Annotated in this window: 37 protein-coding genes, 1 tRNA gene and 3 pseudogenes; 27 read left to right on the top strand and 14 right to left on the bottom strand. The window is 71.8% G+C overall.

The window, feature by feature from the left end:
- Positions 1 to 89: 89 nt before the first annotated feature.
- Positions 90 to 2,945 carry a penicillin acylase family protein gene (locus ABTZ58_RS35045; protein ID WP_351365899.1) on the bottom strand — a complete coding sequence of 952 codons (2,856 nt, stop codon included), beginning with the start codon at positions 2,943 to 2,945 and terminating at the stop codon, positions 90 to 92.
- Between the two features lie 238 nt (positions 2,946 to 3,183).
- Here ABTZ58_RS35045 and ABTZ58_RS35040 point away from each other — a divergent pair, with 238 nt between their 5' ends.
- The 6 genes from ABTZ58_RS35040 (at position 3,184) to mscL (ending at position 9,177) form a co-directional block, all read left to right on the top strand.
- The gene (locus ABTZ58_RS35040) at positions 3,184 to 4,713 is read left to right on the top strand and encodes a potassium/proton antiporter (RefSeq protein WP_351365896.1); all 1,530 of its coding nucleotides are present in this window, start codon (positions 3,184 to 3,186) and stop codon (positions 4,711 to 4,713) included.
- 278 nt (positions 4,714 to 4,991) lie between these two features.
- Entirely contained in the window at positions 4,992 to 6,284 is a 1,293-nt protein-coding gene (locus ABTZ58_RS35035) for an MFS transporter (protein ID WP_351365893.1), read from the top strand.
- A 67-nt stretch (positions 6,285 to 6,351) separates the two neighbouring features.
- Entirely contained in the window at positions 6,352 to 6,663 is a 312-nt protein-coding gene (locus ABTZ58_RS35030) for an FmdB family zinc ribbon protein (protein ID WP_351365890.1), read from the top strand.
- A gap of 107 nt (positions 6,664 to 6,770) precedes the next feature.
- The gene (locus ABTZ58_RS35025; RefSeq protein WP_351365911.1) at positions 6,771 to 7,628 is read left to right on the top strand and encodes an S-methyl-5'-thioadenosine phosphorylase; all 858 of its coding nucleotides are present in this window, start codon (positions 6,771 to 6,773) and stop codon (positions 7,626 to 7,628) included.
- A gap of 412 nt (positions 7,629 to 8,040) precedes the next feature.
- On the top strand, positions 8,041 to 8,538 hold the full coding sequence (locus ABTZ58_RS35020; protein ID WP_351365908.1) for a CpaB family protein: 498 nt from the start codon (positions 8,041 to 8,043) through the stop codon (positions 8,536 to 8,538).
- Positions 8,539 to 8,718: 180 nt separating this feature from the next.
- On the top strand, positions 8,719 to 9,177 hold the full coding sequence (mscL, locus tag ABTZ58_RS35015) for a large conductance mechanosensitive channel protein MscL (RefSeq protein WP_351365888.1): 459 nt from the start codon (positions 8,719 to 8,721) through the stop codon (positions 9,175 to 9,177).
- A 52-nt stretch (positions 9,178 to 9,229) separates the two neighbouring features.
- On the opposite strand, the gene ABTZ58_RS35010 is transcribed toward mscL, so the two are convergent.
- A complete protein-coding gene (locus tag ABTZ58_RS35010) occupies positions 9,230 to 9,409 on the bottom strand; it encodes a hypothetical protein (RefSeq protein ID WP_351365885.1) in 180 nt (59 codons plus the stop codon).
- A gap of 56 nt (positions 9,410 to 9,465) precedes the next feature.
- Here ABTZ58_RS35010 and ABTZ58_RS35005 point away from each other — a divergent pair, with 56 nt between their 5' ends.
- The 4 genes from ABTZ58_RS35005 (at position 9,466) to ABTZ58_RS34990 (ending at position 14,182) form a co-directional block, all read left to right on the top strand.
- The gene (locus ABTZ58_RS35005) at positions 9,466 to 10,695 is read left to right on the top strand and encodes a low temperature requirement protein A (RefSeq protein WP_351365882.1); all 1,230 of its coding nucleotides are present in this window, start codon (positions 9,466 to 9,468) and stop codon (positions 10,693 to 10,695) included.
- Between the two features lie 59 nt (positions 10,696 to 10,754).
- Positions 10,755 to 11,795 carry a P1 family peptidase gene (locus tag ABTZ58_RS35000; protein WP_351365879.1) on the top strand — a complete coding sequence of 347 codons (1,041 nt, stop codon included), beginning with the start codon at positions 10,755 to 10,757 and terminating at the stop codon, positions 11,793 to 11,795.
- Between the two features lie 244 nt (positions 11,796 to 12,039).
- Positions 12,040 to 13,257, top strand: coding sequence for a L,D-transpeptidase (locus tag ABTZ58_RS34995; protein WP_351365876.1), 1,218 nt, complete (start codon positions 12,040 to 12,042; stop codon positions 13,255 to 13,257).
- Between the two features lie 178 nt (positions 13,258 to 13,435).
- Positions 13,436 to 14,182 (top strand): DUF6227 family protein, encoded by a 747-nt coding sequence (locus ABTZ58_RS34990; RefSeq protein ID WP_351365873.1) that lies wholly within the window; start codon positions 13,436 to 13,438, stop codon positions 14,180 to 14,182.
- Between the two features lie 16 nt (positions 14,183 to 14,198).
- Here the strand turns inward: ABTZ58_RS34990 and ABTZ58_RS34985 are convergent, their stop codons facing one another.
- From ABTZ58_RS34985 to ABTZ58_RS34965, 5 genes are all read right to left on the bottom strand, one after another.
- Positions 14,199 to 14,354 (bottom strand): hypothetical protein, encoded by a 156-nt coding sequence (locus tag ABTZ58_RS34985; RefSeq protein WP_351365870.1) that lies wholly within the window; start codon positions 14,352 to 14,354, stop codon positions 14,199 to 14,201.
- A 116-nt stretch (positions 14,355 to 14,470) separates the two neighbouring features.
- On the bottom strand, positions 14,471 to 16,516 hold the full coding sequence (locus ABTZ58_RS34980; RefSeq protein ID WP_351365867.1) for a PTS fructose transporter subunit IIABC: 2,046 nt from the start codon (positions 16,514 to 16,516) through the stop codon (positions 14,471 to 14,473).
- 160 nt (positions 16,517 to 16,676) lie between these two features.
- Positions 16,677 to 17,624 (bottom strand): 1-phosphofructokinase, encoded by a 948-nt coding sequence (pfkB, locus tag ABTZ58_RS34975; RefSeq protein ID WP_351365864.1) that lies wholly within the window; start codon positions 17,622 to 17,624, stop codon positions 16,677 to 16,679.
- Complete coding sequence (locus tag ABTZ58_RS34970; RefSeq protein WP_351365861.1) at positions 17,621 to 18,382, bottom strand: DeoR/GlpR family DNA-binding transcription regulator; 762 nt, start codon at positions 18,380 to 18,382, stop codon at positions 17,621 to 17,623. Before ABTZ58_RS34970 ends, pfkB begins: the two co-directional genes overlap by 4 nt.
- A gap of 181 nt (positions 18,383 to 18,563) precedes the next feature.
- The gene (locus ABTZ58_RS34965) at positions 18,564 to 20,060 is read right to left on the bottom strand and encodes an MFS transporter (protein ID WP_351365858.1); all 1,497 of its coding nucleotides are present in this window, start codon (positions 20,058 to 20,060) and stop codon (positions 18,564 to 18,566) included.
- Between the two features lie 62 nt (positions 20,061 to 20,122).
- On the opposite strand from ABTZ58_RS34965, the gene ABTZ58_RS34960 reads away from it, so the two are divergent.
- Positions 20,123 to 21,094: a helix-turn-helix transcriptional regulator gene (locus tag ABTZ58_RS34960; protein WP_351365855.1), complete on the top strand. Its 972-nt coding sequence runs from the start codon at positions 20,123 to 20,125 to the stop codon at positions 21,092 to 21,094.
- Between the two features lie 172 nt (positions 21,095 to 21,266).
- Here ABTZ58_RS34960 and ABTZ58_RS34955 read toward each other — a convergent pair whose 3' ends face one another.
- Positions 21,267 to 21,935 carry a TetR/AcrR family transcriptional regulator gene (locus tag ABTZ58_RS34955; protein ID WP_502996179.1) on the bottom strand — a complete coding sequence of 223 codons (669 nt, stop codon included), beginning with the start codon at positions 21,933 to 21,935 and terminating at the stop codon, positions 21,267 to 21,269.
- A 422-nt stretch (positions 21,936 to 22,357) separates the two neighbouring features.
- Complete coding sequence (locus ABTZ58_RS34950; RefSeq protein WP_351365852.1) at positions 22,358 to 23,356, bottom strand: sigma-70 family RNA polymerase sigma factor; 999 nt, start codon at positions 23,354 to 23,356, stop codon at positions 22,358 to 22,360.
- Positions 23,357 to 23,559: 203 nt separating this feature from the next.
- On the opposite strand from ABTZ58_RS34950, the gene ABTZ58_RS34945 reads away from it, so the two are divergent.
- Positions 23,560 to 24,096 (top strand): GNAT family N-acetyltransferase, encoded by a 537-nt coding sequence (locus tag ABTZ58_RS34945; RefSeq protein WP_351365849.1) that lies wholly within the window; start codon positions 23,560 to 23,562, stop codon positions 24,094 to 24,096.
- Here the strand turns inward: ABTZ58_RS34945 and ABTZ58_RS34940 are convergent.
- The gene (locus ABTZ58_RS34940; RefSeq protein ID WP_351365846.1) at positions 24,084 to 24,869 is read right to left on the bottom strand and encodes a dioxygenase family protein; all 786 of its coding nucleotides are present in this window, start codon (positions 24,867 to 24,869) and stop codon (positions 24,084 to 24,086) included. The two genes, ABTZ58_RS34945 and ABTZ58_RS34940, sit on opposite strands and share 13 nt — an antisense overlap.
- An 85-nt stretch (positions 24,870 to 24,954) precedes the next feature.
- Here ABTZ58_RS34940 and ABTZ58_RS34935 point away from each other — a divergent pair, with 85 nt between their 5' ends.
- The gene (locus tag ABTZ58_RS34935) at positions 24,955 to 25,488 is read left to right on the top strand and encodes a MarR family winged helix-turn-helix transcriptional regulator (RefSeq protein WP_351365843.1); all 534 of its coding nucleotides are present in this window, start codon (positions 24,955 to 24,957) and stop codon (positions 25,486 to 25,488) included.
- A gap of 103 nt (positions 25,489 to 25,591) precedes the next feature.
- On the opposite strand, the gene ABTZ58_RS34930 is transcribed toward ABTZ58_RS34935, so the two are convergent.
- Both ABTZ58_RS34930 and ABTZ58_RS34925 read right to left on the bottom strand, forming a co-directional pair.
- Positions 25,592 to 27,121 (bottom strand): MFS transporter, encoded by a 1,530-nt coding sequence (locus ABTZ58_RS34930; RefSeq protein ID WP_351365840.1) that lies wholly within the window; start codon positions 27,119 to 27,121, stop codon positions 25,592 to 25,594.
- A gap of 226 nt (positions 27,122 to 27,347) precedes the next feature.
- Positions 27,348 to 27,992: a TetR/AcrR family transcriptional regulator gene (locus ABTZ58_RS34925; RefSeq protein WP_351365837.1), complete on the bottom strand. Its 645-nt coding sequence runs from the start codon at positions 27,990 to 27,992 to the stop codon at positions 27,348 to 27,350.
- Between the two features lie 293 nt (positions 27,993 to 28,285).
- Here ABTZ58_RS34925 and ABTZ58_RS34920 point away from each other — a divergent pair, with 293 nt between their 5' ends.
- The 4 genes from ABTZ58_RS34920 (at position 28,286) to ABTZ58_RS34905 (ending at position 33,165) form a co-directional block, all read left to right on the top strand.
- The gene (locus ABTZ58_RS34920) at positions 28,286 to 29,629 is read left to right on the top strand and encodes a M6 family metalloprotease domain-containing protein (protein ID WP_351365834.1); all 1,344 of its coding nucleotides are present in this window, start codon (positions 28,286 to 28,288) and stop codon (positions 29,627 to 29,629) included.
- A 93-nt stretch (positions 29,630 to 29,722) separates the two neighbouring features.
- Positions 29,723 to 31,441: an IclR family transcriptional regulator domain-containing protein gene (locus tag ABTZ58_RS34915; RefSeq protein ID WP_351365831.1), complete on the top strand. Its 1,719-nt coding sequence runs from the start codon at positions 29,723 to 29,725 to the stop codon at positions 31,439 to 31,441.
- 94 nt (positions 31,442 to 31,535) lie between these two features.
- Positions 31,536 to 31,608: transfer RNA gene (locus ABTZ58_RS34910), tRNA-Arg, on the top strand.
- A gap of 336 nt (positions 31,609 to 31,944) precedes the next feature.
- Entirely contained in the window at positions 31,945 to 33,165 is a 1,221-nt protein-coding gene (locus tag ABTZ58_RS34905; protein ID WP_351365828.1) for a lipase family protein, read from the top strand.
- A gap of 74 nt (positions 33,166 to 33,239) precedes the next feature.
- On the opposite strand, the pseudogene ABTZ58_RS34900 reads toward ABTZ58_RS34905, so the two are convergent.
- A pseudogene (locus ABTZ58_RS34900) lies at positions 33,240 to 33,458 on the bottom strand (site-specific integrase); the annotation flags it as partial.
- A 138-nt stretch (positions 33,459 to 33,596) separates the two neighbouring features.
- On the opposite strand from ABTZ58_RS34900, the pseudogene ABTZ58_RS34895 reads away from it, so the two are divergent.
- The 8 genes and pseudogenes from ABTZ58_RS34895 to ABTZ58_RS34860 form a co-directional block, all read left to right on the top strand.
- Positions 33,597 to 33,743, top strand: a pseudogene (locus ABTZ58_RS34895) (IS701 family transposase); the annotation flags it as partial.
- A 139-nt stretch (positions 33,744 to 33,882) separates the two neighbouring features.
- Positions 33,883 to 34,286, top strand: a pseudogene (locus tag ABTZ58_RS34890) (type II toxin-antitoxin system PemK/MazF family toxin).
- A 907-nt stretch (positions 34,287 to 35,193) separates the two neighbouring features.
- Positions 35,194 to 35,397, top strand: a complete 204-nt coding sequence (locus tag ABTZ58_RS34885; RefSeq protein ID WP_028799214.1) for a cold-shock protein — start codon at positions 35,194 to 35,196, stop codon at positions 35,395 to 35,397.
- Between the two features lie 227 nt (positions 35,398 to 35,624).
- Complete coding sequence (locus tag ABTZ58_RS34880; RefSeq protein WP_351365825.1) at positions 35,625 to 37,166, top strand: DEAD/DEAH box helicase; 1,542 nt, start codon at positions 35,625 to 35,627, stop codon at positions 37,164 to 37,166.
- Positions 37,167 to 37,242: 76 nt separating this feature from the next.
- On the top strand, positions 37,243 to 37,491 hold the full coding sequence (locus ABTZ58_RS34875; protein WP_502996178.1) for a CBS domain-containing protein: 249 nt from the start codon (positions 37,243 to 37,245) through the stop codon (positions 37,489 to 37,491).
- Between the two features lie 37 nt (positions 37,492 to 37,528).
- The gene (locus tag ABTZ58_RS34870) at positions 37,529 to 37,858 is read left to right on the top strand and encodes an SCO5918 family protein (RefSeq protein ID WP_351365822.1); all 330 of its coding nucleotides are present in this window, start codon (positions 37,529 to 37,531) and stop codon (positions 37,856 to 37,858) included.
- Positions 37,859 to 38,390: 532 nt separating this feature from the next.
- Positions 38,391 to 38,741, top strand: a complete 351-nt coding sequence (locus ABTZ58_RS34865) for a helix-turn-helix domain-containing protein (RefSeq protein WP_309095303.1) — start codon at positions 38,391 to 38,393, stop codon at positions 38,739 to 38,741.
- A 512-nt stretch (positions 38,742 to 39,253) separates the two neighbouring features.
- Complete coding sequence (locus tag ABTZ58_RS34860; RefSeq protein WP_351365818.1) at positions 39,254 to 40,438, top strand: beta-ketoacyl-[acyl-carrier-protein] synthase family protein; 1,185 nt, start codon at positions 39,254 to 39,256, stop codon at positions 40,436 to 40,438.
- 177 nt (positions 40,439 to 40,615) lie between these two features.
- Here the strand turns inward: ABTZ58_RS34860 and ABTZ58_RS34855 are convergent, their stop codons facing one another.
- A complete protein-coding gene (locus ABTZ58_RS34855; RefSeq protein WP_351365815.1) occupies positions 40,616 to 42,769 on the bottom strand; it encodes an ATP-binding SpoIIE family protein phosphatase in 2,154 nt (717 codons plus the stop codon).
- 329 nt (positions 42,770 to 43,098) lie between these two features.
- Here ABTZ58_RS34855 and xynA point away from each other — a divergent pair, with 329 nt between their 5' ends.
- Together xynA and ABTZ58_RS34845 are read left to right on the top strand one after the other, a co-directional pair.
- Entirely contained in the window at positions 43,099 to 43,761 is a 663-nt protein-coding gene (xynA, locus tag ABTZ58_RS34850; protein ID WP_351365812.1) for an endo-1,4-beta-xylanase XynA, read from the top strand.
- Positions 43,758 to 44,468 carry a polysaccharide deacetylase family protein gene (locus ABTZ58_RS34845; protein WP_351365809.1) on the top strand — a complete coding sequence of 237 codons (711 nt, stop codon included), beginning with the start codon at positions 43,758 to 43,760 and terminating at the stop codon, positions 44,466 to 44,468. The genes xynA and ABTZ58_RS34845 overlap by 4 nt, the downstream gene beginning before the upstream one ends.
- Positions 44,469 to 44,595: the final 127 nt, after the last annotated feature.

The raw sequence follows: 44,595 nt of genomic DNA, 5'->3' as shown, positions 1-44,595 counted from the left end.
CCTGCGCTACTTCAACGTGGCCGGCGCGGCGAGCCCGGAGCTGGCGGACACGGGTGTCTTCAACCTCGTGCCGATGGTCTTCGAGAAGCTCACGGCTTGAGCACCAGCTTGTCGGCCGTGCCCTTCTCGACCGCCTGGTCGGAGAAGGACCACGGCAGCAGTTCGCCGTCGGCCCACTTGTCGGTCTGGTCGACGTAGTGGGCGCTGTAGGCGTGCCCGGAGGCGCCGGTGAGGTTGATCCAGCGGGACTTGTCGAGGTCGCCGAGGTTCACCACCATCCGCATGGACGGCACCCACACCACCCCGTAGCCGCCGGCGGCGTTCCAGCCGGTCGCGTTCACCGTCGCCTCGCCGCCGCTGAGCTCCCAGGGGCCGCGGTTGAGGGCGTACTGGACGAAACCGGGGCCCGCGGTGCCGAGGGTCTGGTTCTTCAGGAACAGGCGGTGCAGCCGGCCCCAGCTCCAGGTGTCGATGTCCTTGCCGAGCTTGGCGGTCAGCTCCCAGCGGGCGTCGACCATGGCCCGCTTGAACAGCTGGTCGCGGTTGACGGCGCCGTCGCGGGTGCCCACCTCGGGCGTCTTCCACCAGTCGCTCTTCGGCTGGTCCATCAGCTTGCGGACCACCTCGAACCAGCGGTCGCCGCCGTCGGGCTGCGCCTTGTCGGGGGCGCGCTGCCCGCACTCGCGGACCTCCTCGGCCTCGTCGGCCGGGCCGGTGGTGTTGACCGGCTTGACCCACAGGCACTGTCCCCTGGGCCGCAGCTCCTTGGGCAGCTTGTTGCCGAAGGCCAGCTTGAGGATGTTGCGCCAGACGGCGTTGAAGTAGGCGGCGGCCGCCGAGTCGGCGTCCTGGGTGTAGTCCCAGCCCTCCAGGAGCTTCTGCGCCTCGCGGACGTCCCTGTCGCCGGTGTCGATCTTCAGCAGCGTGGGCACCAGCAGCCGGGCGATCTCACTGCTGTTGTCCAGCTGCATCTGGCGCATGTCGTCGGTCGAGATCTTGCCGCCGTCCTTGATCTTCGACTGGATCAGGTCGGTGATCCGCTGGCTGCGCGTGCCGTAGCCCCAGTCCGTGGTGAGCGTGTAGGGGTACTCGTCCTCGTCGATCACGGCCTGGTTGGCGGTGACGATGTAACCGCGCTCCGGGTCGTACTCGTGGGGCAGCGCGTCCTGCGGGATGTAGCCGGTCCAGCGGTACTCCGGGTCCCAGCCGGGCGCCGGCAGGGAGCCGTCGAAGCCCTCCGCGCGCAGCGGGATCTTCCCCGGCAGGGTGTAGCCGATGTGGCCCTCGGTGTCGGCGTAGACCAGGTTCTGCGAGGGCACGTCGAACAGGGCGGCGGCCTTGCGGAAGTCGGTCCAGTTCTTCGCCCTGTTCATGGCGAAGACGGCGTCCATGGTGGTGCCCGGCTGCAGCGCGGTCCAGCGCAGCGCGACGCCGTAGCCGTCACCCCGGTCGGGCGCGGCGGTGTCGACGGTGGCCTTCTTGCCGACCTTCACGAGCTCCTCGTCGCGGTCGGAGAGCAGGGGCCCGTTGTTGGTCTCGCGGACGACGATCTTCTTGGACGGGCCGCCGGCGACCTCGATGGTCTCCTCGCGGGTCTCGAACGGCTTGACCTTGCCGTCGTAGAGGTAGCCGTCGCCGGTGATCTTCTCCAGGTAGAGGTCGGTGACGTCGACGCCGGAGTTGGTCATGCCCCAGGCGACGTCCTGGTTGTGACCGATTATCACGCCGGGCATGCCGGCGAAGGTGTAGCCCGTGACGTCGTACTGGCAGGTGCTGGAGACGCTGCGGCAGTGCAGGCCCATCTGGTACCAGACCGACGGCAGCGAGGGCGACAGGTGCGGGTCGTTGGCCAGCAGCGGCTTGCCGGTGATGGTGTGCTTCCCGCTGACGACCCAGGAGTTGGAGCCGATGCCGTCGCCGTTCACGCCGACGGCCGGCGGGAGGTCGTCCAGGACCCGGGTGAGGCCGGTGAGCTGGCTGTCGAGGCCGGAGGTGCCGGACGCGCCCGCGGTGCCGGACGTGCCCGCGGTGCCGGAGGCCGTGCCGGACGTGCCCGCGGTGCCCGCGCCCGTGCCGGCGGTGCCGGCCGTGCCACCCGTACCGGCGGTGCCGGCCGTGCCACCCGTACCGGCGGTGCCGGCGCCGCCGGCCGTGCCGCCCTGCTCGAAGGCGCCGGTCAGCTGGCTGTACTGGCCCTCCTGGACGATCGCCTTGTTCCGGCTGTACGGGTACTGCGGGTACAGGTCGGCGATCTGCTTCGGGCCGAGGCGGCTGGTCAGCAGGGCGCGGTCGATCTCGGCCCGCATGTTGCCGCGCAGGTCCCAGGCCATCGCCTTCAGCCAGGAGACCGAGTCGACCGGGGTCCACTGCTGCGGCTTGTAGTCGTTGGTGAAGCCCAGCGCCGCGTACTCCAGGGAGATGTCCTTGCCGTCCTTGCCCTGGAGGTAGGCGTTGACCCCCTTGGCGTAGGCCTGGAGGTACTTCTTCGTGGCGGCCGACAGCTTGGTGTCGTACTCCTGCTTGGCGACCCGGTCCCAGCCCAGGGTGCGCAGGAACTCGTCGTTGTCGATCTGGCTCTTGCCGAACATCTCCGACAGGCGTCCGGCGGCCATGTGGCGGCGGACGTCCATCTCGTAGAAGCGGTCCTGGGCCTGGACGTAGCCCTGGGCCATGAACAGGTCCGCGTCGGAGGAGGCGTAGATCTGCGGGATGCCGTGGTCGTCCCGTTTGACCTCGACGGGTCCCGTCAGACCTTCGAGCGTGAGGGTGCCCTTGGTCTGCGGGAAGGAGGCCCGGACCGTGCTGATGGTCCAGTACGCGCCGAAGGCGACGCCCCCGAGGAGGGCCAGCACCAGGACGAGCACGAGGAGACGGACTTTGCGCCCCTTTCTCCTGCCGGACTTGCCGGGCTGCTGACCCGTGGAGGCGGTGGTGTCGGTGGGCATCGCTGTCCTTGCTGTCCTAACGCGAGCGGCAGGTTCGGCTGTGCTTTTAACTGAGCGCTGGAGCAACGATAGGCGCAGGGCCTTGCGCCCCTTGACGCGGAGTCGGGAACCGGCACGGGCGGGCGTTCGATCTTGCCCTCCCGAGCGTCAAGAAATCGTCAAGAGTTAGGTAAGGTAACGAAGTAGTCGGCGCGCTGCGCCACCTCTTCATGTGCGATGTACGTGAGCCCACGCGCGGGTGCGTGCGGGCCAGGGAAGGATTCGGCCGCTGACTGTTCACCACCTCAACCAGCTCCTGCTCGTCTGCTCGCTCGTCCTGCTCGTCGCCGTCGCAGCGGTACGGATCTCCTCGCGCAGCGGGCTCCCCAGCCTGCTCGTGTACCTGGGCATCGGCGTCGCCATGGGCCAGGACGGCATCGGGGACATCCACTTCGACAACGCCGAGCTGACCCAGGTCATCGGGTACGCGGCGCTGGTCGTGATCCTGGCCGAGGGCGGTCTGGGCACGAAGTGGAAGGAGATCGAGCCGGTCATGCCGGCCGCCACGGCGCTGGCGCTGGCCGGTGTCGCGGTGAGCGTCGGGGTGACGGCCTCGGCCGCGCACTACCTGGTCGGACTGGAGTGGCGGCAGGCGCTGATCATCGGCGCGGTCGTCTCCTCGACCGACGCGGCGGCCGTGTTCTCCGTGCTGCGCAAGATTCCCCTCCCCTCGCGCGTGAAGGGCACGCTGGAGGCGGAGTCCGGCTTCAACGACGCCCCCGTGGTCATCCTCGTGGTGTCCCTGTCCACGGCCGGGCCGGTCGAGCACTGGTACGTCCTGCTCGGTGTGATCCTGCTGGAGCTGGCGATCGGCGCGGCCATCGGGCTCGCGGTGGGCTGGCTGGGCTCCTGGGGCCTCCGGCACGTGGCGCTGCCCGCGTCGGGCCTGTATCCGATCGCCGTCATGGCGATCGCCGTGGCGGCGTACGCGGCGGGCGCCCTGGCCCACGGCAGCGGCTTCCTCGCGGTGTACCTGGCGGCGATGGTGATGGGCAACGCGCGCCTGCCGCACTGGCCGGCCACGCGCGGGTTCGCCGACGGTCTGGGCTGGCTGGCGCAGATCGGCATGTTCGTCATGCTCGGCCTGCTGGTCACCCCGCACGAGCTGGGCGACGACATCGTGCCCGCGCTGGTCATCGGGCTGGTCCTGACCATGGTGGCGCGTCCGCTGGGCGTGTTCGCCTGCCTGCTGCCCTTCCGGGTGCCCTGGCGGGAGTCGGCGCTGATGTCCTGGGCCGGGCTGCGCGGGGCGGTGCCCATCATCCTGGCGACCATCCCGATGGTGAAGGGCGTCGAGGGCAGTGACCGGATCTTCAACATCGTCTTCGTCCTGGTCGTCGTCTACACCCTCGTCCAGGGCCCGACGCTGCCCTGGCTGGGCCGCAAGCTGCGCCTGGGCGAGGATTCGGAGGCGGCCGACCTCGGCATCGAGTCGGCGCCGCTGGAGCGGCTGCGCGGGCATCTGCTGTCCGTCGCGATCCCCGACGGTTCGAAGATGCACGGCGTGGAGGTGGCCGAGCTGCGGCTGCCGCACGGTGCCGCCGTGACGCTCGTGGTGCGCGAGGGCGAGTCCTTCGTGCCGCTGCCGACGACGATATTGCAGCGGGGCGACGAACTCCTGGTGGTCGCCACCGACCCCGTCCGGGACGCGACCGAGAGCCGGCTGCGGGCGGTCGGGCACGGCGGCAAGCTGGCCGGGTGGCTGGGGACGGACGGGCCGGGCCCCTGACAGACCTTCGCTGAACATTTGTCCCGTTTTGGCATTTGCAGGGCGGGCAGGGTCATGGTGCTCGTTTTCACAGGTGGCGGGACCCCTGACCCCTGTAGGATGAAGGCGTACCCAGATCGAACCAACTCTGCCTGACGCAGAGCTGGCGCGACCGTATGGCGGTCGGGACGCCCCTCCTCACCGGGCCCCGGCATCTACCGCAGTTCCGCGCAAGAGGACAGCTCTCGGCGCCGCCCGCTGACGGGGCCGCGCTACCAGGCGGCAGAAAGGCACGGGCCGTGGCATCCACGGTCACCTCGAAGACGTCGGAGAACCCGCCGGCTTCCGCCCGCCCGGGATATGGCCGGCTGCTGCGCACCCGCGGCGCCTGGACGTTCCTGCTCCCCGGTTTCGCGGCGCGCCAGCCGTTCGCGATGCTGACGATCTCCATCGTGCTGCTGGTGCAGCACACCACCGGCTCCTACGGGGCGGCGGGCGCCGCAGCGGCCGTCACCGGTGTCTCCATGGCCCTGTTCGCGCCCTACAGCGGCCGCCTCGCCGACCGCTACGGGCAGCGCGCGGTGCTGATCCCGGGCGTGCTGCTGCACACCGTGTCCGGGCTGACGCTGACGGCGCTGGCGCTCATGGACGCGCCCCTGTGGGCGCTGTTCGCGGCGGCCGTCCCGACCGGCGCCTCGGTGCCGCAGGTCGGGCCGATGGTGCGGGCCCGCTGGGGCGTCACGCTCAAGGACTCGCCCCTGATGACGACCGCCGCGGCCTTCGAGTCCGTCACGGACGAGCTGACCTTCGTCGTCGGGCCGCTGCTGGCCACCGCCCTGTGCACGGCCGTCGACCCGGCCGCGGGGCTGGTCACGGAGGCGGCGCTCACCCTGGTCGGCGGTCTGCTGTTCGCCGCCCAGAAGAGCACCCAGCCCTCGGTCTCCGGCGGCGGCCACGCGCGCGTGGAGCGCACCTCCGCACTGCGCGTCCCCGGGGTGCGCGTGCTGATCGTGACCTTCCTCGGCATCGGCACGGTCTTCGGCGGGATGCAGGTCTCCCTGGCGGCGTTCACCGAGTCGATCGGCGAGCCCGGCCTGAACGGCGTCCTGTACGGCGTCTTCGCCGCGGGCAACATGCTCTCCGGCATCGTCTGCGGCGCCATCGCCTGGAAGGCGGCACCGCACCGGCGCCTGGTCGTCGGCTACACGGCGCTGGCGCTCACCGCCTCGGGCCTGTGGGCCGCCCACTCGGTCCCCGTCCTCGCCGGCCTCGGCCTGCTGGTCGGCATGTGCATCGCGCCCGCGCTGATCACCGGCTACACCCTGGTCGACGGCCTGGTCCCGGCCGGTGCCCGTACGGAGGCCTTCACCTGGCTGACCGGTGCGGTCGCCCTCGGCCAGGCGGCGGCCGTGACGGTCGCCGGGCAGCTGGAGGACCGCTTCCGGGACGGCGCCGGTTTCCTGGTGCCGATGGGCGGCACTCTGCTGGCCCTGGCGACCCTGCTGGCGCTGCGTTCCCGGCTGTCACCGAGGGGGCGGGGCCGGACCGTCGCACGTGGCGTGGGTCACCGCACGCCGGTGGCAGTGGACTGAGCGGCCGGAATACGTCACTATTAAGCGTCGTTAGCACTCATCGAGTGAGAGTGCCAGGAGGAAGACAGTGCCCACCTACCAGTACCAGTGCACCGAGTGCGGCGAGGGCCTCGAGGCGGTGCAGAAGTTCACCGACGACGCCCTCACCGAGTGCCCCAGCTGCCAGGGCCGCCTGAAGAAGGTGTTCTCGGCGGTCGGCATTGTCTTCAAGGGCTCCGGCTTCTACCGGAACGACAGCCGCGGCTCCTCGTCGAGCAGCGCCCCGGCGTCGAAGTCGTCGAGCTCCTCGTCGTCCTCGGACTCCGGCTCGTCGAGCTCGTCGAGTTCGTCGTCGAGCACGGGCAGCAGCTCCACGAGCAGCAGCAGCACCGCCGCCTGAGGCCTGATTCCTCCGGGACCCTGTCGCCCTCGGGCGACGGGGTCCTCGGTGGTTCCGCGTGCGGTTAGGGTGCGGGCATGGCGAACAACACGAACGCGGCGACCCCGATGGACTCGGTGGGCAAGGTGGGTACGGAGGGCGCCGGGATCGGCGTCATCGGCGGCTCCGGGTTCTACTCCTTCCTCGACGACGTGACCGAGGTCCGGGTCGACACCCCGTACGGGCCGCCCAGCGACTCCCTCTTCCTCGGTGAGGTCGCCGGCCGTCGGGTCGCCTTCCTGCCCCGGCACGGACGGGGCCACCACCTGCCGCCGCACCGGATCAACTACCGGGCCAACCTGTGGGCGCTGCGGTCGGTCGGCGTGCGCCAGGTGCTCGCCCCCTGTGCGGTGGGCGGTCTGCGCCCCCAGTACGGGCCGGGCACGCTGCTGGTGCCGGACCAACTGGTCGACCGCACCAAGTCCCGCGCGAACTCCTACTACGACGGACTGCCGCTGCCCGACGGCACGGTGCCGAACGTGGTGCACGTCTCACTGGCCGACCCCTACTGCCCCACCGGGCGGGCCGTCGCGCTGAAGGCGGCGCGCGGGCGGGACTGGGAGCCGGTGGACGGCGGCACGCTGGTGGTGATCGAGGGGCCGCGCTTCTCGACCCGTGCCGAATCGTTGTGGCACCAGGCGCAGGGCTGGTCGGTGGTGGGCATGACCGGCCATCCCGAGGCGGCGCTCGCCCGCGAGCTGGAGCTCTGCTACACGTCCCTGACGCTGGTCACCGACCTCGACGCCGGTGCGGAGACCGGCGAGGGCGTCTCGCACGACGAGGTGCTGCGCGTGTTCGCGGCGAACGTGGACCGCTTGCGGGGGGTGCTGTTCGACGCGGTGGCCGCGCTGCCGGGGGCGGACGAGCGGGAGTGTCTGTGCGTGAGTGCGCTGGGTGGCATGGATCCGGGGATCGCCTTGCCGTAGGCGGTGGGCGACCTGGGGCGTGCCTCCGTGCGTGCCTCGGGTGTGCCTCCGTGCGTGCCTCGGGTGTGCCTCCGTGCGTGCCTCCATGCGTGCCTCGGGCGTGCCCTCCTGCGGGGCGAGGGCGGGAGGGGCGGCCGGGGCGTAAGTCGCCGTTCCGGGGCGAGGGTGGGAGGGGCAGGGGCGGCTGGTGCGGAACTCGCCGTTCGGGTGAGGGAGTTGTCCACAGCCCGGCGGTGGGTCCACAGGCCTGAGCGGGACGCGGCGGGACGCCTCATCGTGGGGAGCGCAAGCCGGTCCCTCGTCGCAGGTGGTGGTCTCCGTGTCCCTCGCTCGCCCTTCGTTCGCGCCGTCGTCTCCCTCCTGGTCCGTCGCACCGGGCCCGCCCGGGGCCGAGGTCCCCGCCACCCGCGAGGTGCCGAGGTTCGACCCGGTACGGGTGCGCGGCCGGTGCCGTTCGGGCCGGCTCGTGCGGCACCGGCGGCGGGCCGTCGCGGTCGGGCTCGCGGTCACGGCGACCGCGCTCGTGGCGGCGGGTCCGCGCGACGCTGACGGGGCCCGCGGTCAGCCCCGGGCGCAGTCACCCGCCCGCACGGCCTCGCTCCCCGAGGAGCACTCCGCCCGGACCCACCGGGCGGTCGGGGCGACGACGGCCCCGGTCCGGATCGCCGACGCCGCGACCGTACGGCTGCTGCGGCCCGGTGACCGCGTCGACGTCATCGCCGCCGAGGATACGGCGACGGGCGGGGAGGCCCGGGTCGTCGCGCGCGGGGCCCGGGTGAGGGAGGTGCCGGAGCCGGTGGAGGGCGCCTTGGACGGCGGGGCACTGATCGTGCTCTCGGTGCCGCGTGCCACCGCCGCCCGTCTGGCCGGTGCGAGCGCCACCGCCCGGCTGGCGGTGACGCTGTGGTGAGCGGCGCGGGGGCGAGGGGCGCGGGGACAAGGGATACGGGGGCGAGGGGTGCGGCGCCGCGGGGCGCGGTTCCGTCGCCTCCCTCGTCGGAGGGACCCGCGTGCCCGGTCCGGTCCGACGGTGCCGTAGGTTGCGGAGCGTTTTGTTCCACAAGCTGCTCGTACGAGGAGAGGCCCCCAGGTGAGCGAGAAGAAGGACCCGAGCGTCTGGGAGGGCTTCAAGGCCTTCCTGATGCGCGGCAACGTCGTCGATCTGGCGGTGGCGGTGGTGATCGGTGCCGCGTTCACCAACATCGTCAACGCCGTGGTGAAGGGGATCATCAACCCGGTCGTCGGGGCCATCGGGACCAAGAACCTCGACCACTACAGCTCCTGCCTGAGCTCGGCCTGCGAGGGCGAGCAGGGCATCCGGATCCTGTGGGGTTCGGTCCTCGGCGCCACCCTCAGTTTCGTGATCACGGCGGCGGTCGTCTACTTCCTGATGGTCCTGCCGATGGCCAAGTACCTGGCCCGCATGGAGGCCCGCCGCAAGGCGAAGGAGGGCACGCAGGAGGTCATGGACGTGACCGAGCTGGAGGTGCTGAAGGAGATCCGGGACGCCCTGGTCGCGCAGCGCGGCCCGGGGCACGACCGGCAGTAGCGCTCCGGGCGGCGGCCGTCCGGGTGTTTCGCCGGGGGTTGTGCCGGCTGTTTCAGAGGTGGTGCGGCGGCTTCTCGTCGAGGAAGCGCTTGAGGTCGGCCGCGCCGCCGCCGGAGTCGGTGCGCTCGCCCCAGCCGCGGTCGGTGTCGTCGGAGGACTGCTGGTCGAGCGGGTCGTCGAAGACCAGCGCGGGCCTGGGCGCGCGCGGCTCGGGTTCGGGAGCGGTGCTCATGCGTCCAGGGTACGGTCGCGGAGAAAAACCCGGTGCCTTCTGCTGTGCTGGGAATCATGACCTCCAGTACCCCTCCCCCGCCCGGCCTCTCCGACCCGCCCGGCGGCCGGGGCCTGCTGCGCCGGCTGAGGGCCCGCGGCCGCGACGAGGAGCACCGGACGGCCTCGCCGCTGGAGCTCTTCTTCGACCTGTGCTTCGTCGTGGCCGTCGCCCAGGCCGGCGTCCAGTTGGTGCACTCGGTCGCCGAGGGGCACGCGGGCGAGGGGATCGTCGACTACGCGATGGTGTTCTTCGCCCTGTGGTGGGCCTGGATGAACTTCACCTGGTTCGCCTCGGCGTACGACAACGACGACGTGCTGTACCGGGTGGTCACGCTGGTGCAGATCGCGGGCGTGCTCGTCCTCGCCGCGGGGGTCTCCCAGGCGTTCGAGGAGCACGAGTACCTCCTGGTCTGGCTGGGCTACGTCATCATGCGGCTCGCCCTGGTGGCGCAGTGGCTGCGGGCGGCCCGGTCGAGCGAGGGCCCGGAGCGGGCGACGGCCCTGCGCTACGCCGGCGGCGTGCTGCTGTGCCAGGTCGGCTGGCTGGGGCTGCTGTTCCTGCCCGAGGGGGCCCGGCCCTGGTGGTTTTTGGCGATGGCGCTGCTGGAGATGTGCGTGCCGCCGTTCGCGGAGCGGGGGTACGGCACGGCCTGGCATCCGCGCCACATCGCGGAGCGGTACGGGCTGTTCACCATCATCGTGCTGGGCGAGACGATCGCCGCGGCCACGGTCGCCGTGAAGTCCGGCGTCGACGAGAACGACGCGCTGGGCGAGCTCCTCCCCATCGCGGCGGGCGGCCTGCTGATCATCTTCGCCGCGTGGTGGCTGTACTTCGTGGTGCCCGTCCACGGCCATCTGCGCTCCAACCGGCAGGCGTTCCTGTGGGGCTACGGCCACTACCTGGTGTTCGCCTCGGCGGCCGCGATCGGGGCGGGTCTGGAGGTGACGGTGGAGCGGACGGCCGGCAAGGCGCACATCTCCACGCTGGCGGCGTCGGCCGCCGTGACCCTGCCGACGGCCCTGTACCTGCTGACCCTGTGGGCCCTGCACTCCCGCCACTTCAAGGTGGGCATCACCCAGCAGCTGGTGCTGCCGGCGACGGCTCTGCTGGTGATCTGCTGCACGTTCCTGGGCGACTGGGCGGTGTTCACCGCGGGCGTGGTGTGCGCGCTGTCGGTGGTGGCGGGAGAGACGCTGGTGACGCGCCCGGCGAGGATCCACGCGGCTGCGCGCCCGGCGGCCTGAGACGGCATCGCCTGCCGCGATGGTCCGTGCGGGCCGCCGTCTGGACGAGACTGTGCGCCATGACAGTCGAGGCTCGGATGGACGCACTGACGGATGTGGCCGGTCTGCGGGTGGGGCACGCGACCCGCGTCGGCGACGGCTGGCTCACCGGCACCACGGTCGTGCTCGCCCCGGAGGGCGGGGCCGTGGCCGCCGTGGACGTACGGGGCGGCGGTCCCGGCACCAAGGAGACGGACGCGCTGGACCCGCGCAACGTGGTGCGGAAGGTCGAGGCGGTGGTCCTGACCGGCGGCAGCGCGTACGGGCTCGACGCGGCGTCGGGGGTGATGGACTGGCTGGAGGAGCGGGGGCGCGGGATCCGGGTGGGGGTGGACCCGGCGCACGTGGTGCCGGTGGTGCCCGCGGCGTGCGTCTTCGATCTGGGGCGGGGCGGCGACTTCCGGGCCCGGCCCGACGCGGCCCTGGGGCGGGCCGCGGTCGAGGCGGCCGCGGCGAGCGAGCCGGGCGCGCGGGTGCCGCAGGGGTGTGTGGGCGCCGGCACGGGCGCGGTCGTGGGGGTGGTGAAGGGCGGCGTCGGCAGCGCGAGCACGGTGCTCGGCTCGGGGGTGACGGTGGCGGCGCTGGCGGTGGCCAACGCGGCGGGGTCGGTGCTGGATCCGGAAACGGGGGTGCTGTACGGGGAGTTGTTCCAGGGGCGGGTCGAGTACCCGCGGGCGGAGGTGCACGAGGCCGCGCGGCGGCGGCTCGCCAAGACGTCCGCGCGGAGCGCGCCGCCGCCGCTCAACACCACGCTGGCCGTGGTCGCCACGGACGCGGACCTGACGAAGGCGCAGGCGCAGAAGCTGGCCGGCACGGCCCACGACGGCATCGCCCGCGCGGTGCGGCCCGTGCATCTGCTGAACGACGGGGACACGGTGTTCGCGCTGGCGACGGGCGACCGAGCCCTGGACGCGGCGGATCCGCTCGCGCTCAACGCGGTCCTGGCGGCGGGCGCGGACGTCGTGACCCGGGCGATCGTCCGGGCCGTGCGGGCCGCCGAGTCGGTCGACGGGCCCGGTGGGGCGTGGCCGTCGTACGGCGAGTTGTACCCGGGGAGCTGAACAGGCTCTCTTCGCTGGGGAGTTGCACCCAGGGCCCTGAACGGGTCGCCCGCACGGCGAGTTGCCCCCGGGGCGCCGAGCGGCCCGTCCGCGCACGGCGATGTCACAGCGGAACCGGACTTTGTCGCGGTTTCGTCACGTGACGGCGTTCACCGCGCACGGACGGAACCCGGCCGGGTGCCGGTCCCCTCTTCTCCCACGTACTGGATCGGATCACGCAGATCACATGAACTGGGAGCAGCCTGTGACAACGCCGAACATTTCAGCGCGGCGCACTCTGGGGGCCAGTGCCGCCCTGATGGTCGGCGCCCTGACGCTCACCGCGTGCGGTGGCAGCGCCAACGCCGAGAACGACGGGAAGGGCGGCGGGGGCGCCACGAAGACGTCCGTGGCGAAGATCGCCATCTCGGCGAAGGACGGTTCGGCCAGCGCGTCCATCAACACGACCGGCGTGAAGGTCAGCGACGGCAAGCTGACGGACGTGAGGATGACGGTGGCGGGCAGCGGGCAGGCCGTGCCGGGCTCGCTCTCCGCGGACGGCCGGGTGTGGAAGCCGAAGGAGCAGCTGGAGCGCGGGACGAAGTACCAGATATCCGCGACCGCCAAGGACGCCGACGGCCGGACGGCCGCGGCCAACTCCATCTTCACGACGGTGACGTCGTCGAACAGCTTCATCGGGACGTACACGCCGGACGACGGCACCACGGTCGGCGTGGGCATGCCGGTCTCGTTCACCTTCGACAAGGCGATCACCGACCGCAAGGCCGTGCAGTCGCACATCTCGGTCACGTCCAGCAGCGGGCAGAAGGTGGTCGGGCACTGGTTCAACGGCCAGCGGCTCGACTTCCGGCCCGAGGAGTACTGGAAGGCCGGGTCCAAGGTCACGATGAAGATCGACCTGGACGGGGTCGAGGGCGCGAACGGCGTGTTCGGCGTGCAGAAGAAGACGGTCACCTTCACCGTCGGGCGCTCGCAGGTCTCCACGGTCGACGCGAACACGCAGACCATGACGGTCGTGCGGGACGGCAAGACGCTCAAGAGGGTCCCGATCTCCACCGGCGACGCGCAGCACACCACGTACAACGGGCAGATGGTGATCTCCGAGAAGTTCGTGCAGACGCGGATGAACAGCCGGACGGTCGGGCTGGGCGGTGAGTACGACATACCGGACGTGCCGCACGCGATGCGCCTGACGACGTCCGGGACGTTCCTCCACGGCAACTACTGGTACAACAAGGGCAACCCGCCCTTCGGCCGCCAGGGCACCAGCCACGGCTGTGTCGGCCTCGCGGACGTCCGGGGCGCCGGGGGCAGCACGCCCGCCAAGTGGTTCTACGACAACTCCCTCATCGGGGACGTGGTGATCGTCAAGAACTCGCCGGACAAGACGGTGGCACCGGACAACGGGCTCAACGGATGGAACATGGACTGGAGCCAGTGGGTCGCGGGCAGCGCCTCCTGACTTCACGAAGCACCGCCCAACAGGGGTTTTTGACGGACCGGCGGGGCCGCGCGGGAACTTTTCGCGCGGCCCGCGCGTTTTCCCGGACGTACGTTTTCTCGGTTCCCGGACATGATGTCCGACCGAGGGGCTACGGTATGCACCCACAAGGTGACATGCAGCAACGCCGGGAGAAACCTTGAGCGTTCCGTACGAGACGGCAGCGTACGAACCCCATGACTCGCCCGAGTCTCCGGAGGAGCACCTCGCGCGACTCCTCGGCCGTGCCCTGAACTCCTTCGAGCTGCCGGACGAGACGATAAGGCGGCTGGACTGCGCGCTGGCGCACGACGGTTCACTGCACTCCGCGCACCACAGCGCGGGCCTGCACCGGGAGACGTACCGGCACACGTGGCTGCTGGCCGACGGCTCGGCGCTCACACTCTGGGAGCTCGTCCACAACACCGCGCCGGGCAGGGAGCCGCAGCACGAGGTGTACGTCGACGAGGAGGAGTTGCGTGCCGCGACCTCGCGGCTCCCGCTGCCGCCGGACACGCCGGACTTCGAACTGCCGGTGACGGTGCAACTCCCCCCGGCTCCCACACCCCGGCACGCCTACGCGGCGGAGGACTCGGCGGACCACGCCCGCCGCTTACTGCGCCGGGCGGAGAACGAGGACCGGCCGGGCGCGGACACGGCGGCCCGGCTGGCCACGGCGTCGGGTCACCAGATCACGCAGGCCTTCGGCCGCCCCTGCCGCGCGGGCCGGGCGGGCCTGGGCTTCTCGCTCTACGAGCACGCGTTCCTGCTGCCCGACGGTGAGGAGCTCTCCCTGTGGGAGGTCGAGCACACGGCGACGCCGGACGGGCGGCACATGTGCGAGGTGTACGTGAGCGAGGACGCGGCGCGTGAGGCGATGGAGCGGCGGGCGGCGCAGCTGTCGTAGCGCGTCGTGGCGCGGTTCAGCCGCCGTCGACGAAGTGGCGTACCAGGTCGGCGAAGGCGTCTGCCTCCTCGGGGGTCAGTTCCACGGACTCCGACCGGGAGCCCGTCTGCCGCTGCTGCGGGAGGGCGGGGAGGGAGTGGCGCTCGGGCCACCGCGAGACGTGATCGGACATGCGCCCCAGTAGACACCACGGCCCGGGGCATCGGTCCCGGGCCGTGACTTTCGTGATCTATCTCGCAGGCGGCATGAACAGCTCACACAGCCCGAAAGGGACGGTTCCGCTGTGCCTCAGGCCGCCACCGGCTGCTTCCGCCCCGCCGTCGGGGCCGTGGTGCCCTCACCGGGGGCCGTGGCGGAGCCGGGAGCCGGCTTGCGCAGGCCCTTCAGGACGACGACCAGGGCGGTGGTGACGCAGACGCCCGCGGCGATGGCGACCAGGTAGAGCAGCGGGTTGCCGATCAGCGGGACCACGAAGATGCCGCCGTGCGGGGCGCGCAGGGTGGCGCCGAAGGCCATCGACAGGGCGCCGGTGAGCGCGCCGCCCGCCATCGAGGCGGGGATGACGCGCAGCGGGTCGGCCGCCGCGAAGGGGATCGCGCCCTCGGAGATGAAGGAGGCGCCGAGCACCCAGGCGGCCTTGCCGTTCTCGCGTTCGGTCTGCGTGAAGAGCTTGCCGCGCACGGTCGTGGCGAGGGCCATCGCCAGCGGCGGGACCATCCCGGCGGCCATCACCGCGGCCATGATCTTCATCGCCGAGTCGCTGGGGGTGGCGACCGCGATCCCGGCCGTGGCGAAGGTGTAGGCGACCTTGTTGACGGGACCGCCGAGGTCGAAGCACATCATCAGGCCGAGGAGGGCGCCGAGCAGGATGGCGTTGGAGCCGGACAGGCCGTTCAGCCAGTCGGTCATGCCCTTCTGGGCCTCGGCGATGGGCTTGCCGATGACGACGAACATCAGGAACCCGACGATCGCCGAGGAGATCAGCGGGATCACCACCACCGGCATGATGCCGCGCATCGCCGCCGGGATCCGCACCTTCTGGATGGCGATCACCACGCCACCGGCGATGAGACCGGCGGCCAGACCGCCGAGGAAGCCCGCGTTGATGGTGAGGGAGATCGCTCCACCGACGAAGCCGGGCACGAGACCGGGCCGGTCGGCCATGCCGTAGGCGATGTAGCCGGCGAGGACCGGGACGAGGAAGCCGAAGGCGACGCCGCCGATCTGGAAGAGCAGGGCCGCCCAGCTGTCGGCCTGCGTCCAGGTGAAGTGGTCCATCACCGACGGCGCCTTGTTGATCCCGTATCCGCCGATCGCGAAGCCGAGGGCGATCAGCAGACCGCCCGCCGCGACGAACGGCACCATGTAACTGACGCCGGACATCAGCCACTTGCGCAGCTTGGTGCCGTAGCCCTCGCCGGAGCCGCCGGAGCGCTCCACGGGGGTGGCCGGGGCGGATCCGGCGGTGACCTCGCCGCGGGCGGCCTTCTCGCGGACCTCGGCGATGAGTTCCGCGGGACGGTTGATGCCCGCCTTCACGCCGACGTCGACGGTGGGCTTGCCGGCGAAGCGTTCCTTCTCCCGTACGGGCACGTCGTGGGCGAAGATCACGGCGTCGGCCGCCGCGATGACCTGTGGGTCGAGCCGGGTGAAGCCGGCCGAGCCCTGCGGCTCGACGGTGAGTTCGACGCCCGCCTCACGGCCGGCGTTCTCCAGCGACTCGGCCGCCATGTAGGTGTGGGCGATGCCCGTGGGGCAGGAGGTGACGGCGACGATGCGGAACGGCTGCTCCTCGGCGGGAGCGGTGTCGGCGGTGGCCGTGGCGGCGGCGGGAGAGGCCGCTCCCGCCGACGCCACGGGGTCTGTGGAGGCAGCTTCGGCGGGCGTTGCCGGCTCGTCGCCGCGGATCAGCGCCGCGGCGGCGGCCGGCTCGCCCACCGCGCGCAGGGCGTCGGTGAACTCGCTGTTCATCAGCTGCCGGGCCAGGGACGACAGGATCGTCAGGTGGGCGTCGTCGGCGCCGGCCGGAGCGGCGATCAGGAAGATCAGGTCGGCGGGTCCGTCCGCCGCGCCGAAGTCGATGCCGGCCGTGCTGCGCCCGAAGGCGAGCGTCGGCTCGGTGACGTGCTCGCTGCGGCAGTGCGGGATGCCGATGCCGCCGTCGAGGCCGGTCGGCATCTGGGCCTCGCGGGCGGCCACGTCGGCGAGGAAGCCGTCCAGGTCCGTCACCCGGCCCAGGGCCACCATGCGCTCGGCGAGGGCACGGGCCGCCGCTTCCTTGGTGTCGGCGGACAGGTCGAGATCGACCAGCTCCGCCGTGATCATGTCGCTCATCGCGGGCTCCTTAGCACGCGTATCGCCCGGTGGGTGAGGTGGGCGGAAAGGGGGACGGGGGTGCGGTGGGGGGTGACGGGAGTGACTGGGATGACAGGGGCGGCGGCACGTAACGGGGAGGTCCGCCGCCCGGGCGTCACCGGGCGCTGCTCGTCGTGGCTCATGACACCGGCTCCTTCAGCACACGGTCCGCGGGCAGGTCGGCCGTGACCGTCACCGCCGCGGGGTCCAGGTCGGCCGGCGTGGGCATGACGCTGCCGGGCAGCTGGACGGCCGCCGCGCCGTGGGCCACCGCGGAGGCCAGCGCCTCGGGGCCGCTGCCGCCGGCGATCAGGAAACCGGCGAGGGAGGAGTCGCCGGCGCCCACGTTGCTGCGCACGGCGTCCACCCGGGCGCTGCCGAACCAGGCGCCCTGGTCCGACACGAGCAGCTGCCCGTCGGCGCCGAGGCTGGCGAGGACGGCCCGGGCGCCCATCTCGCGCAGTTCCTCGGCGGCCTTCACGGCGTCACCGACGGTGGCGAGGGGGCGGCCGACGGCCTCGGACAGTTCCTCGGCGTTGGGCTTGACCACGTCGGGCCGTTCGCGCAGGGCCGCGAGCAGGGCGGGCCCGGAGGTGTCCAGGGCGATCCGGGCACCGGCGGCGTGGGTGCGGGCGACCAGCTCGGCGTACCAGGAGGGGGCGAGGCCACGCGGGAGGCTCCCGCAGCAGGCGATCCAGGAGGCGTCGCGGGACTGGTGCCGGATGGTCTCCAGGAGGAGTTCGCGTTCGGTCTCGGTGAGTTCCGGGCCGGGGGCGTTGATCTTCGTCAGGACGCCGTCGGCCTCGGCCAGGGCGATGTTGGAGCGGGTGGCCCCGGCGACCGGGACCGGGGCGACCTCGATGCCCTGCTGGTCGAGCAGTTCGGCGACGAGCGCGCCCGGGGCGCCGCCGAGCGGCAGGACGGCCACCGTGCGCTGCCCGGCGGCGGCGACCGCACGCGAGACGTTCACGCCCTTGCCGCCCGGGTCCATCCGCTCGCCGGTGGCGCGGATGACCTCGCCCCGGTCGAGGGACGGCACCTCGTAGGTGCGGTCCAGGGACGGGTTGGGGGTGACGGTGAGGATCATGCGCGCACTACTTCCGTGCCGCCGCGCTCGATCGCGACGGCGTCTTCGGGGCTCAGCCCGCTGTCGGTGATCAGCAGGTCCACGTCGCCCAGGTCGCCGAAGCGGGCGAAGTGCTCCTGGCCGTGCTTGGAGGAGTCGGCGAGCAGCACCACCCGGCGGGCGGCGGCCACCGCCGCCCGCTTCACGGCGGCCTCGGCGAGGTCGGGGGTGGTCAGGCCGTGTTCGGCGGAGAAGCCGTTGGCGGCCACGAACAGCACGTCGGCGCGGATCTCGCCGTAGGCCCGCAGCGCCCAGGCGTCCACGGCGGCGCGGGTGCGGTGCCGCACGCGGCCGCCGACGAGGTGGAGCTGGATGCCGGGGTGGTCGGCGAGGCGGGCCGCGATGGGCAGGCTGTGCGTGACGACCGTGAGGGAGGCCTCCAGCGGGAGGGCGGCGGCCATGCGCGCCACCGTCGTACCGGCGTCGAGGATCATCGTGCCCTCGGTCGGCAGCTCCGCGAGGGCGGCCTTGGCGATGCGGTCCTTCTCGTCGGCGGCCGTGGACTCGCGCTCGGCGAGGTCCGGCTCGAAGTCGAGGCGCCCGACCGGGATGGCGCCGCCGTGCACCCGGCGGACCAGCCCGGCGCGGTCGAGGGCCTTCAGATCCCGGCGGATGGTCTCCGCGGTCACCTGGAACTCCTCGGCCAGCGACACGACATCCACTCGGCCGCCGTCACGGGCGAGCCGGAGGATCTCCTGCTGCCGTTCCGGTGCGTACATGTCCGTTCGCCTCCGCCTCATGCCCGAACGTGTGGTTTCAGCGGGAGGCTACGCCGAGATGTCCGGGAAGTAAACAGGTTCGGGCCCAATCGGGCATGATCGGAAATCCGCAGCAGTTCAGCCGACCACACAGCGGGCCCGGCACCCCAGGTGCCGAGCCCGTCCCGCGCCGTCCGTCCGGTCAGACCGGCGCCGGCTCCTGCTCCTTCCGCCTGGCCGGCGCCTGCTCGCCCTCCACGTGCTGCGCGGGCCGCTTGGGCAGCGCGAACATCAGCAGGAAGATGGCGCCCATCACCGCGGCCACCCAGCCCAGCGCGTTCTCGAAGGCGTCCGCGTAGGCCGGGCCCATCTGCTCCGGGCGCAGGTGCTCGGCGATCGAGCCGAAGAAGACCACCGAGACCAGCCCGAGCCCCAGCGCGTTGCCCATCTGCTGCACGGTGTTGATCAGGCCGGAGGCCGAACCGGAGTGCTCGCGCGGCACCTCGGAGAGGATCGCGTCGGTCAGCGGCGCGACGATCAGGCCCATGCCGGCGCCCATCACGACCAGCGGAAGGGCCATCTGCCACGGGGTGATGGCGAGGCCGTAGTGGCCGGACTCCCAGATGTAGAGCAGCACCCCGGCCGCCATCACCAGCGCGCCCGCCTGGAGCACCCTGCGTCCGAAGCGCGGCACCAGCAGCTGCACCGACATGCCCGCGGCCGCCGACACGGCGATCGAGAACGGCACCCCGGTCAGCCCGGCCTTCAGCGGGCTCCAGCCCAGCCCGATCTGCATGTACAGCGTCCAGACCAGGAAGAACACGCCGAGCGCGACACCGAAGACGGTCTGCACGGCGATCCCCGCCGCGAAGCTCTTGACCTTGAACAGCGACAGTTCGACCAGCGGCGAGCCGTCCCGCACGGCCTTGCGCCGCTCGTACGCCACCAGCACCGCGAGGACCACGAGCGAGCCGGCCATCGACAGGTGTCCCCACAGCGGCCAGCCGAGCTCACGGCCGCGGGTGAGCGGGTAGATCAGCATCAGCAGGCCCAGCGTGACCAGCGAGACGCCCACGAGGTCGAGCTTCAGCGCTCGCGGCGCCCTGGACTCGGTGATGAAACGGCTGCCGAGGACCAGGCCCGCGATCCCCACGGGCAGGTTGATCAGGAAGATCGAGCGCCACTCCCAGCCGAACAGGTTCCACTCGGTCAGCAGCGCGCCGAGCAGCGGTCCGGACACGGCACCGAGGCCGACGACCGCGCCGAACAGCCCGAACACCTTGCCCCGCTCGTGCGCCGGGAAGGTCGCGTGCACGATCGACAGCACCTGCGGCACCATCAGCGCCGCCATGGCGCCCTGCAGGAACCGCGAGGCGACCAGCATCTCGGGGTTCACCGCGAGGCCGCACAGCGCGGAGGCGACGGTGAAGCCCCCCATGCCGACGAGGAAGACGCGCTTGCGGCCATGGATGTCGCCGAGCCGTCCGCCGGTGATCAGCCCGGCGGCGAAGGCGAGGGCGTATCCGGCGGTGATCCACTGGATCTCGCTGAAGGACGCGCCCGCGTCCCGCTGGATGGACGGGATGGCGATGTTGACGATGGTCACGTCGACGAGGTCCATGAAGGCCGCGGTCATCACGATCGCAAGGGCGAACCAGCGGCGGCGGTCCGTGCCCGAAGGGGTCTCGGTGGAGTTCATACGCCGACCCTAGGAGCCCAATAGGTCAGGTCGTGTCCTAGTGGTGCGGCATCCTCGACGGCATGACGACGGACACCCCGGCCCGGCTGCTGACGCTCCTCTCCCTCCTCCAGACGCCCCGCGAATGGCCCGGCGGCGAGCTCGCCGGCCGGCTCGGGGTCTCCCGCCGCACGGTCCGGCGCGACATCGACCGGCTCCGTGAACTCGGCTATCCCGTACAGGCGACCAAGGGGGCCGACGGCGGCTACCGGCTCGTCGCCGGCAAGGCCATGCCGCCGCTGGTGCTCGACGACGAGGAGGCCGTGGCCATCGCGGTCGGCCTGCGCGCCGGCGCCGGGCACGCGGTGGAGGGCCTGGACGAGGCGTCGGTGCGGGCGCTGGCCAAGCTGGAGCAGGTGCTGCCGAGCAGGCTGCGCCACCGCGTGACCACCCTGCAGGCCGCCACCACCCCGCTGACCAGCGGGGACGGACCCAGCATCGCGCCCGAGACGCTGACCGTCATGGCCTCGACGGTGGCCGGGCACGAGCGGCTGCGGTTCGCCTACCGGGCCGCCGACGGCACCGAGTCACGGCGTCTGACGGAGCCCTACCGGCTGGTGTCGACGGGCCGCCGCTGGTACCTGGTGGCGTACGACCTCGACCGGGACGACTGGCGCACCTTCCGGGTCGACCGGGTGAGCGAACCGTTCGCCACGGGCGCGAGGTTCACGCCGCGCGAGCTGCCGACGGGGAGCGCCGCGGAGTACCTGCGGCGGTCGATGCAACGGCAGCAGCCGAGTTACGACTTCGAGGTCACCTTCGCCGCACCGGCCGCCTTCGTCGCCGCCCGGCTGCCCGCGTGGCTGGGCACGCCCGAGCCGGTGGACGAGCACAGCTGCCGGCTGCGCGGGTCGGTCGGGGACGCGACACAGTGGGTGGCGTTCCGGCTGGCCATGCTGGAGTGCGACTTCACCGTCCACGAGCCGCGGGAACTGGTCGACGCCGTGCGGGAGTTGGGAGCACGGCTGAGCAGAGCGGCAGGGGCGGGGGCGTAAGCGGCAGGGCCGGGCCCCCGACTTCGACTTCGCGGCCCGGTTCGAGGCCGGCGCCGGGGAGGCCGCCGGGTCCTTCGCCGAGGACGCCCGCCGGGTTGCCGAGGACGCCCGCCGGGTCACGGCAGGCGCCCGGGCCGGTGCACCTGGGGAAAGCCGGGGGCGAGCCGCCGGGTCACGCCCCGAACGGGAAGTCCCGTAGCGTCGCGAGGTTGCGCAGCGCCAGCTCGGCCGGGCTTCCCGGGCCCTCCACCGGCCCGTCCCCCTCGGCCCAGCCCTCCAGCGCGGTCCGCACGGCGGCACTCGCGACGGCGGCGGCGAAGCGCAGTTCGGGGGTGGCGGCAACGTTGTCGCCGTCGTCCCTCGCCACGGCACCGGCACGTGTCACCCGTTCCGCCAGCGCCTCCCCCAGCATGCGCTCCGAGTCCTGGCACACCTCCGCCCACACCCGGCGCAGCGACGGGTTGGCCGCGGCCAGGCGCAGGAGCGTGCGGACCCACTCCCAGGAGGACGCGGAGACGACCACGCCCGGGGTGAGGGTGTTGCGGACCCCGTCCTCCAGGGCCTGCACGACGCCCACCGCCGCCGGCGCGGCCCGGACCGCCGCCACCCAGCGCTGGGCACCGGCCGCGTACAGCGGGGCGACGGCCTCCTCCTTGGTGGCGAAGTACCGGTAGAAGGTGCGCGGGGCGATGCCGGCGGTCTGGGCAATGTCCTCCGCGCGGGTGGCGCGCAGGCCGCGCCGCACGAAGAGGCCGGCCGCCGCCCGGGCGATCTCCATGCGTGTCTCGGCCTTGCGCCGCTCGGTCAGCGAGGCCTGCGGGGTCGGGGTGGTGCTGCTCACGCCCGGCAGGCTATGCCCATGTGACACAATCTGCCATCTGGCGGGCCACCCCGTGGTTCAGGTACGGGGTGGCCCGCTCTCCAGCGCGGTGTCGGCGGGAGCCGGCGGGGGCCGGCGGCGCGAACGAGAGAGCCGGGCCCCGGCGTCCGGGGGGAGGGACGCCGAAGCCCGGCCTTGGGAGAGTCCCGGCGCCGGGGGGAGTGCGGCGGGACTTGGCTCTGCGGGCCGGGGCGTGACCCCGGACCCGAACTGGTGGACCCGGAAGTCTTGTTCCCGGCGCCCTGGGACTTGAAGCGGCGTTACAACGCCATGTTTGCGCGGTCTTTCGCCACCCGGCGTACGCGGTGACCACCAGGCGCACACAGCCCGTCACGCAGGGGCCACGAGTGGTGCGCCGGGGCGGTCGACGGTGATCGCCGAGGTCAGGCCGCCGCGTCGAAACCGGTGCTGCGGGCCAGCTTCTTCAGCTCCAGCAGGGCGTGCTTCTCGATCTGCCGGATGCGCTCGCGGGTCAGGCCGTGCTCCTTGCCCACCTCGGTCAGCGTGCGCTCGCGGCCGTCCTCGATGCCGTAACGCATCTTGATGATGGAGGCCGTGCGCTGGTCGAGGCGGCCGATGAGGTCGTCGAGCTCCTCGCTGCGCAGCAGCGTGAGCACCGACTGCTCGGGCGACACCGCCGAGGTGTCCTCCAGCAGGTCGCCGAACTGCGTCTCGCCCTCGTCGTCCACCGACATGTTCAGCGAGACCGGGTCACGGGCCCAGTCGAGCACGTCGGTGACGCGCTCCGGCGTGGAACCGAGCTCGGCGGCGATCTCCGCCGGCTCCGGGTCCCGGCCGTGCTCGCGGTTGAACTCGCGCTGCACACGGCGGATCCGGCCGAGCTCCTCCACGAGGTGGACGGGCAGGCGGATCGTGCGGGACTGATCGGCTATCGAGCGGGTGATGGCCTGGCGGATCCACCACGTAGCGTACGTGGAGAACTTGAAGCCCTTGCGGTAGTCGAACTTCTCGACCGCGCGGACCAGGCCGGCGTTGCCCTCCTGGATCAGGTCCAGCAGCGGCAGGCCGCTGCGCGGGTAGCGGCGGGCGACGGCGACGACCAGGCGGAGGTTGGAGCGGATGAACACGTCCTTGGCGCGCTCCGCGGCGTCGACCAGCGCTTCGAGCTCCTCGCGGGTCGCGTCCGTCTTGGTCTCCTCGTACCCGTCGAGGACCTGCCTCGCGAACACACCCGCCTCGATGACCTGCGACAGCTCGACTTCCTTGGCCGCGTCGAGCAGCGGTGTGCGCGCGATCTCGTCGAGATACATGCCGACCAGGTCGCGGTCGGCGATCTCGCCGCCATGGGCGCGAACACTGCTTGCCGCTTCAGCCGTCTCGCCGGTGGCGGACTGACGACGGGCGACGGCACGGGTTGCCATGCGAGCTCCCTTGCGTATGAGGTCAGCGGGTGGTCCTTCGGACGCCTGACTCCGTCTTCCGGACTCTCTCCGGACTCTCCTCGGGTGCCCTGCATCCGATGGAAACAACGACTGGAATCAGGACAGAATTCCCAACCGGTCCTCCAATTTTTCTGATCATGCAGTACCCTGTCGGGCCGCCGTCCGGCCCGAAGGGAGACGCGATGTCGTTGGAGCGTGCAGAGGTGCAGGTCAGGCCGGGAGTCGAAGCGGACCTCTCGGCCCTCACGGCCCTCTACAACCACTACGTACGGGAGACGGCGATCACGTTCGACACCGCGATCTTCACTCCGGAGGAGCGTCGCCCCTGGCTGCTCTCCCACCCTGAAGACGGGCCGTACCGCCTGATGGTTGCCACGGACCGGGACTCACAGGAGCTGCTGGGCTACGTCACGTCCAGCCCGTTCCGCCCCAAGCCGGCGTACGCGACCTCCGTGGAGACGACCGTCTACGTCGCGCCGGACGCCGGCCGCCGCGGCATCGGCACCCTGCTGTACGAGGCGCTCTTCGAGGCCCTGTCCGGCGAGGACCTGCACCGGGCCTACGCGGGCATCGCCCAGCCCAACGAGGCGTCGACCCGGCTGCACGAGCGCCTCGGCTTCCGGCACGTCGGCACCTACCGGGAGGTGGGCCGCAAGTTCGGGCGGTACTGGGACGTGGCCTGGTACGAGAAGCCGTTGCGGGGCGGTCAGCCGAACTGAACCGACCGCTTCGCCAGCCCCATCCAGAATCCGTCGATCACCGACTTCTGCGCGTCCAGCTCCCCCGTGGCGTCGGCCGCGCCCATGGTCACGAACAGCGGGGCGAAGTGCTCGGTGCGCGGGTGGGCCAGCCGCCCGGCGGGCGACTTGCGGGTGAAGTCGAGCAGGGCGTCCACGTCCCGCGCCTCCAGCGCCCGCCGCCCCCAGTCGTCGAACTCGGCCGACCAGGCGGGGATGCCGCCCTGCCGGAGCGCTGCCAGGTTGTGGGTGAAGAAGCCGGAGCCGACGATCAGCACGCCCTCGTCCCGCAGCGGGGCGAGCCTGCGGCCGATCCCCAGCAGCCGGACCGGGTCGAGCGTCGGCATGGAGACCTGGAGGACCGGGATGTCCGCGCCCGGGTACATCTCGACCAGCGGGACGTACGCGCCGTGGTCCAGACCCCGGTCGGGGACGTCCTGGACGGGCATGCCGGGGGCGCGAAGCAGCTTGCGTACCGACTCGGCGAGCTCCGGCGCGCCGGGTGCGCCGTAGGTCACCTCGTAGTAGTGCTGCGGGAAGCCCCAGAAGTCGTAGACGAGCGGGACGGTCTCGGTGGCACCGAGCGCGAGCGGGGCCTCCTCCCAGTGCGCGGAGACCACCAGGATCGCCTTCGGGCGGGGCAGGCCCGCGGCCCAGGCGGCCAGCTCACCGGGCCAGACGGGGTCGTCCGCCAGGGGCGGGGCGCCGTGGCTGAGGTACAGAGCGGGCATGCGCTCCTGAGTGGCGGCGGACATGCTGCGGCTCCTTCCGTCCGTGTACTTGAAAACTGTACGACGCACTTGTTTAAAGTTCAAGGAGAGTCCGCGTAGAGTGGAACCCATGAAGGCACCCGCATCCGCACCGGCAACCGGCTCCACCGCGGAGCCCCAGGAACCGCGCTGGCTCACCGACGAGGAGCAGCACGTGTGGCGCTCGTTCATGGAGGGCGTCACCCTCCTCGACGACCATCTCGACCGTCAGCTCCAGCGCGACGCGGGCATGCCGCACATCTACTACGGCCTCCTGGTCAAGCTCGCCGAGGCGCCGCGGCGGCGGCTGCGGATGACCGAGCTGGCGATGCTGGCGAAGATCACCCGCTCCCGCCTCTCGCACGCCGTCGCGCGTCTGGAGAAGAACGGCTGGGTGCGCCGTGAGGACTGCCCCGACGACAAGCGGGGCCAGTTCGCCGTCCTGACCGACGAGGGCTACGAGGTGCTGCGGCAGACCGCGCCGGGCCATGTGGAGGCCGTGCGGCAGGCGGTCTTCGACCGGCTCAGCCCCGAACAGCAGAAGTCCCTCGGCGAGATCATGCGGATCATCGCCGAGGGACTCCAGCCGGCCGAAGCGGGTGCGGACCTGCCCTGGCTCCGCTGAGCCGGGGCAGGTCCCGGATTCCGTGGGTACGGGGCGTCCCCTTCCCCGTGCCCACGGGTGGCCCGAAGTGCCCGAGCAGGGCCCGAAGGGGTGGGTGCCGCCGTCAGTGGGCGACGACCGGGATCTTCACCTCGTCCGCCGCGTCCGCGTCGGAGCCGGTCACCGCGGCCATGTTCGGGCGGCCGGCGTTGACGAAGGTCAGGGCGATCGCGGCGGCCACCACGAGGATGCCGACGGCGAACCAGATGGCACTGGTGTAGCCCCGCACCATGCCCTCCAGCTGGACCAGCTGCTGCTGGGACCGGCTGGTCGCCCCCACGATGTGGTCGGCGATGTAGGACGTCGTCGCCGAGGCGGCGATGGTGTTCAGTAGGGCCGTGCCGATCGCGCCGCCCACCTGCTGCGAGGTGTTGACCATCGCGGAGGCGACACCGGAGTCCCGGGGCTCGACGCCCTGCGTGGCCAGCGACATGGCCGGCATGAACGCCGTACCCATGCCGAGGCCGAGCAGCACCATCGCCGGCAGCAGCAGGGCCGCGTACGAGGAGCCGATCTCCAGCTGGGTCAGCAGCAGCATGCCGAGCGCGGCGACCAGGAAGCCGGGGCCCATCAGCAGGCGCGGGGCGACCCGGGTCATCAGGCGGGTGCCGATCTGGGTGGAGCCCGTGATCATGCCCACGATCATCGGCAGGAAGGCGAAACCGGTCTTGACCGGCGAGTAGCCCTTCACGATCTGCAGGTAGTAGGTCAGGAAGAGGAACAGGCCGAACATCGCGATGATCGCGAGCCCGAGGGAGAGGTAGATGCCCCCACGGTTGCGCTCGGTGACCACGCGCAGCGGCAGCAGCGGGGCCTTGACCCTGGACTCGACGACCACGAAGGCCAGCAGCAGCACCACCGAGGCGACGAACATGCCCACGGTCACGGCGTCGCTCCAGCCCTCCGACTCGGCGCGGGTGAAGCCGTAGACCAGGGCGACCAGGCCGAGGGTGGAGAGGATCACGCCGGGGATGTCGAGCGGGGAGCGGTTGCGGCCGCCCTCCGGCTCACGGATGACGAAGTAGGCACCGGCCGCGGCGATGATGGCGAACGGGATGTTCACGAAGAACGTCCAGCGCCAGTCCAGGTACTCGGTGAGGAAGCCGCCCAGGATCAGGCCGACGGCACCGCCACCACCGGCGATCGCGCCGTAGATGCCGAACGCCTTGGCGCGCTCCTTGGCGTCGGTGAACATCACGGCCAGCAGGGAGAGAGCGGCGGGCGCGAGCAGGGCGCCGAAGACGCCCTGGAGGGCGCGGGCGCCGAACATCATGGCCTCGTTGGTGGCGGCGCCACCGAGCGCGGAGGCCGCGGCGAAGCCGCCCAGGCCGACGACGAAGGCCTTCTTGCGGCCCCACAGGTCGGCTATCCGGCCGCCGAACAGCAGCAGACCGCCGAAGGCGAGGGCATAGGCCGTGACGACCCACTGCCGGTTGCCGTCGGAGATGCCGAGGTCCTGCTGGGCGGAGGGCAGGGCGATGTTCACGATGGTCGCGTCGAGCACGACCATCAGCTGGGCGAGGGCGATGAAGACGAGCGCTTTCCAGCGATTGGCGTCCGGGACGCTTGGGGCCTTGACGGCTGTTTCAGACATGGGGATACCCACTTCGGGACTTCGTGACGGAAAAAGGGCGACGAAAGGTACGGGCTCGTCGACGGTGACGGCCGCGGGGACTGTCGTCGTGTTTCAGACGGCTGGAACGAGCTGAACTAATCGGTCAGTGGACTGTGGTCTGGACTGGACGGTCGGTCGGGATGGGACTGACGGTCAGGACGGGGCCGCGATCAGGACGGGCGGGGCTGGACTGTCGTCTGGTCGGTCAGGGGCGGCGCAGGTCCTCCAGGGTCACGGCCGTGCCCGGCAGGGCGGAGCGGGCGGGGGCCCGCAGCCCGTCCAGGAACAGCTGGAGATGACGGTGGACGAAGCGGTCGGCACGGAAGCAGTCCGTACCGGCCGGGGGCCTGCTGAGCTGGGCCACGGCGATCATGACGTCCCCGACGTCCACGTCGGAGCGGAGCTGCCCGGCCGTCCTGGCCCGGTCCATGACCTCCGCGACCTGCCGCTCGACCCGCTCGCGCGCGGCCTCCAGGTCCGGGTGGTGCTTGTCGAACGTGCTGGAGACCATCGGGCACAGCGCGCTGATCCGCTCGTCGGCGGCGGCGTGCACGAAGCGCTCCAGCGCCTCGAACGCGTCGCCGGTCTCGGCGAGCGCGAGCTCCGCCGCGGCGGTCGTACGGTCCATGACGGAGCAGACGACCTCGCGGACCAGCGCGTCGCGGTCCGGGAAGTGGCGGTACACCGTGGCGTTGCCGACGCCGGCCCGGCGGGCGATCTCGTCCAGCGGCACCTCGGGGCCGTGCTCGACGAACATCTCCCGGGCGGCGGTGACGATCCGCTCCCGGTTGCGCAGGGCGTCGGCGCGGGGCCGGGGTGCCTTGCGCTGCACGGGGGTTGCGGTCTGCACGGCGTACTCCTGATCGGTGGGTCCTTCTTCGTTCCGCGATCCGGGGAGGGGTTCCCCGTTTCGCGCGGACACATGGCTAAACGGGGAGTAGGTCCCCGGTATTTCCTGCCAACGAGGAAATTATCTGTGACCTGGATCACATCATCCGCAGTGCGCGGGGGCTACTCACCGGAAACCCACGATCGGTCTCCCCCAACGGGCGCCCCCGCACCCCGCGACGCAGGGTGATCGCAAGGGTGCAGCCGGAGACCGGAGGCTGCCGTGGCGCGGGAGGTCCCTTGCAGGTGCCCGACATGCAGCCACCTCCACCGAGGCCCCGGCCGAGCCGACCGGGCACGTGCGCCCCTCCGGGACACCGGATACCCCGGCGGCGACTGGCCGCCCTGGCCTGCGTGTCCGCCCTGACCTTCGCGGTCAGCACCTCGGCCGGCACGGCCCACCTCGCCCCGGGCCCCACGCCGGCCGGCGCGGGCCCGATATCCCTGTCCCGCACCTCCGCCCACGCCCTCTGCCTGATACGCGGCGCCCGCGAGGTCCAGATGTCCGAGGGCATCCCCACCTCCGAGGGCTACTCCCGCTCCACCGGCACCGTCCGCGCCCTCACCCTGATGATCGACTTCTCGGACGCCCCCGGCGAGGGCAGCGCCCGGGACCGCTTCCGGGAATTCTTCCCGCAGACCCGCGACTGGTTCCGCACCAGCTCCTACGGCCGCCTGGACTACCGCCCCGAGACCCCCGTCCCTGGCTGGCTGCGGATGCCGAAGTCGTTCCGCGAGTACGGCATAGAGCGCGGCGCCCCCTTCGAGCCCGGCTACCGCGCGCTGGTCCAGGACCTCGTCGCGGCGGCCGACCCGAAGGTGGACTTCGGCGACTACGACCTGCTGAACGTCCTGGTCACCCCGAACGCCGGCCCCTCCGCCCTGGACACGGTCCTGTCCGTCACCTTCGCCGGCAACCCCGACGCCCCGAGAGCCGACGGCACCGCCGTGGCCAACGCCTCGTTCGTCTACTCCCGCCAGGACGACGGCTCCGGCTCGTACCACCGCACCGGCTACCGCGTCCTCCCCCACGAGAACGGCCACGTCTTCGGCCTGCCCGACCTGTACACCGCCGAGGGCGGGAGCGCGGTCGGACACTGGGACATCATGAGCGAGGACTGGGGCGCCAACAACGACTTCCTCGGCTGGCACAAGTGGAAGCTCGGCTGGCTGGACGCGACCCAGGTGCACTGCGCCACGTCCTCCGGCCCGGCCGAGTACACCCTGACCCCGCTGGCCCGCGCGGGCGGCTCCAAGCTGGTCGTCGTGCCGTTGGACTCCCGGACCGGTTACGCCCTGGAGCTGCGTACGCGCGGCGGCAACGACGAGGCGGTGTGCCGTCCGGGCGTGCTGGTCTACAAGGTCGACGCCGAGGTCGACACGGGCATGGGCCCGGTCACGGTCCACGACTCCCGCCCCGACAGCGGCGGCTGCACCCGCGCCCCCAACGTCCACGCGGAGCTGTCCGACGCGCCCCTCGTCCCCGGGGAGACCTTCCGGGACGCGCGCGGGGGCGTCACGATCGAGGTGACGGGCGTGGACGGGGAGGGCAACCACCGGGTACGGGTGACGCGGAAGGAGCAGGCGCGGCGGAGCTAGGGGTACGTACGGCAGGGAGCGCGCCCCCTCGGACGCCGGCCAGCCGGTTCGCGATTACGGTGGGCCTGCCCCGACCGCCGTACCGGAGAGCCGATGCCACCGAAGCCCACGCCCCAGCCCGCCGAGGGGTCCGCCCCACCGGCCGACGAGAAGGGCACGCGGGCAGGGGTCACGGACACGCGGGGAACCGCACCTGTGGACACCACGCGGGTGCCGCCCCGAGGGTGGGCCGGTGCCGCCGCCCCGGCGGAGGCGGTCACTCCACTCATCCGCGGCATCGCGGTACTGCGCGAACTGACCGACGCGAACGGCACGCTGAGCCTGAGCGCCCTGGAACGGGCCACGGGCCTGGCCCGCTCCACGGTCGACCGCGTCACGGCCACGCTCGCCCGCATGGGCTACGTCCGGGTCGACGGCCGGGACGTCTTCCTGGCACCCCGCCTGATGGAACTGGGCAACGCCTACCTGGCCGCCCTGCGCCTCCCCTCCCTCCTCTCCCCCGCCGCGGACGCCCTGGCCGACGAACTGGACGAGTCGGTCTCCCTGGCGGTCGCCGACCGCGACGGCATCCGCTTCGTCCACCAGGCGACCCGCCGCCGCGCGATGTCCCTCAGCTTCCGCATCGGCGACCTGCTCCCCGCCGAACGCACGGCCCCGGGCCCGCTGTTCGCGACCGAGTGGACGGCGGCGGACTGGCAGCGCTGGCGCGAGCGCAGGGCCGCGGATCCGAGGGACCTGTCCTTCACGGCCGTACCGCCCCGCAGGACCGGGACCGACGCGGCGTACGACCAGGACTTCGTCCGCCGCACGGAGGAGGCGGCGGCGAACGGCTGGGCCCTGGACGACCAGCTGATCGAACCGGGTCTGGTGGCGCTCTCGGTCCCGGTCCACGCGGCCGGCGCACCGGGAGGAGAGCGGGGACAGGTGGCGTGCGTGGCGAGCGTGGTCAGCCACACGAGCCGCCACACGGCCGAGGGCCTGCGGACGAACCTGCTGCCGAGGCTGCGCTCGGCGGTGGCGGAGATGGAAGAGGAGCTCCACCGCACCCCACCCCCGGAATCCGGCCGGCCCCCCGCCGACCTGGCACTGTGGACCGGCGCCTCCAAACTGCAGCTCGGCCGCGACTTCATCGAGTCCCTGGCGCGGGGCCTGACGGTCCTCACGGCGTTCGGCGAGGGCAGGCCGGAGCCGACCCTCACGGAGGTGGCCCGGGCGACGGGCCTGGCCAGGGCGACGGCACGCCGGGCCCTGATCACCTACGAGCACCTGGGCCTGGTGACCACGTCCGACCGCGCCTTCTCCCTCACCCCCCGCGTCCTCTCCCTCGGCTTCCCACCCCTCTCCCGCACGACCCTCCCGGAGATCGCCCAGCCGTACCTGGCCGCCCTGACGTCCCGCATCCACGAGTCGACGGCACTGGCGGTGCTGTCGGATTCGGGCGAGGAGATCCAGTACACGGCGAGGGTGGCGACGGGCCGGGTGATGAGCGTGAACATCACGGTGGGCGCGAGGCTCCCGGCCCACGCGACGGCATCGGGCCGGGTCCTCCTGGCGGACGCCGGCACCTCGGTCCACGCCCGGGGCTACGCCTTGGTCGACGAGGAGCTGGAAAAGGGCCTGCGCTCCCTGGCGGTCCCGATCCGCAACCGCGAGGGCAGGGTGGTGGCGGCCCTGAGCACGGCGATGCACGCGAGCCGCCGCTCCCCGCAGGAGTGCGTCAAGGACCTCCTCCCCGAACTGACGGCCACAGCCACCCGCATCGAGTCCGACCTCCACACAGCCGCCCGCTTCACCCACGTCCCCCTGACCTGACCCCCACACCCGCCCGACTGCGATCCGGTACGCTGACGCCTGTGGTCTTTCCCGGACCACCGGCACGCCGCCGCTCCTCGCGTCCGCTGCCACTGCCTTCGTAGCTCAGGGGATAGAGCACCGCTCTCCTAAAGCGGGTGTCGCAGGTTCGAATCCTGCCGGGGGCACAGAGAAAAGGGCCAGCTCAGGAGGGGTTTCCTCCCAGGCTGGCCCTTCGTCGTTCCGGGGGTCGTGCCACACGCGTGCCACTACGCGCTACCAGGTCTGGAGCCCCATCCCTCAGGGCGTGTCCGACGGGTCGCGTGACACAGCACCGCCCATCGAAGTCCCGGACGAAGTCCTGGTGGCTCTCGCCCTCGGCCCGACCCAGCCGCTGCCGAACTGTACGGTCCGCTCCCCCGCGCCATCCGGTATCCCCTACGGGCCCCGAGGGGGTTTCTCCCTTTGCTGTCCGGGGGGTCGCTCCATGTCCCGGCGGAGCGGCCGACGGGCATGATCCATCCATGACTTTACGGCGAACAAGTATCCGGATTTCGGCTGGTGCGGCGGTTCTCGGCAGTGTGTCCGCCCTGGTGGCCCCGGTCTCGGCGGCGGCCGGCTCCCACAGCGAGCGGGCACAAGGCGGGGCCGTCGTCTCCGTCGAGCAAGCGGCCGACCTCGCAGCGGAGGAAGTGGCCGGGGAACTCCGTGGAAAGATCGACTCCTCCCAGGTCCGCTACGGCGTGACCGCCTATCGGGTCACCTACCGCACCACTGACAGCGCGGGTGCCCCCACGACCGCGAGCCAACTCGTCGTCCTGCCCAAGAACGGGGCGCGCCGCCTGTCCACCGTCTCCTGGCTGCACGGCACCACCGTCTACCGCAAGGACGTCGCCTCGGAGAATCCGAAGTCGAACGACCGGCTCGTCGCCCTGCTGTTCGCCTCCACCGGGCGGGCCGTTTCGGCGCCCGACTACGTGGGCCTCGGCTCGGGCGAAGGCTTCCATCCCTACGGTGACCCCCGGGCCACCGTCGCGGCCTCGGTGGACGGCCTGCGCGCGGCCCGGACCTTCGTCCACCGCAACGGCCGGGAGCTGAAGCGGAAGGTTCAGGTCAGCGGGTTCTCGCAGGGCGGCCCCGCGACCATGCTGGTAGGCCGGGCGCTTCAGCAGAAGGGCGCCGACCGCTACTTCAGGCTGGGGGCACTCGCCCCGGTCAGCGGCCCCTACGACCTCTCGTCCTTCGAGGCCGCCGCAGCCGACGACAAGATCGCCAGATCCGGCATCTACCTCGCCTACTTCGTCACCGCCTGGAACAGGATGTACGGCCTTTACACGTCACCCGGCGACGTCTTCCGCTCCCCCTACGACAGCAAGGTGGAGGCTCTCTTCGACGGCCACCACACCGCCGGGCAGATCCTCAGCGAACTGCCGGCGGCCTCCAAGGACCTGTTCACCGAGGACTTCCTGAACAAGATCCGCAAGCCCGACGGTGTCCTGAAGGACAAGCTGCGCCCGATGGACAACACGTGCGACTGGCGGCCGAACGTACCGGTGGAGATCTTCCACGGACGGGGCGACAAGGACGTCGACTTCAGTCACGCGGCGTACTGTGCCGACCAGCTGTCGAGGAACGGCGCCGCACGCCGACTGACCGACGTCGGCGACTTCGACCACAACGAATCGGTCCGGCAAGCCCTGCCCCGGATCGTCAGGTTCTTCGACGAGTCGGCGAAGACCGGCTGAAGCGCGCCACCGCCGACGGCCGGTCGGACGAGGGGTGCGCCCGACCGCGCCGTTCGTCACATGTCGGACATGCCCTAGTCCGGAGGCGCCTCACCCTCACTCTCGCGGATCATGGCACCAAGGCGATCAGCGATGACCCGGTCCCGGTCACTGGTCATGTGCTGATAGATCAGCGCAGCCCGGGAGCTGCTGTGCCCCATCCTCGTCATCCTCGTCATCAGCTCTCGCGTGCTGGCCCCGGCCGTCGAGGCCAGCGTGTTGCCCGTGTGCCGAAGATCGTGGAAGTGCAGTTTGTCCGGGTCACGATTGTCCTCCGGGTGGAATGAGGGCACGGAGTCGGGCGATCTCCGCTTGGTCAGCGGCCCGTAGCGCTGCCTGCTCAGCGAGCTTCGCGTTGAGCTCGGTCACCTTCGCGTCGAGGCGGTCGCGTTCCTCTCGGCCTGTTGTCGGACCTGCCGCGCAAGAACTGCCGGATCATCGCCGAGGGGGCCGGGGACAGGACCCCGGACGGCAGGCAGCACCTGCTCGGCAGGGCGAAGCGGGATGCCGACCAGGTCCGCGACGAGGTGGGTGACTACGGCAGGGTCTACGCTGTGACCTGCGGCCACCGCATGATCGTTTGTCTTCACACACCGATGATCAACGGTGGCCGCACCCGTCTCCACACCGCGTCAGGTCGCGCAGCGTCTGCCGGCCGTCCTGCGTATCGGAGGGCTTGTGCAACGTGGCGAAGTCTGGTGGGTCCAGTTCGACGAGCGGAGGTTGGTCGTACTGCTGTCAGGAGACGACGCGTCCGGGTTCCGGGCGATGCAGGTCGTCGCTCCGGCGGGCCTCGACATCAGCGGTCTGGGCATCGAAGTGACGGTCGGCGCCGGTGAAGGCTGCCGCTCGAAGGCGTGCTGCGGCTCGCGTTCCCGCGTCCAGGCTTCACCCCGTGCACGTGGCTGACCACCGTGTCCCGGGACGACCTGATGGAGCGGGCGGCCGTCCTGTCCTCCAGGAAGCTCAGCGAGATCGACGATGCCCTCCGACTCGCTGAACAAGCACAGGAGCGGACCCCGGCAACGACCGCGAAGCTCAGGGAGATAAGGGACGCCCTCCGTCGCGGTGAACTCGGGTAGACGGAGAAGGAGCCGACGCCCGCGACGGCATGGGCGATCTCGGGCGAGATGATCCACGCTGGACACCTGCCGCCTCGACGCCCCTCACCATCGAGATCACGATCTACGGCTGGAGTACCAGGCGCTGGCTGACGGGCCCGTGGTCTCGTCTCGTCGAAGATGGGCCAGCCGTCCGCCTCCACGGTCCCTGCCGCGGGAAACAGGCCACGGACCAACGCCTCGTCCGCAACGCCCGGACGCTGGCGGGCTCATGGAGGTTCAGGTACTCCCGGTCGGACAGGCGCACCACCGCGCCCTCGTCGAAGTAGCCGTCTGCGATGGCACGGCCGGGTGCCGGCTGGAGCAGCAGACATGGACAGGCCGCCCGGTGCCCGGCACGCCGCAGCGTCAGCGTGCTGCTGCACCCGGCGTAACCCCGTACCCGATCGTGACGGTGCCCGAAGCACCAGCCGTGCACCGTGCCGTCCACCGCTATGCGGCGGACCCTGCCTGCTTCCCCTGACGGCACCGCAGGGGTGAACCGCGGTCGAAGTGTGACTCTCCTCTCGGCAGCCGGGTTTTCAGGTGTTCGCCGTCGCCGTGAGCTCTGATGTCTCCGGCCGCGGCAGATCCTCATCAGGGCAGGTCACAGCGCTGCGCGCCCTGGTGCGGGCAGGAAAGGGCGCTTCTGGGGAGCGCGATATCTGTGGTCGTGGCTACAGGTATTGGGGCGGGGCGTGGTGATTATTCCGCGCAGCGCGAATCGGGGGCAATTCGATGATCACGCAGGGCCGATCGTGCCGTGCTAGTGTCTTTCTCAGTTGCAGGTGTGGTTGCCAGAAGGTTCATTTCCTACGGGGTAATCATCACGGCGACACGGAATTCGCACAGGGCGTTTTCCCGACACCGCCTCCGAAGGAGAAACAAAATGGCTACTGGCACCGTGAAGTGGTTCAACGCGGAAAAGGGCTTCGGCTTCATCGAGCAGGACGGCGGCGGCGCCGACGTCTTCGCCCACTACTCGAACATCGCCACCCAGGGCTTCCGCGAGCTGCTGGAAGGCCAGAAGGTGTCCTTCGACATCGCGCAGGGCCAGAAGGGCCCGACGGCCGAGAACATCGTCCCCGCCTGATAGCGCGGTTGACGCATACTTCGCAGCTGGGGCCCGCACCTGATGGGGTGCGGGCCCCGGCTCGCTGCTTTTCGGGGCAGGACTGCCTTCGGCTCTTCGACGGTGACGCATTTCCGTCGGCCCGGCTCGCCCCCTCATCACATCCGGCTCGTCTCGAGATTCTCTGCGCCGCTCCTCTGCTGCGGGAATTCCTTGCCACGTGCCCCACAAGGAAGGTCTCATCCCGCATGAAGCGCGCCCGCACGTCCCAGAACTCCCGCACATCCCGCACGTCCCGTAGTTATGACCGATTCGGAGGCGGCGGCGATGGCGGCCGCTCCGGCGGTCCGCGCCGTTCCCAGGGTTACCAGGGTTATGGGAATCGTCAGGGCGGGCGGGGCCTGCAAGGCGAGTTCGCGCTGCCGAAGACGATCACGCCCGCACTGCCCGCCGTCGAGTCGTTCGGCGAACTGGGCATGCCCGACGGGCTGTTGGCCACGCTCGGCCACGAAGGCGTGACGGTTCCGTTCCCGATCCAGGCGGCGACCCTGCCGAACTCGCTGGCCGGCCGCGACGTGCTCGGCCGTGGCCGCACCGGCTCGGGCAAGACCCTCGCGTTCGGCCTCGCCCTGCTGGCCCGTACCGCGGGACGGCGTGCCGAGCCGCGACAGCCGCTCGCCCTCGTCCTCGTCCCCACCCGCGAGCTGGCCCAGCAGGTCACCGACGCGCTGACGCCGTACGCCCGCTCCGTGCGCCTGCGGCTGGCCACCGTCGTCGGCGGGATGTCCATCGGCAGGCAGGCCGGTGCGCTGCGCGCCGGCGCCGAGGTCGTCGTCGCGACGCCCGGGCGGCTCAAGGACCTCATCGACCGGGGCGACTGCCGGCTGGGCGATGTCGCCATCACCGTTCTCGACGAGGCCGACCAGATGGCCGACATGGGGTTCATGCCGCAGGTGACCGCCCTGCTGGACCAGGTGCGTACCGACGGCCAGCGGATGCTCTTCTCGGCCACCCTGGACCGCAACGTCGACCTGCTGGTCCGCCGTTACCTGTCGGACCCGGTGGTCCACTCGGTCGACCCGTCGGCGGGCGCGGTCACCACGATGGAGCACCACGTCCTGCATGTGCACGGCGCGGACAAGCACCGCACCACCACCGAGATCGCGGCGCGGGACGGCCGAGTGATCATGTTCCTGGACACCAAGCACGCGGTGGACCGGCTGACCGAGCACCTGCTGAGCAGCGGGGTCCGGGCCGCGGGCCTGCACGGCGGCAAGTCCCAGCCGCAGCGCACGCGGACCCTGGCCCAGTTCAAGAGCGGGCACGTGACGGTGCTGGTGGCGACCAACGTCGCGGCCCGCGGGATCCACGTGGACAATCTCGACCTGGTCGTCAACGTGGATCCGCCCACCGACCACAAGGACTACCTGCACCGCGGCGGCCGTACGGCCCGCGCCGGCGAGTCCGGCAGCGTCGTCACGCTGGTGACCCCTGATCAGCGGCGCGGCATGACCCGGCTGATGGCCTCGGCGGGCATCACTCCCCAGGTCGCCCAGGTGCGGTCGGGTGAGGCGGAGCTGAACCGCATCACCGGCGCCCAGGCGCCTTCCGGTGTCCCGGTCGTCATCACCACGCCGCGCGCGGAGCGTCCCGGCGGGGCGTCTTCGCCGTCCCGGAGCCGTCGGGGCGGCCGGGCGCGCCCGGGCCACGCCGGCCAGGGCGGGGCCGCCGGTGAAACGGCGGCGCGTCGCAGGTCGCAGCGGCGGCCCGGCTTCGGCTCGGCCGCTTAGGACCGCTGTGACCGCGAGCCGATCCCTTCCCCAGCCGGAGGCACATGTGACACCGACTCAGACCACGCACCATGCGGTGGGTTCCCGCGCCACGGCCGTGCGGGACGAGCCGGGCGCGTTCGGGCCCCGGGTCCGTGACGACATGACCGTCGAAGTGGCGCTGTCCCTGATGGCCGGGGCCCGTGTCGATCACCTCGTCCTCTGCGACGGGGACGACCAGAGCACGGGCCTGATCTCCCTGGCCCGGCTCGCCGTGCTCAGCGGCAGTCCTGCCTATACGGACCGGATCCGCCTGCGGGACGTCCTCGGCGGGCCCCTCGCCTAGACCGGTCAGGCCGTCCCCTTCCCCTCTGTGAGGCATCATGCGTTGTGTCATCGCCCGGTATCCGTTCGACCTGACCAAGAGCGGTGTGCTGGACTCGATGAAGGGTGTCGCCCCCGAGCTCGTCACGGGCGAGTCCGTGACCATCGGCCGCCGCCGCTACCCGGTCAAGCAGGTGGGCCAGGTCATCACCCGGCAGGACCGTCGGGACTTCACCAGCGGCGAAGTCGTCCGGGCCCTGACCCGCCTGGGCTTCACGTGTCACGAGCAGCCCGGGAACACGCCGGCGCCCGTCCTCACTCCGCTCCAGGCGGCTTCGGCACTGCTTTCGGGTGCCGCCGCCTCCGCGGATGCCCCCACGCAGGGGTGAGACCCGGCGGGAAACCGCCACCACAGACCCGATGAGGGCCCTGCCGACGCGCGTCGGCAGGGCCCTCGTCGTCGTGTCGCCGCCCTCGTACGTCCTCTCCGGTCGCCCGCTCTCGCGTGACGCGGGCGTCGGCGATCCACGATCTGCAGTCTGCCGCCGAAGAAAATCTACTCTTGCCGCTGTAGACATTGCTCCTCGGTCCGGCTAACCTTGGTCTCGTTGACACGGTCAAGTGAGACCCGGCAGACACGAACTGGCGGGTAGTTCCCCCGTAGGTCGAAGGAAGGGAGCAAGACGCCATCAGGATCGCCCGGCCGGGTCAGTCCTCGGTCCGGGTACCGCAAGACCCCGGAATGGACGGTGATTCCCGGTCAGGCAGTCGCGATCCCCGCACCCCTCCCTCAGCCGGGCCGGGTAGCGGAAACAGAAGGTCGGCGCAGCATGAGGGCCGACAGATGGTGTTTCATTTCCTTCGGGGCCCTGGTGCCGTACGGCACCAGGGCCCCTCGACGCGTTGCGACAACGAGGTGACATGGCAGCAGATACTCCGCTCAGCGATCGTCTGGACGACGACGACTACCCCGCGTACACGATGGGCCGCGCCGCCGAGATGCTCGGCACCACGCCGGCCTTCCTCAGGGCCATCGGGGAAGCTCGCCTGATCACTCCGCTGCGCTCGGAAGGCGGGCACCGCCGGTACTCCCGCTACCAGCTGCGGATCGCCGCGCGCGCCCGCGAGCTCGTGGACCGGGGTACCCCGATCGAGGCCGCCTGCCGCATCATCATCCTCGAGGACCAGCTGGAGGAGGCCCAGCGGATCAACGCGGAGTACCGCCGCGCCGCGCACCAGGCGTCCGAGGGGTCGGATCCCGGTCAGGGCTGATCAGCCGAGCGAGCGGGATCCGGGAGCGTCGCCCCCCGGGGACCACCCGCGCGTGCGGCTCATGCCTCCTCCGCGCCGGGTGTCCTGAACCACACCTCCGCGGCAGAGCCCTGTCCGGTTCGACCAGGGCACCGTTTCACAGCAACTCCCTCATCTGAAGGGGCCGTTGAGCCCCCGTACGCCAGAGCGCAGTTCTGACTTCCCCTCAGGGACACGGCATCGATCTTGGCGCCCGTGCCGTCGGTGTGTGCCGCCTCACGCACCGAAGTGCCGCCCAAGTTGCCCAGCTCACTGCGCAAATGTCCCTTTGGCGTCCATGCTCGGTTCGTACGACGCCGGGCCCGGAAGTGGAGTACGGCGACGCCGACTTGGTACGCGCCAGGGTGAAGTGACCCACGCCACAGCCTTCGTGAGGCTGTCCTCCGGTTCCCTCCGGCTCTCTTCAGTTCCTCTCCAGCTCACCCCTGCTCTGCTCCAGCTCCCTCTCAGCTCCCTTCAGAAAGGTGCCGACCATGGCCGCTTACCTGTGCCCCCCTGCCGTGATCCACGGCGAGCACACCGTGAAGACCAGCCAGATCGTGGAGGAGGTACGGGCCCGGCACCCCCACGCGGCCTGGGCGTCGCGGATCGACGGCATCGCGGCCGGCACGGGCATCGAGTCCCGCGGCTGGATGCTCCCGCTGGAGACCGCCGTCGCGCCCGGGGACGGCAGCGGCCTGTGGCCGGCCGGCACCGGGCCCGCCCGGGAGGCGCTGGCCCGTGACGGGTTCGGCGAGCAGGACGTGGACCGCGTGATCGCCGCGCTGGAGGCGATACCCGCCCCGCAGACCGTCCAGGAGCGCACCGCTCCGGCCTGGGCCGCCGTGCAGTCCTACGGGGAGCGCGCGGCGCGCGGGGCCCTGCAGATCGCCGGGCTGGACACCGCGGACGTGGACTGCCTGATCACGAGCAACTCCACCACGCCGGCCCTGCCGGGGCTGGACATCGCCCTGGCCAACAGGCTGCCGCTGCGCAGCGACGTCCTGCTGCTGCCGGCCACGCAGTGGGCCTGCATCGCCGGGACCCGTTCCCTCGCGCTGGCGGCGGACCTCGTGGCCGCCGACCCCGACCGGGTGGTCCTGGTCGTGATCGCGGAGGCGCTGAGCACGACCTACCAGCCCGCGGACGACACCCTGGAGTCCCTGATCGTCCGGTTGCTGTTCGCGGACACCGCCGTCGCCGCGGTCGTCACGGGCCGCCCGCGGCCCGAGTCCGTGCTGCGGCTGGACGCCGCCTGGCACCACACCCTGCCCGGCACGCAGGACCTGCACCGGCTGGAGACGCGGGCGGACGGCACGCACTTCGTGATGGACCGGCGCGGGCCGCGTACCGTGCAGGAGACGGTCACCGCGATGTGGGGGTGGCTGCGCGCCCGCTACGAGGACGACCCCGGCTCCTGGCACCCCGACGTCCTGCTCGCGCACCCGGGCGGTACGCGGGTGCTGGAGTACATGGAGCAGACGATGCCCGACGGGTGGCCGTCGGGGCTGCTGGACCACAGCCGGGACAGCTACACCAGCGGAAACCGCGGGGGCGCCGCCGTCTTCGACATCATGCGCAGGGCCCACGACGCCGGTCAGGAACCGGGCAGCCGTGCCGTGCTCTACGCGGCGGCTCCGGGCCTGACGGCCACCGCACTGGAAGGCGAGTGGCTGTAACCACCGGTGCGGCCGCGGTCCCCGCCGCCTGCGGTCGCCGCGGCGGGCCGCGGCCCCAGTCGTCACCCGCAGCCACCGCGGCGGGCCGCGGCCCCAGTCACCACCCCCAGCCCCCCACGACGGGCCGCAATCCCCGTCACCGCCTCGGTCGTCATCGCCAGAGCCGGGTGCCGGTCCTCACCTCGCGACCGCCGCCCAGACCACCTTCCCGGTGTCCGTCCACCGCACGCCCCAGCGGGTGGTGAGCCGGTGGACGACGTGCAGGCCCCGGCCCGCGTCGTCGAACGGTTCGTTGCGGCCCAGTCGCGGTCTGCCGTTGCCGGTGTCGCCCACCTCGCACAGCAGCCCGTGCCCGGTCCTGATCAGCCGTACCGTGATCGGGCCGCCGCCGAAGCGGACCGCGTTGGCGACCAGCTCGTCGACCACCAGCACCACCCGGTCCCGGGTGTCGGGCCGGGTGCGCCACCGCGCCAGCAGCGTGGAGACCAGTGCGCGGGCCCGGGCGGCCGCGTCGTCGCGGGCGGGCAGCCGCCAGGTCGCGGTGTCCCCCTTGCGGTAGCCGAGCATGCGGGCGAGCAGCAGGGTCACGTCGTCGCGCCGGCGCGCGGGCGCCAGGGTGGAGACGACGTGCCGGGCGGCCTGGGGCAGGTCGTCCCAGGGGTCCACCGCGGACACGGCGTCCGCCAGCCTGGCGATGCCCTCGTCGATCGACAGGGCGGGGTCCTCCACCAGGCCGTCGGTGTAGAGGGCGAGCAGGGAGCCCGGGGGTGCGGCGAAGGTGTGCACGTCGAACGGCTCCCGCAGCGCGAACTCGGCACCCAGGCCGGGGTGGGGCCGGATCGGCAGCGGGGCGGCGGGCCCGTTCGGGGGCGCCAGGATCGGAGGGAGGTGGCCGGCGCTGGACAGCGCCACGTGCCGGCTGACCGGGTCGTACACGGCCACGCAGCAGGTCGAGCCGAGGGCGCTGTAACCGGCCGCCAGGCCGGAGTCCGCGTCGTCCAGCAGGGACACGGTCTCGTCCAGGTGCTCCAGCACCTCGTCGGGCGCCAGCCCCGCGGAGAGCAGGGCACGGGCCTCCATGCTCAGCTGCCCCATGGTCGCCGCGGCCCCCAGGCCGTGTCCGACGACGTCGCCGACGACGAGGGCGGTACGGCCGTCGGGCAGCGGGAAACTGTTCACCCAGTCGCCGCCGACGCCCGCGCTGTCGGGGGTGGCGGGCTGGTAGACGCTGGCGGTCTCGATGGTGTCGCCGCCGGTGCGGGGCAGCAGGCGGCGTTGCAGGGCCAGTACCTGCGTGTGTTCGCGCTGGTGCTGGCGGGCCAGGTCGACGTGGTGGGAGGTCCTGGCCACCAGTTCCCGCAGGTCGAGCAGCTCGCCGTCGTGGAAGGGCCGGCCCGCCCGTCGCCAGACCTCCGCCACGCCCAGGACGGCGGGCGGTGTGCTGTCCAGGACCAGCGGGATGAACGCCACGGCGGCCGCCTGGTCGCCGGGGACCAGGGCGCGCACCAGCCGCGGGCCGCCGAGGACCCGCTCGATGGCGTCCCGGTCGGGTATGACGATCGCCTGGGCCGCGTCGTCCCGCCGTATCACGTGGGACAGCAGGCGGCTGGCGTCGCCGGGGAGGTCGTCGCCCGGGGTGACGTAGCCGTCCGGCCACGCCCGGTCCGGGACCAGGGCCGCCCGCCGCAGCCGGATGCGTCCCTGCGGCTGCCTGGCGACCGCCTCGCCGGTCCACACGGCGAAGTCGAGGTCGACGGCGGCGACGTCTCCCCAGGCCAGCAGCGACTCCGCAAGGGACTGCGCGGTCTCGCCGATGTCCAGCGAGGTGCCGATCGCGGTCTCGGCGGCGTACAGGTGCAGCCTTTTGGCCATGGCGATCAGGGAGACGGTCAGGCCCTCCTGCGGCGCCGCGGCGGCCAGGATGCTCATGGAGACCACCAGCTCCGACCCATCGGCACGCCGCAGGCGCTGGACCCGGGCGACGTGCGGCTCACCGGTCTCCAGGACCTGGCGCAGTCGCCGGGTGACCGTCGGCACGTCCCCCGGAGGCAGCAGATCGACGAACGGGCTCCCGGTCGCGGCCTCCACCCCGGCGAAGACGGGGGCGCCCAGGTTGCAGCGGGTGATCCTGAGGTCGCGGTCCAGGTTGACCGCGCCGAGGATCTGTTCCTGGCGGGCCGGGACGGGGTCGGCGGACACGAGGGAGCGGGCGGGCGGGTCGCCCTGCGGGGCGGCAGAACCGGCGGACGTTGCCGCTCCGCCGCGTGGGATGTACTTCCCCAGGGCGCTGCTGATCATGTCGAACGGCGACGAGGACGAGGATCCCGACATTCCTGACCGCACACCTCATTCAATAACAGGTACCGACACTTCGCCCACATCAGCGATCAGGGCCGAGGATCCGCCGAGGGGTGGCCTGATCCGGAAGGGATTCGAAACATTCGACGAGCGGAAGTGATCAGTCCGGGGCCATCATCCCCACGACGGCTGCCCGAGAGACCGCCGCCCCTGCTCAGGGACCCGGCAAGCAGGGGAATCCGGCAGGATTCGGAGCCCAGAGCCCGACGAATATTTCGAAACTCTTACCGAAACTGTTGACAGTTGTCAGGGCCCGGCCAACACTCCCGATGACCGACGAGGCGAAGGAGGAAGCGCCCCCCATGAACACGCTGTCGAATCGCTTACGGCTGCTCATCAGCAGTGTCTGCGCCATGCTGCTGGTGACCGCGGCCGCCAGTACCGCCCACGCCGACACGGTGGTCACGACCAACCAGACCGGCACCAACAACGGCTACTACTACTCGTTCTGGACCGACGCCCCGGGCACGGTCTCCATGACCCTGTCCAACGGAGGCAGCTACAGCACCTCGTGGCGGAACACCGGGAACTTCGTCGCGGGCAAGGGCTGGAGCACCGGCGCCCGCCGCACGGTGACGTACTCGGGCAGCTTCAACCCGTCCGGCAACGCCTACCTGACGCTCTACGGCTGGACGGCCAACCCGCTCGTCGAGTACTACATCGTCGACAACTGGGGCACGTACCGGCCCACGGGCCAGTACAAGGGCACCGTCACCAGCGACGGCGGCACGTACGACATCTACAAGACCACGCGGTACAACGCCCCGTCCGTCGAGGGCACGCGCACCTTCGACCAGTACTGGAGCGTGCGGCAGTCGAAGCGGACGGGCGGCACCATCACCGCCGGCAACCACTTCGACGCCTGGGCCCGCGCCGGCATGCCCCTCGGCAACTTCAAGTACTACATGATCATGGCGACCGAGGGTTACCAGAGCAGCGGCAGCTCCAACATCACCGTCCGATGACCGGGCGGACGGACTCGCGCCCCGCACCGCGCGCCCTGCTCAGGAGGCTGACCGTCCTCGCGACGGCCATGGCTGCCACGGCCGCCGCCCTCACCACCACCGCGACCGCCGCTCCCCCGCGGCCGGCCGCCTGCAACGGCTACGTCGGACTCACCTTCGACGACGGCCCGTCCGGGAACACGACGAGGCTCCTCGACGCGCTCCGCCAGAACGGGCTGCGGGCCACGATGTTCAACCAGGGCCAGTACGCCGCCGCCAACCCGTCCCTGGTCCGGGCGCAGGTGGCGGCCGGGATGTGGGTGGGCAACCACAGCTACACCCACCCGCACCTGACCCAACTGGGCCAGGCGCAGATCGACTCCGAGATCTCCCGGACCCAGCAGGCGATCGCCAACGCGGGAGGCGGCACACCGAAGCTGTTCCGCCCGCCGTACGGCGAGACCAACGCGACCGTGAAGTCGGTCGCGGCCCGCCACGGCCTGACCGAGATCATCTGGCACGTCGACTCGCAGGACTGGAACGGCGCGAGCACCGACGCGATCGTCCAGTCCGCGGCCCGCCTCACGAACGGGCAGGTCATCCTCATGCACGACTGGTCCGCCAACACCCTGGCCGCGATCCCCCGCATCGCCCGGGACCTGGCGTCCAGAAGCCTGTGCGCGGGCATGATCTCCCCGCAGACGGGCCGCGCCGTGGCCCCCGGCTGATCCGGGCGCCGACCACGAAGCACCACCCCCAGGGGGGGGGGGGGGGCCGCGGGCCGGGGCCCCCCCGCCCGCCCCCCCCCCCCCCCCCCCCCACCAGCGGGGACCCCCCGCCCGCGCCCCCCCCCCC

It is taken from the genome of Streptomyces sp. NPDC094143 (genome assembly GCF_040303825.1).
GTDB lineage: Bacteria > Actinomycetota > Actinomycetes > Streptomycetales > Streptomycetaceae > Streptomyces.
Note: the sequence above shows the minus strand (reverse complement) of the source record. Positions and strands in the feature narration are given on the sequence as shown.

Excerpts from the sequence above, each read along its gene's own strand:
- ABTZ58_RS35045 (WP_351365899.1), bottom strand. The coding sequence starts at position 2,945 with ATGCCCACCGACACCACCGCCTCCACGGGTCAGCAGCCCGGCAAGTCC.
- ABTZ58_RS35025 (WP_351365911.1), top strand. The coding sequence starts at position 6,771 with ATGGACTCGGTGGGCAAGGTGGGTACGGAGGGCGCCGGGATCGGCGTC.
- ABTZ58_RS35010 (WP_351365885.1), bottom strand. The coding sequence starts at position 9,409 with ATGAGCACCGCTCCCGAACCCGAGCCGCGCGCGCCCAGGCCCGCGCTG.
- ABTZ58_RS35005 (WP_351365882.1), top strand. The coding sequence starts at position 9,466 with ATGACCTCCAGTACCCCTCCCCCGCCCGGCCTCTCCGACCCGCCCGGC.
- ABTZ58_RS35000 (WP_351365879.1), top strand. The coding sequence starts at position 10,755 with ATGACAGTCGAGGCTCGGATGGACGCACTGACGGATGTGGCCGGTCTG.
- ABTZ58_RS34985 (WP_351365870.1), bottom strand. The coding sequence starts at position 14,354 with ATGTCCGATCACGTCTCGCGGTGGCCCGAGCGCCACTCCCTCCCCGCC.
- ABTZ58_RS34980 (WP_351365867.1), bottom strand. The coding sequence starts at position 16,516 with ATGAGCGACATGATCACGGCGGAGCTGGTCGATCTCGACCTGTCCGCC.
- pfkB (WP_351365864.1), bottom strand. The coding sequence starts at position 17,624 with ATGATCCTCACCGTCACCCCCAACCCGTCCCTGGACCGCACCTACGAG.
- ABTZ58_RS34970 (WP_351365861.1), bottom strand. The coding sequence starts at position 18,382 with ATGTACGCACCGGAACGGCAGCAGGAGATCCTCCGGCTCGCCCGTGAC.
- ABTZ58_RS34965 (WP_351365858.1), bottom strand. The coding sequence starts at position 20,060 with ATGAACTCCACCGAGACCCCTTCGGGCACGGACCGCCGCCGCTGGTTC.
- ABTZ58_RS34960 (WP_351365855.1), top strand. The coding sequence starts at position 20,123 with ATGACGACGGACACCCCGGCCCGGCTGCTGACGCTCCTCTCCCTCCTC.
- ABTZ58_RS34950 (WP_351365852.1), bottom strand. The coding sequence starts at position 23,356 with ATGGCAACCCGTGCCGTCGCCCGTCGTCAGTCCGCCACCGGCGAGACG.
- ABTZ58_RS34945 (WP_351365849.1), top strand. The coding sequence starts at position 23,560 with ATGTCGTTGGAGCGTGCAGAGGTGCAGGTCAGGCCGGGAGTCGAAGCG.
- ABTZ58_RS34940 (WP_351365846.1), bottom strand. The coding sequence starts at position 24,869 with ATGTCCGCCGCCACTCAGGAGCGCATGCCCGCTCTGTACCTCAGCCAC.
- ABTZ58_RS34935 (WP_351365843.1), top strand. The coding sequence starts at position 24,955 with ATGAAGGCACCCGCATCCGCACCGGCAACCGGCTCCACCGCGGAGCCC.
- ABTZ58_RS34930 (WP_351365840.1), bottom strand. The coding sequence starts at position 27,121 with ATGTCTGAAACAGCCGTCAAGGCCCCAAGCGTCCCGGACGCCAATCGC.
- ABTZ58_RS34920 (WP_351365834.1), top strand. The coding sequence starts at position 28,286 with ATGCAGCCACCTCCACCGAGGCCCCGGCCGAGCCGACCGGGCACGTGC.
- ABTZ58_RS34915 (WP_351365831.1), top strand. The coding sequence starts at position 29,723 with ATGCCACCGAAGCCCACGCCCCAGCCCGCCGAGGGGTCCGCCCCACCG.
- ABTZ58_RS34905 (WP_351365828.1), top strand. The coding sequence starts at position 31,945 with ATGACTTTACGGCGAACAAGTATCCGGATTTCGGCTGGTGCGGCGGTT.
- ABTZ58_RS34885 (WP_028799214.1), top strand. The coding sequence starts at position 35,194 with ATGGCTACTGGCACCGTGAAGTGGTTCAACGCGGAAAAGGGCTTCGGC.
- ABTZ58_RS34880 (WP_351365825.1), top strand. The coding sequence starts at position 35,625 with ATGAAGCGCGCCCGCACGTCCCAGAACTCCCGCACATCCCGCACGTCC.
- ABTZ58_RS34870 (WP_351365822.1), top strand. The coding sequence starts at position 37,529 with ATGCGTTGTGTCATCGCCCGGTATCCGTTCGACCTGACCAAGAGCGGT.
- ABTZ58_RS34865 (WP_309095303.1), top strand. The coding sequence starts at position 38,391 with ATGGCAGCAGATACTCCGCTCAGCGATCGTCTGGACGACGACGACTAC.
- ABTZ58_RS34860 (WP_351365818.1), top strand. The coding sequence starts at position 39,254 with ATGGCCGCTTACCTGTGCCCCCCTGCCGTGATCCACGGCGAGCACACC.
- ABTZ58_RS34855 (WP_351365815.1), bottom strand. The coding sequence starts at position 42,769 with ATGTCGGGATCCTCGTCCTCGTCGCCGTTCGACATGATCAGCAGCGCC.
- xynA (WP_351365812.1), top strand. The coding sequence starts at position 43,099 with ATGAACACGCTGTCGAATCGCTTACGGCTGCTCATCAGCAGTGTCTGC.
- ABTZ58_RS34845 (WP_351365809.1), top strand. The coding sequence starts at position 43,758 with ATGACCGGGCGGACGGACTCGCGCCCCGCACCGCGCGCCCTGCTCAGG.